This window comes from Streptomyces sp. NPDC050564, assembly GCF_044457265.1.
GTDB lineage: Bacteria > Actinomycetota > Actinomycetes > Streptomycetales > Streptomycetaceae > Streptomyces.
Window position 1 is genome coordinate 42,043 of record NZ_JBITGS010000021.1, and the last position, 57,671, is coordinate 99,713.

Annotated in this window: 45 protein-coding genes, 1 tRNA gene and 1 riboswitch (1 of these 47 running past the window's edge); of the genes, 29 read left to right on the top strand and 17 right to left on the bottom strand. The window is 70.4% G+C overall.

Features of this window, described 5'->3' with window-relative positions; genetic code table 11:
• Positions 1-2,062, top strand: a 2,062-nt coding sequence (locus tag ACIBK0_RS30335; RefSeq protein ID WP_399086939.1) for an SUKH-4 family immunity protein, incomplete at its 5' end; no start/stop codon positions are given.
• A 303-nt stretch (positions 2,063-2,365) separates the two neighbouring features.
• On the top strand, positions 2,366-3,253 hold the full coding sequence (locus ACIBK0_RS30340) for a cellulose-binding protein (RefSeq protein WP_399086941.1): 888 nt from the start codon (positions 2,366-2,368) through the stop codon (positions 3,251-3,253).
• A gap of 177 nt (positions 3,254-3,430) precedes the next feature.
• Here the strand turns inward: ACIBK0_RS30340 and ACIBK0_RS30345 are convergent, their stop codons facing one another.
• From ACIBK0_RS30345 to ACIBK0_RS30355, 3 genes are all read right to left on the bottom strand, one after another.
• Complete coding sequence (locus ACIBK0_RS30345) at positions 3,431-5,083, bottom strand: cation acetate symporter (RefSeq protein ID WP_399086943.1); 1,653 nt, start codon at positions 5,081-5,083, stop codon at positions 3,431-3,433.
• The gene (locus ACIBK0_RS30350; RefSeq protein ID WP_399086945.1) at positions 5,080-5,592 is read right to left on the bottom strand and encodes a DUF485 domain-containing protein; all 513 of its coding nucleotides are present in this window, start codon (positions 5,590-5,592) and stop codon (positions 5,080-5,082) included. The genes ACIBK0_RS30345 and ACIBK0_RS30350 overlap by 4 nt, the downstream gene beginning before the upstream one ends.
• Positions 5,593-5,896: 304 nt before the next feature.
• Positions 5,897-7,393 (bottom strand): MFS transporter, encoded by a 1,497-nt coding sequence (locus tag ACIBK0_RS30355; RefSeq protein WP_399087184.1) that lies wholly within the window; start codon positions 7,391-7,393, stop codon positions 5,897-5,899.
• 429 nt (positions 7,394-7,822) lie between these two features.
• Here ACIBK0_RS30355 and ACIBK0_RS30360 point away from each other — a divergent pair, with 429 nt between their 5' ends.
• Together ACIBK0_RS30360 and ACIBK0_RS30365 are read left to right on the top strand one after the other, a co-directional pair.
• The gene (locus ACIBK0_RS30360; protein WP_399086947.1) at positions 7,823-8,611 is read left to right on the top strand and encodes an ABC transporter ATP-binding protein; all 789 of its coding nucleotides are present in this window, start codon (positions 7,823-7,825) and stop codon (positions 8,609-8,611) included.
• Positions 8,608-11,178 carry an ABC transporter permease gene (locus ACIBK0_RS30365; RefSeq protein ID WP_399086949.1) on the top strand — a complete coding sequence of 857 codons (2,571 nt, stop codon included), beginning with the start codon at positions 8,608-8,610 and terminating at the stop codon, positions 11,176-11,178. The genes ACIBK0_RS30360 and ACIBK0_RS30365 overlap by 4 nt, the downstream gene beginning before the upstream one ends.
• A gap of 102 nt (positions 11,179-11,280) precedes the next feature.
• On the opposite strand, the gene ACIBK0_RS30370 is transcribed toward ACIBK0_RS30365, so the two are convergent.
• A complete protein-coding gene (locus ACIBK0_RS30370) occupies positions 11,281-12,711 on the bottom strand; it encodes a DUF2079 domain-containing protein (RefSeq protein WP_399086951.1) in 1,431 nt (476 codons plus the stop codon).
• Between the two features lie 449 nt (positions 12,712-13,160).
• On the opposite strand from ACIBK0_RS30370, the gene mfd reads away from it, so the two are divergent.
• The gene (gene mfd / locus ACIBK0_RS30375) at positions 13,161-16,691 is read left to right on the top strand and encodes a transcription-repair coupling factor (RefSeq protein WP_399086953.1); all 3,531 of its coding nucleotides are present in this window, start codon (positions 13,161-13,163) and stop codon (positions 16,689-16,691) included.
• 130 nt (positions 16,692-16,821) lie between these two features.
• On the opposite strand, the gene ACIBK0_RS30380 is transcribed toward mfd, so the two are convergent.
• The gene (locus tag ACIBK0_RS30380) at positions 16,822-17,406 is read right to left on the bottom strand and encodes a TetR/AcrR family transcriptional regulator (RefSeq protein ID WP_399086955.1); all 585 of its coding nucleotides are present in this window, start codon (positions 17,404-17,406) and stop codon (positions 16,822-16,824) included.
• Positions 17,407-17,512: 106 nt separating this feature from the next.
• Here ACIBK0_RS30380 and ACIBK0_RS30385 point away from each other — a divergent pair, with 106 nt between their 5' ends.
• Positions 17,513-18,436: a hypothetical protein gene (locus ACIBK0_RS30385; protein WP_399086957.1), complete on the top strand. Its 924-nt coding sequence runs from the start codon at positions 17,513-17,515 to the stop codon at positions 18,434-18,436.
• Between the two features lie 143 nt (positions 18,437-18,579).
• Here the strand turns inward: ACIBK0_RS30385 and ACIBK0_RS30390 are convergent, their stop codons facing one another.
• The gene (locus ACIBK0_RS30390) at positions 18,580-18,759 is read right to left on the bottom strand and encodes an Rv0909 family putative TA system antitoxin (RefSeq protein ID WP_399086959.1); all 180 of its coding nucleotides are present in this window, start codon (positions 18,757-18,759) and stop codon (positions 18,580-18,582) included.
• 161 nt (positions 18,760-18,920) lie between these two features.
• On the opposite strand from ACIBK0_RS30390, the gene ACIBK0_RS30395 reads away from it, so the two are divergent.
• Both ACIBK0_RS30395 and ACIBK0_RS30400 read left to right on the top strand, forming a co-directional pair.
• Positions 18,921-19,646, top strand: a complete 726-nt coding sequence (locus ACIBK0_RS30395) for an HNH endonuclease family protein (RefSeq protein ID WP_399086961.1) — start codon at positions 18,921-18,923, stop codon at positions 19,644-19,646.
• A 146-nt stretch (positions 19,647-19,792) separates the two neighbouring features.
• Entirely contained in the window at positions 19,793-20,536 is a 744-nt protein-coding gene (locus ACIBK0_RS30400; protein WP_399086963.1) for a GNAT family N-acetyltransferase, read from the top strand.
• 80 nt (positions 20,537-20,616) lie between these two features.
• On the opposite strand, the gene ACIBK0_RS30405 is transcribed toward ACIBK0_RS30400, so the two are convergent.
• Positions 20,617-21,366: a hypothetical protein gene (locus ACIBK0_RS30405; protein ID WP_399086965.1), complete on the bottom strand. Its 750-nt coding sequence runs from the start codon at positions 21,364-21,366 to the stop codon at positions 20,617-20,619.
• A 110-nt stretch (positions 21,367-21,476) separates the two neighbouring features.
• Positions 21,477-22,172, bottom strand: a complete 696-nt coding sequence (locus ACIBK0_RS30410; protein WP_399086967.1) for a hypothetical protein — start codon at positions 22,170-22,172, stop codon at positions 21,477-21,479.
• Between the two features lie 244 nt (positions 22,173-22,416).
• On the opposite strand from ACIBK0_RS30410, the gene ACIBK0_RS30415 reads away from it, so the two are divergent.
• The 6 genes from ACIBK0_RS30415 to ACIBK0_RS30440 all read left to right on the top strand — a co-directional run bounded on the left by ACIBK0_RS30415 (position 22,417) and on the right by ACIBK0_RS30440 (position 30,057).
• On the top strand, positions 22,417-24,486 hold the full coding sequence (locus ACIBK0_RS30415) for an N-6 DNA methylase (protein ID WP_399086969.1): 2,070 nt from the start codon (positions 22,417-22,419) through the stop codon (positions 24,484-24,486).
• 163 nt (positions 24,487-24,649) lie between these two features.
• A complete protein-coding gene (locus ACIBK0_RS30420) occupies positions 24,650-25,279 on the top strand; it encodes a hypothetical protein (RefSeq protein WP_399086971.1) in 630 nt (209 codons plus the stop codon).
• Positions 25,280-25,296: 17 nt separating this feature from the next.
• Positions 25,297-26,799, top strand: a complete 1,503-nt coding sequence (locus tag ACIBK0_RS30425) for a protein kinase (RefSeq protein WP_399087186.1) — start codon at positions 25,297-25,299, stop codon at positions 26,797-26,799.
• A 244-nt stretch (positions 26,800-27,043) separates the two neighbouring features.
• Positions 27,044-27,871 (top strand): glycoside hydrolase domain-containing protein, encoded by an 828-nt coding sequence (locus ACIBK0_RS30430; RefSeq protein ID WP_399086973.1) that lies wholly within the window; start codon positions 27,044-27,046, stop codon positions 27,869-27,871.
• A 158-nt stretch (positions 27,872-28,029) separates the two neighbouring features.
• On the top strand, positions 28,030-28,689 hold the full coding sequence (locus ACIBK0_RS30435; RefSeq protein ID WP_399086975.1) for a SurA N-terminal domain-containing protein: 660 nt from the start codon (positions 28,030-28,032) through the stop codon (positions 28,687-28,689).
• 333 nt (positions 28,690-29,022) lie between these two features.
• A complete protein-coding gene (locus tag ACIBK0_RS30440) occupies positions 29,023-30,057 on the top strand; it encodes a nucleoside triphosphate pyrophosphohydrolase (protein WP_399086978.1) in 1,035 nt (344 codons plus the stop codon).
• Positions 30,058-30,146: 89 nt separating this feature from the next.
• Here the strand turns inward: ACIBK0_RS30440 and ACIBK0_RS30445 are convergent, their stop codons facing one another.
• Positions 30,147-31,358, bottom strand: coding sequence for a globin domain-containing protein (locus ACIBK0_RS30445; RefSeq protein ID WP_399086980.1), 1,212 nt, complete (start codon positions 31,356-31,358; stop codon positions 30,147-30,149).
• 484 nt (positions 31,359-31,842) lie between these two features.
• On the opposite strand from ACIBK0_RS30445, the gene ACIBK0_RS30450 reads away from it, so the two are divergent.
• The 9 genes from ACIBK0_RS30450 to ACIBK0_RS30490 all read left to right on the top strand — a co-directional run bounded on the left by ACIBK0_RS30450 (position 31,843) and on the right by ACIBK0_RS30490 (position 43,082).
• The gene (locus ACIBK0_RS30450; protein ID WP_399087188.1) at positions 31,843-33,129 is read left to right on the top strand and encodes a cytochrome P450; all 1,287 of its coding nucleotides are present in this window, start codon (positions 31,843-31,845) and stop codon (positions 33,127-33,129) included.
• A 199-nt stretch (positions 33,130-33,328) separates the two neighbouring features.
• Positions 33,329-34,297, top strand: a complete 969-nt coding sequence (locus ACIBK0_RS30455; RefSeq protein WP_399086982.1) for a transglycosylase family protein — start codon at positions 33,329-33,331, stop codon at positions 34,295-34,297.
• Between the two features lie 137 nt (positions 34,298-34,434).
• A riboswitch (cyclic di-AMP (ydaO/yuaA leader) is annotated at positions 34,435-34,643 on the top strand.
• Between the two features lie 4 nt (positions 34,644-34,647).
• Positions 34,648-35,343, top strand: a complete 696-nt coding sequence (locus ACIBK0_RS30460) for a transglycosylase family protein (RefSeq protein ID WP_399086984.1) — start codon at positions 34,648-34,650, stop codon at positions 35,341-35,343.
• A gap of 396 nt (positions 35,344-35,739) precedes the next feature.
• Positions 35,740-37,026 carry a phosphopyruvate hydratase gene (gene eno / locus ACIBK0_RS30465; protein ID WP_037628200.1) on the top strand — a complete coding sequence of 429 codons (1,287 nt, stop codon included), beginning with the start codon at positions 35,740-35,742 and terminating at the stop codon, positions 37,024-37,026.
• Between the two features lie 158 nt (positions 37,027-37,184).
• Positions 37,185-37,661, top strand: coding sequence for a septum formation initiator family protein (locus ACIBK0_RS30470; RefSeq protein ID WP_399086987.1), 477 nt, complete (start codon positions 37,185-37,187; stop codon positions 37,659-37,661).
• A 29-nt stretch (positions 37,662-37,690) separates the two neighbouring features.
• Positions 37,691-38,215 (top strand): DUF501 domain-containing protein, encoded by a 525-nt coding sequence (locus ACIBK0_RS30475; protein ID WP_399086989.1) that lies wholly within the window; start codon positions 37,691-37,693, stop codon positions 38,213-38,215.
• 187 nt (positions 38,216-38,402) lie between these two features.
• Entirely contained in the window at positions 38,403-39,398 is a 996-nt protein-coding gene (locus ACIBK0_RS30480) for an exopolyphosphatase (protein WP_399086991.1), read from the top strand.
• A gap of 649 nt (positions 39,399-40,047) precedes the next feature.
• On the top strand, positions 40,048-41,442 hold the full coding sequence (locus ACIBK0_RS30485) for an NAD(P)/FAD-dependent oxidoreductase (RefSeq protein WP_399086993.1): 1,395 nt from the start codon (positions 40,048-40,050) through the stop codon (positions 41,440-41,442).
• Between the two features lie 347 nt (positions 41,443-41,789).
• The gene (locus tag ACIBK0_RS30490; protein WP_399086995.1) at positions 41,790-43,082 is read left to right on the top strand and encodes a class I SAM-dependent methyltransferase; all 1,293 of its coding nucleotides are present in this window, start codon (positions 41,790-41,792) and stop codon (positions 43,080-43,082) included.
• Positions 43,083-43,165: 83 nt separating this feature from the next.
• Here the strand turns inward: ACIBK0_RS30490 and ACIBK0_RS30495 are convergent, their stop codons facing one another.
• Positions 43,166-45,697 carry an ABC transporter permease gene (locus ACIBK0_RS30495; protein ID WP_399086997.1) on the bottom strand — a complete coding sequence of 844 codons (2,532 nt, stop codon included), beginning with the start codon at positions 45,695-45,697 and terminating at the stop codon, positions 43,166-43,168.
• 99 nt (positions 45,698-45,796) lie between these two features.
• Positions 45,797-46,567: an ABC transporter ATP-binding protein gene (locus ACIBK0_RS30500; protein ID WP_399086999.1), complete on the bottom strand. Its 771-nt coding sequence runs from the start codon at positions 46,565-46,567 to the stop codon at positions 45,797-45,799.
• 427 nt (positions 46,568-46,994) lie between these two features.
• Here ACIBK0_RS30500 and ACIBK0_RS30505 point away from each other — a divergent pair.
• The 4 genes from ACIBK0_RS30505 (at position 46,995) to ACIBK0_RS30520 (ending at position 50,644) form a co-directional block, all read left to right on the top strand.
• Positions 46,995-47,077 (top strand) — tRNA-Leu (locus tag ACIBK0_RS30505).
• A gap of 416 nt (positions 47,078-47,493) precedes the next feature.
• Positions 47,494-48,192 carry an SDR family oxidoreductase gene (locus ACIBK0_RS30510; RefSeq protein ID WP_399087001.1) on the top strand — a complete coding sequence of 233 codons (699 nt, stop codon included), beginning with the start codon at positions 47,494-47,496 and terminating at the stop codon, positions 48,190-48,192.
• 173 nt (positions 48,193-48,365) lie between these two features.
• A complete protein-coding gene (locus ACIBK0_RS30515; RefSeq protein ID WP_399087003.1) occupies positions 48,366-49,541 on the top strand; it encodes a 4-hydroxybenzoate 3-monooxygenase in 1,176 nt (391 codons plus the stop codon).
• Between the two features lie 200 nt (positions 49,542-49,741).
• A complete protein-coding gene (locus ACIBK0_RS30520) occupies positions 49,742-50,644 on the top strand; it encodes a Bax inhibitor-1/YccA family protein (protein ID WP_399087005.1) in 903 nt (300 codons plus the stop codon).
• 141 nt (positions 50,645-50,785) lie between these two features.
• On the opposite strand, the gene ACIBK0_RS30525 is transcribed toward ACIBK0_RS30520, so the two are convergent.
• Positions 50,786-51,016 (bottom strand): DUF4287 domain-containing protein, encoded by a 231-nt coding sequence (locus ACIBK0_RS30525; RefSeq protein ID WP_033323288.1) that lies wholly within the window; start codon positions 51,014-51,016, stop codon positions 50,786-50,788.
• 104 nt (positions 51,017-51,120) lie between these two features.
• Here ACIBK0_RS30525 and ACIBK0_RS30530 point away from each other — a divergent pair, with 104 nt between their 5' ends.
• On the top strand, positions 51,121-51,432 hold the full coding sequence (locus ACIBK0_RS30530) for a hypothetical protein (RefSeq protein ID WP_399087008.1): 312 nt from the start codon (positions 51,121-51,123) through the stop codon (positions 51,430-51,432).
• Positions 51,433-51,601: 169 nt separating this feature from the next.
• On the opposite strand, the gene ACIBK0_RS30535 is transcribed toward ACIBK0_RS30530, so the two are convergent.
• From ACIBK0_RS30535 to ACIBK0_RS30545, 3 genes are all read right to left on the bottom strand, one after another.
• Positions 51,602-52,384, bottom strand: coding sequence for a hypothetical protein (locus tag ACIBK0_RS30535; RefSeq protein ID WP_399087009.1), 783 nt, complete (start codon positions 52,382-52,384; stop codon positions 51,602-51,604).
• A 285-nt stretch (positions 52,385-52,669) separates the two neighbouring features.
• Positions 52,670-53,890: an acetyl-CoA C-acetyltransferase gene (locus ACIBK0_RS30540; protein WP_399087011.1), complete on the bottom strand. Its 1,221-nt coding sequence runs from the start codon at positions 53,888-53,890 to the stop codon at positions 52,670-52,672.
• A 306-nt stretch (positions 53,891-54,196) separates the two neighbouring features.
• Complete coding sequence (locus ACIBK0_RS30545; protein WP_399087013.1) at positions 54,197-55,216, bottom strand: SGNH/GDSL hydrolase family protein; 1,020 nt, start codon at positions 55,214-55,216, stop codon at positions 54,197-54,199.
• 143 nt (positions 55,217-55,359) lie between these two features.
• Between ACIBK0_RS30545 and ACIBK0_RS30550 the strand changes: the two genes are divergently transcribed.
• Positions 55,360-56,754 carry a cystathionine beta-synthase gene (locus tag ACIBK0_RS30550; RefSeq protein ID WP_399087015.1) on the top strand — a complete coding sequence of 465 codons (1,395 nt, stop codon included), beginning with the start codon at positions 55,360-55,362 and terminating at the stop codon, positions 56,752-56,754.
• Between the two features lie 419 nt (positions 56,755-57,173).
• Here ACIBK0_RS30550 and ACIBK0_RS30555 read toward each other — a convergent pair whose 3' ends face one another.
• Together ACIBK0_RS30555 and ACIBK0_RS30560 are read right to left on the bottom strand one after the other, a co-directional pair.
• Positions 57,174-57,611: a hypothetical protein gene (locus ACIBK0_RS30555; RefSeq protein ID WP_399087017.1), complete on the bottom strand. Its 438-nt coding sequence runs from the start codon at positions 57,609-57,611 to the stop codon at positions 57,174-57,176.
• A gap of 10 nt (positions 57,612-57,621) precedes the next feature.
• Positions 57,622-57,671 carry the end of a SulP family inorganic anion transporter gene (locus tag ACIBK0_RS30560; protein ID WP_399087019.1) on the bottom strand. Its footprint extends 1,564 nt past the window's final position, so 50 of the gene's 1,614 nt are visible here — the last part of the coding sequence; the start codon falls outside the window, past its right edge; it ends in the stop codon at positions 57,622-57,624.

Here is a 57,671-nt window from a genome sequence, read left to right on the forward strand (position 1 = left end):
TCCGGGTGGTCCGCAGGGCACGCCTCCTCCGGGTGCGCCCGCGTACGGGTTCCCGCAGGGTCCGGGTGGGGTTCCGGGTACGCCGCCGCCCGGCGTGCCGCAGGGTTCGGGCGTCCCGGGCACGCCGCCTCCGGGCGCCCCGGTTCCGGGTGGTCCGCAGGGCACGCCTCCTCCGGGTGCGCCCGCGTACGGGTTCCCGCAGGGTCCGGGTGGGGTTCCGGGTACGCCGCCGCCCGGCGCGCCGCACGCTCCGGGTGCCCCCGGCACGCCGCCGTCCGCCGTGCCCTCGCGGCCCCTGCCGCCCAACGCCGGTGACATCGCCGACGCCGCGACCAGCAAGGCGCAGGCGCCGCCGCGGGGTGCGCGCGGTGGTGGAGCGAGCACACCGCATCCGCCGAGCGCCCCGGGTGTGCCGGGTGCGCGGCCGGGGAGTACGCCGCCGCCGTCCGGGCCCGGTGCGCCGGGGACCCCCGCGGGCGGTTACGTGCCGACGCAGCTCGTCTCGCAGCTCGGTCCTGACGGGCCCGAGGGGCTCCCGGTTGCGCCTGCCGCGCCCGCTGCTCCGGGGCAGCCCGGTGCTCCTGGTGCGCCGCAGCCTCCGGGTGGTGTTCACCATGCGGCGACGATGCTGTCCGGTCCGGCGGTCGGTGGTCCCGGTGCGCCGCAGCCTCCGGGCGCTCCTGGTGTTCCCGGTGCGCCTGCCGCGCCCGGTGCTCCGGGTGTGCCGCAGCCCCCGGGCGGTACGCCGCCGGGCGGTGTTCACCATGCCGCGACCATGCTCGCGGGTCCCGCCGTCGGTGGTCCCGGTGCGCCGCAGCCTCCGGGCGCTCCTGGTGTTCCCGGTGCGCCTGCCGCGCCCGGTGCTCCCGGTGCGCCGCAGCCTCCGGGCGGTACGCCGCCGGGTGGGGCTCACCACGCGGCGACCATGCTTGCGGGTCCCGCCGTCGGTGGTCCCGGTGCGCCCCCGCCTCCGCAGGCTCCCGGTATGCCTCCGGGCGCTCCCCAGCCGCTGCCCGGGCAGGCCATGCCGGGGCAGCCGATGGCTCCCGGTCAGCAGCCGCCGGCGTACGGCTATCCGCAGGCGGGGCAGCCGACCGTCGGGCCCGGCTATCAGGCCGTACTGCGCTATCGCGCGCAGGACGGCTCCGAGCAGCAGTTGATCCGGCGCTCCGCGCCCGGTACGCCGCACCCGGAGTGGCAGATCCTGCACGAGCTGCGCGCGATGAACGTGCCACCGCAGCAAGTGCTGGAGCTGCACACGGAGTTGGAGTCGTGTGAGCTGCCGGGCGCGTACTGCGCGCGGATGATCCGGGAGACGTGGCCGCAGGCGCGGATCACGAGCATCGCGCCGTACGGCACGGATCACGCGAGCCGTCAGCAGGGTATGCACCAACTCCTCGCTCATCAGGGAGAGTTGCACCAGGTGGCGGACGGTCCGGCGCGTCCGGCGCCGGTACGGGCCCCGATTCCGCCGGTGCAGCCCGCGCCGCCGATCCCGCCGGAGGCGATCGGGCAGGAGCTGGCGGCGGCGTTCGGGCCGGGGGTGTTCCGGTTCGACCAGGCGGCGGTCTCGCGTCAGGGCGTGCCGAACATCGTGGCGCACACGCTGGTGGTGGCCGGACTTCCGGTCGACATGGGCCCATTCTTCTGGGCCCAGGCCCAGCCGGGCCGCCCGGTGCCGACGCTCGCCGAGCTGGCGCAGGAGCGCGGGGTGCAGCCCGCCGCGGACGCGGGCTCGTACCTCGTCATGGGCAGCGACTTCGGCAGGGCGATCTGTGTCCAGTACGGCACGGCGAACATCGTGGCCGTGCCGGTGGAGGCGGGTCCGGGCGGTGCACCGGTGCCGCCGCAGTTCGTGAACACGGGGCTGCCCGAGTTCGCGCGCTGCCTGGCGCTGCTCGGCCGTATGTGGCGACTGCGCTTCGGCCTCAACCAGGAGCAGGCGGGCCGCTGGACCGTCGACTTCCAGGCCCAGCTCGCCTCCCTCGACCCGGCTGCCCTCGGGTCCCCGGAGAGCTGGTGGTCGGTCCTGCTCGAGCAGATGTGGGACGGGCTGCTGTAGCTCCGCGGGCACATGTACGACCGAGGCGCCCGACCCGTGTGACGGGTCGGGCGCCTCGGTCGTTCGGGCATTCGTGCGCTTCCCTCCCGGGGTCGGTGATGCCGTGGGGTGGGGCCGTGCGCAGGCCCGACAGCCCTTCTCGGCGCTGCGTTGCGGCACCGCGATTCCGGCTTCTGGCCTCAGATGACGCATCTCTGGCCGGATGGCCGGGCGGAGTGTCGCGTTATGAACACTTCTGCCTGATCCATCAAGATATGCGCGAAATCTTCATTTCGTGTAGGTCGGGCGTAGAGGGGTTCGAGGATGAGCAGCGCATCGGTGTCGCCGCACGGCTTCACGGCCGTACGGGGGCGCGGTTACCGTCCCGAGCAGGTCGACGTGTACGCCGCGGCGCTCTCCCGGGACCGGGACGCCGCCTGGGAGCGGGCCGCCCGGCTGACCGTGCTGGCCAAGGAGATGGGCGCGGAGTTGGAGCGGCTGCGGGAGACCGTGGCGCGGCTCGCTCCGCAGACGTACGAGACGCTCGGTGAGCGTGCCCGGCGGATCTTCGAGCTCGGCGAGGAGGAGGCCGCGTCCGTCCGCGACACCGCGCGCAGTGAGGCCCAGCTGGTCGTCGACGAGGCCGAGGCGGCGGGGCGGCAGCTGCGGGAGGCCGCGCAGGCGTACGCCGACGAGGTGCGGGGCGAGGCCGAGGAAAGCGCCCGGCAGCGGCTGCTCGCCGCGCGCGCGGAGGCCGACGAGATGCGGATCTCGGCCCGCCGTGACATCAAGGAGAACCGCGGTGAGGCGCTGGCCGCGCTGCGGGAGACGCGGCAGCGTATGGAGGGGCTGCTCGCCGACCAGGAGAAGGAGCGCGCGGAGCGCTGGGCGGAGGCCGAGCGTTCCGCGGCCGAGCGGGAGGCCGCACTCGACGCGCACCACGTCGAACGCGTCGCGCTCGCCGAGGCCCAGCTCGACGAGGCCGAGCGGGCCTTCGCGGAGGCCGAGGAGTCGGCTCGATGCCGACAGGAGGCCGCGGTGGCCCGTGCCGGCGAACTGCTTGCCGAGGCGCGGGTACGGGAGGATGGGATCGCCCGGGACACCGAGCGGGTGCTGCGCGAGCACGGGGAGCGGTGGGACGACGTACGGGCCCAGATGGACCACGTACGCACGAGCCTCACGACCCTGACGGGGCGGGCGCCGGCGGAGTAGTGCCAACGTCGGGCGCTGCGACGGCGGTCGCGACGCCACCGGGACGGCGCGAGCGGTTGCGGCGGCGCGCGGTAGCCCTACGGCGGCTGTGGCGCTACGGGCGCGGCGCCCATAGCGCCGTGAGGGGTGGTTGGTTCGGTGCCCGGGCCGCGTATTTCGCTGCTACTGGCGCCCGGACTAGCTCCCCCTTCGTACCGCCCCCGCCAGGATCCACCCTTCCACCGCCTCGTACTGCCTCCTCTGCTCCTCCGCCTTCCTTCGGCCGGAGGCCACCGTGCCCAGCCAGCCGTAGGCGAAGCCGAGGGGGATGGAGACGAGGCCCGTGGTCGTGAACGGGAACCAGTTGAAGTCGGCGTCGGGGAAGGCGGAGGTGGGGGAGCCGGAGACGAGGTTGGTGCCGGGCATGAGCAGAAGGACGGTGAGGGTGCCGCCGATGAGGGTGGCGAGGAGGCCGGTGCGGGTGTAGCGGCGCCAGAAGAGGCTGTAGACCAGGGCGGGTGCTATCGCGGAGGCGCCGAGGCAGAAGGAGAGGGTGACCAGGGGCTGCAGGCTGTGGTGTTGGACGAGGGTGGCCAGGAGGATGGCCGGTGCGCCGACCGCGAGGGCGGAGACGCGGGCCAGGATCATCTCGCGGTGCGGTGACAGCTCGTCGTCGCGGCGGCGGCCGCGGAAGAACCGGCCGTGCGCGAACACGTCGTGGGCGAGGGAGTTGGCGCAGGCGAGGATCATCCCGGCGACCGAGGCGAGCAGGGTCAGGAAGATCGCCGACGTCACCGTGGTGAAGAGGAGGGATTCCGCCGTCGAGACGTCCGCGCCGAAGGCCGCCCTGGAGCCCAGGAGGTAGGCGGTGTTGCCCTGTGGGTCGGCGCCCGCGATCACCCCGCGGCCGATCAGCGCCGTGGCGCCGAAGCCGATGACGCTGATGACGAGGACGAACAGGGCCACGCACGGCACCGCCCAGGACATCGAGCGGCGCACCTGGCGGGCGCTGCCCGCCGTGTACATCCGCATGGTGATGTGCGGGAGGCAGGCGCCGCCGAGGACGACGGTCAGCTCCGAAGTGATCATGTCCAGGCGGGGGCTGGGGCCGCCCGCGAACTCCAGGCCCGAGTGGAGGAACGCGGAGCCCACACCGCTGTTGCTGCCGGCCGCATCGAGCAGCGCCCCCGGGCTCCAGTCGAACCGGTGCAGGATGAGTACGGCGACGACGGCCCCGGACCCGAGCAGCATCACGATCTTCAGGATCTGGATGAGGGCGGTGCCCTTCATACCGCCGATCGCCGCGTAGCTGATCATGAGCGCGCCGAGCCCGATGATGCAGCCGGTCTTGAGGGAGTCGCTGGAGAAGCCGAGGATGAACGCCAGCAGGTCGCCGGCTCCCGCGAGTTGGACGAGCATCAGCGGCAGCAGCGCGACCAGCGTCACCGCGCACGCGGTGATGCGAACCGCGCGCCCCGGCATCCGGCGTGCGAGCGCGTCGCCCATGGTGAACCGGCCCGCGTTGCGCAGCGGTTCGGCCAGCAGGAACATGAGCAGCATGAGGGAGAGGGCCGTGCTGAGGGCCAGTACGACGCCGTCGTAGCCGGCCAGCGCGATGACCCCGCCCGTGCCGAGTACGGTCGCCGCGGAGATGTAGTCCCCGGCGATGGCAAGCCCGTTGCGCATCGGCGACAGCGATCCGTACCCCGTATAGAACTCGTCCAGGTCGTCACGGTCGGGGCCGGTCATCACGCACAGCAGCAGCGTGATCGTGGCCACCGTCGTGAACGCCACCAGCGACATGGCCTGCGCGGAACTGCTGAACCCGGTCAACCCGGTCACCCCTGTCATCGTGCCGCCTCCCGCTTCGCGTCCAGCTCCGCCTGCTTGCGGATCCGGTCCGCGATGGGGTCGACGCGCCGGCGTGCCGAGTACTCGTACAGCCCGATCGCCAGACAGGTGACGGGTACTTGGAGCAGTCCGAGCAGCAGCCCGGTCGACAGTCCGCCGGACACCGTGCTCGTCATCAGGTCCGGCGCGAACGCGGAGAGGAGGAGGAAGAGGGTGAAGTATCCGAGCGCGGTGAGCGTCGCCACCCGTCGCTGCCGGCGGTACGCACCGCGTAGGAGTCTGAGGTCGCTGTGGTGTCCCAGCGCCTGGTGCCGCGGCAGACGCCTTCTCTCGGGCTCGGGTGGCGGGGGCTGCCAGGGGTAGGTGGCGTAGGAGGGTGGGGAGCTGTTCGGGAACTGCGGATAGTGGTGGGACGGTTGGTACTGCGGTGGGGACGACGGCTGGTGCGGCGCTTGGTGCCTCGGTAGGCGCGACGGTTGGTACTCGGGGGACGAGAACGCGTCTGGCATCCCGTTTCTCCTTGCGTGGCTCGGGTCCGGTGCGGACCGCAGGGAGCTGGGGGGTGAGCAGCGCACGCTACCCGCAGGTAGTCGCGGCGCGCGAGGGTTTCACCAAACCGAGCGGTCGGTATGCGCTTACTTCGGTGACCTGGGGTGTTACCCGCGTTTACCCCTGTTGTCGTGCGGAACTCATGTGAAGCCTGTACTTCGGGGATGCGACGCGCCGCTCCACGGAACTGCCCACGCAAGCCCGGCCACTACGACCTGATCGCTCCCGACGGCGGGACGCCGGCTGACCGGGCCGGGCGTTGTCTCAGTCCGCGGGGTTCTTCAGCACCGGAAAGCGGCACGGTGCGACGAACAGCAGGATCAGGAAGGAGAGCGCGGCCGCGCAGGCCGCCCCCAGGTACACGGCGTGGACCGCGTCGGCGACCGCGTGGCGCAGGTGCTCGGCAGGGGCGCCCGAGTCCAGCGCGCGGGTCACCGAGTCGAGATCCCCCGCGCCGCCGAGCCGCGCGGCCAGCACCCCGTTGGCGACCGCGCCGAACAGGGCCGCGCCCAGGGTCTGTCCGGTCTGGCGGCAGAAGAGGACGGACGCGGTGGTGGTGCCGCGTTCGGCCCAGCCGACGGTCGACTGGACGCCGATGATCAGGGGGAGTTGGAAGAGGCCCAGCGCGCCGCCCAGCAACAGCATCAGCAGGGCCGGCTGCCACGGCCGGCCCGGGTAGGGGAGGAACGGGAAGGCCAGCAGGAGCAGGGTCGCCGCGCCGATGCCGATCATCGCGGTGTTGCGGAAGCCGATCCGGCGATAGACGTGCTGGCTGAGCGCTGCCGATACCGGCCAGCTCAACGTCCATACGGAGAGAACGAATCCGGCGGCGATGGGGGCCAGGCCCAGCACCGCCTGCGCGTAGGTGGGCAGGAAGACCGTGGGGGCGACCATGAGCAGCCCCAGCGCGCCGAGTGCCAGGTTCACCGCCGCGATGGTGCGCCGCCGCCACACCCAGCCGGGGATGATCGGCTCGGCCGCCCGCCGTTCGACCAGCACGACCACCGCGACCAGGCCGAGTCCGGTGCCGAACAGGGCGAGCGAGGGCGCCGACAGCCAGTCCCAGGCGACGCCGCCCTGCACCAGCGCGGTGAGCAGGACGCCACCGCAGGCGAAGACGGAGAGCGCGCCCGCCCAGTCGATGCGCGGACGCCGGGTCGTCTCCCGTGCCGGCTCGTGCAGGTGACGGGCGATCAGCCACAGGGCGAGCGCGCCGATCGGCAGATTGATGAGGAAGATCCACCGCCAGTCGGCATACGCCGCGAGGACTCCGCCGAGCGCGGGACCCGCGATCGCCGAGGTCGCCCACACGGTGGACAGCTTGGCCTGGATCTTGGGGCGCTCCTTGAGCGGGTACAGGTCGGCGGCGAGCGTCTGCACGGTGCCCTGGAGGGCGCCGCCGCCCAGGCCCTGCACGATACGGAAGGCGATCAGCGCGGCCATGTTCCAGGCCGTGGCGCAGAGCAGGGACCCGAGGAGGAAGAGGACGGCGCCGGCGACCAGCACCGGCTTGCGGCCGAAGGTGTCCGACAGCTTGCCGTACACCGGCAGCGTGACCGTCACCGCCAGCAGATAGCCCGAGAACAGCCAGGAGAAGACGGAGAAGCCGCCGAGGTCGCCGACGATCTGCGGTACGGCCGTGGAGACGATGGTGGAGTCGAGCGCGGCCAGCGCCATCGCGAGCATGAGGGCGGCGACCACGGCGCGGCGTCCGCGGGTGTCCCGAGGCCGGCTCGCCGAGCCCGTCGCCGCGGCTCGTATCTCGGTTTCCCCCTGGTCCACGAGATTCCTTCCCCTTGCACCTATCTGCCGAGGAACACTCTCCCACTTGGCCCTCACGTCGCGGGAGGGTGGACGCTGAGTGGGCTCAAGGGTGGAGGCGACCCCGAGAGGGACTCCACCGAAGGGTGGAGGGCCCCTAGGGGGATCTCCGTACTAGGGGTCGGGGAGGGTTCGTCCCGCTGGAGGACGAGACGGGGCAGGCCCGTCCTTAACCTGGCTTTACGCCGCTGGGGAGCACGTCCGGTCGTACGGACCGCACCTTTGGGGGTGGGGTTTTCCCCAGCAAAAGACTGCGCTGAGCACCAGCGCGCCGGACCACCGCCCGGCACCAGACTTACCGACGTACCGAAGCGCACGTTCAACCGCTGAGCAGCGGAATCATCTGCTGCCCGACATAGGAGACTTACCGTGACATCGGCTGTGACCATTCCCAGGCACGGGGGCACTGGAGGGCGTACGGCCGTTGCCGCGCGGGCGCGGCAGGTCGTGAAGGCGTACGGGTCGGGGGAGACCCGCGTCGTCGCCCTGGACCACATCGACGTGGACATCGCGCGGGGCCAGTTCACCGCGATCATGGGCCCCTCGGGGTCCGGCAAGTCCACGCTGATGCACTGCCTCGCCGGGCTCGACACCGTGACGAGCGGACAGATCTACCTGGACGAGACCGAGATCACCGGGCTCAAGGACAAGAAGCTCACGCAGCTGCGCCGGGACCGGATCGGCTTCATCTTCCAGGCGTTCAACCTGCTGCCGACGCTGAACGCGCTGGAGAACATCACGCTCCCGATGGACATCGCGGGTCGCAAGCCGGACAAGGGCTGGCTGGACCAGGTCGTGGAGACCGTCGGCCTCGCCGACCGCCTCAAGCACCGGCCGAACCAGCTCTCCGGTGGTCAGCAGCAGCGCGTCGCCGTCGCCCGTGCGCTGGCCGCGCGCCCCGAGATCATCTTCGGTGACGAGCCGACCGGAAACCTGGACTCCCGTGCGGGCGCCGAGGTGCTCGGCTTCCTGCGCCGCTCCGTGGACGAGCTCGGCCAGACCATCGTGATGGTCACGCACGATCCGGTGGCGGCCTCGTACGCGGACCGGGTGCTGTATCTCGCGGACGGCAGGATCGTCGACGAGATGTACCAGCCGACGGCCGACCAGGTCCTGGACCGCATGAAGGACTTCGACGCCCGGGGGCGTACGTCATGACCGTCCTGAAGACCTCGATGCGCAACTTCTTCGCGCACAAGGGACGCATGGCCCTGTCCGCCGTCGCGGTCCTGCTGTCGGTGGCCTTCGTCTGCGGCACGCTGGTGTTCACCGACACGATGAACACGACGTTCGACAAGCTGTTCGCGGTCACCTCCTCCGATGTGACGGTGCTGCCCAAGGCGGCCAAGAGCGACGACACCCCGCAGAACGGCAAGCCCGAGTCGGTGTCGGCCTCCGTACTGCAGCGGGCGAAGAAGGCGCAGGGCGTCAAGTCCGCCGAGGGCGCGGTCAGTTCGATGAACGTGACCGTCGTCAACAGCGACAACAAGAACATGGGGTCCAGCAACGGCGCCCCGACCATCGCGGGCAACTGGACCAGGAACGACCTGCGTTCGATGGAGATCACCTCGGGCCGCGCCCCGCGCGGACCGACCGAGGTGATGGTCGACGCCGACACCGCCGACAAGCACCACCTGAAGATGGGCGACGAACTGCGCACCATCGCGGTCACCGGTGACCTCAAGGCGAAGATCGTCGGTATCGCCACCTTCAAGGTGACCAACCCGGGTGCCGCCGTCGTCTACTTCGACACGGCCACCGCGCAGCACGAACTGCTCGGCGCCACCGGCCGGTTCACGCAGATCAACCTCTCCGCCGCTTCCGGTGTCTCCGACGCGCAGCTCAAGCAGAACGTCTCCACGGCGCTGGGGGGGTCGGGTTCCTTCAAGATCCAGACCCAGAAGGAGAACGCCGACGAGAACCGCAAGGGCGTCGGCGAGTTCATGAACGTCATCAAGTACGCCATGCTCGGCTTCGCCGGCATCGCGTTCCTGGTGGGCATCTTCCTGATCATCAACACCTTCTCGATGCTGGTCGCCCAGCGCACCCGAGAGATCGGCCTGATGCGCGCCATCGGCTCCTCCCGCAAGCAGGTCAACCGCTCGGTTCTGGTCGAGGCACTGCTGCTCGGCTTCTTCGGCTCGATCCTCGGTGTCGGCGCGGGCGTAGGCCTCGCGGTCGGCCTGATGAAGATCATGTCGTCGATGGGCATGGACCTGTCGACCCGCGACCTCACGGTGAAGGCGACCACCCCGGTGGTGGGTCTGCTGCTGGGCGTCGTGGTCACCGTCCTCGCCGCCTACCTCCCGGCCCGCCGCGCGGGCAAGGTCTCCCCGATGGCCGCGCTGCGCGACGCCGGCACCCCGGCGGACGGCAAGGCGGGTCTCGTACGCGGTCTGATCGGCCTGGTGCTGACCGGCGCCGGAGCCTTCGCGCTCTACGCGGCGGCCAACGCCGACAAGGCGAGCGACGGTTCGCTGGTGCTGGGCGCGGGTGTCGTCCTCACCCTGATCGGCTTCGTGATCATCGGCCCGCTGCTCGCGGGCGGGGTGGTCCGGGTCATCAGCGCCGTACTGCTGCGGATGTTCGGCCCGGTCGGACGGCTCGCCGAGCGCAACGCGCTGCGCAACCCGCGCCGCACGGGCGCCACCGGTGCGGCCCTGATGATCGGCCTTGCCCTGGTCGCCTGCCTCTCCGTGGTCGGCTCGTCCATGGTGGCCTCGGCGACGGACGAGCTCGACAAGTCGGTCGGCGCTGACTTCATCGTCCAGGGCAACCAGCGGATCGTGCCGCAGGCCGAGAAGGCCATGGAGACGACGCCGGGCCTGGAGCACGTCACCCGCTACAAGGACCTCAGGGCCAAGACGACCTCGCCGGACGGTCAGGTCGACGATTCCGGGATCACCGCGGCCGACCCCTCCTACGCCCAGGACCTGCGCCGCAAGACGACCGCCGGTGAGCTGTCGGCGGCGTACGGCAAGGACGCCATGTCGGTCGGCTCGGACTACGCCAAGAAGCACGGGGTGAAGCTCGGCGACACCCTGACCGTCGCCTTCAAGGACGGCGAGACGGCGAAGCTCAAGGTCGCGGCCATCACGGACGACGACGTGGCCATCGACAAGGGCGCCCGGTACACCAGCCTCGAGACGATGAAGAAGTACCTGCCCGCGAACAAGATCCCGCCGAACGAGATCATGTTCGCCAAGGCCAAGGACGGCCAGGAAAAGCAGGCGTACGCGGCCCTGAAGAAGTCCATGGAGCCGTACCCGCAGTATCAGGTCCGCGACCAGACGGACTACAAGCAGGAGCTCAAGGACCAGATCGGCCAGCTCCTGAACATGGTCTACGGTCTGCTGGCCCTGGCGATCGTCGTGGCGATCCTGGGCGTGGTGAACACCCTGGCCCTGTCGGTCGTCGAGCGCACCCGCGAGATCGGCCTGATGCGCGCCATCGGCCTCTCCCGCCGCCAGCTGCGCCGCATGATCCGCCTGGAGTCGGTCGTCATCGCCCTCTTCGGCGCCCTCCTCGGTCTCGGCCTGGGCATGAGCTGGGGCGCCACCGCCCAGAAGCTTCTCGCCCTGGAAGGGCTGAAGGTCCTGGACATCCCGTGGCCGACGATCACCTATGTGTTCATCGGCTCGGCGTTCGTGGGCCTGTTCGCCGCCCTGGTCCCGGCGTTCCGGGCGGGCCGGATGAATGTGCTGAACGCGATCGCCACCGACTAGCGGCCGAGAGGTCGCCGCACAGCCACCGCGAACGGGGGTTGCGGGGGACGGGCCCGGCCCGAGGAGAGTCGATCTCCTCGGGCCGGGCCCGCGGCGTGTCTCCTACCGCCTCTTGAGAAGTACGTAGCCGTAGGCGGCGCCGATCACCGAGTACTCGGCGTGCGGGTGCAGTTGACGGGCGTACGCCTGGACGTCGTGGTGGGAGTGGTCGGTGTCGTCCAGGGCTATGAAGTCCGGGGTGATCCCGTGGATGGTGCCGACCCAGAAGACCCTGCAGCGCGAGGTGAGACGGCTGCTCGGCCCGGTGTTCGCCTCGACGCTCGCCCCGTCCGGGACGAGCGCCAGCATCCGCTCGACGGCACTCACGCGCGCGGGTTTGCGATACGCCTCGGGCTCGGTCAGCAGGGACAGCGGGAGCGTGGTCATCAGCGCGAGGGAGGCCGCGGCGACGGCGGCCGGGAGGTGCAGCGCGTACGAGCGCAGCCACGGGCGCGGGCTGTAGCGGGCGCGGGAGAGCGCGTCGGCGAGGGCGAGCGAGAGGACCGGCATCAGGACCGCGCTGTAGTGCCAGTCCGTTCCCCAGTAGTGCGCGTCGGAGGAGCCGAAGCGCCAGCCCAGGGTCGGCAGGGCGACCAGGAGGAGCGGGGAGCGCAGGGCGAGCAGTCCGGTGGTGGGGATCAGCAGCCAGGCGAGGGTACGGAGTTTGGTGCCGATGCCGTCCAGGGGGCTGCCCGCGTCGCCGACCTTGTCCCAGTAGGCGTAGGCGGCCCCGGAGTTGAAGGCCGGTATCACCAGGGTGAGGGTGACCACCGTGGCCAGCACGCCCAGGGCGGCCACTCCGAGCGCGTACCGCACCGCGGTGGGGGACGAGTGCCGGGCCCGCACCGCGACGACCAGGGCGATCGCGGCCACCGTGAGCCCCAGGTCCTCCTTCACGAGCACCAGGGGCAGGGCCCACAGGAGGGCCGCGCGCCGGCGGTGGGCGAGCAGCGCTTCGAGGGCGAAGGCGATCAGCGGGACGGCGAAGCAGATCTCGTGGAAGTCGAAGTCGACGGCGCGCTGAATACCCCACGACAGCCCGTACGCGACCCCGAGCCCGAGCCCGCGTTGACGCCCGAGCAGCCCCGCCGCGGCCCGGGTGACCGGCACGGCGGACAGCGCGAGCAGCGCGGCCTGCGCGACGAGGAGGGTGACGGGCGTGGGGAACAGCCGGTAGGCCGGGGCGAGCAGCGCGGTGATCGGGCTGAAGTGGTCGCCGAGGATGTTCGTGCCGGGGCCCTTGAGGTCGGCCACCGGGGCCTGGAGATGGGCGTAGGCGCGGACCGCCTGTTCGAAGATGCCGAGGTCCCAGGACTTGGTGGCGAGGTGCCGGTAGCGGCCGAGGGAGAGCGCTGCGTACGCCACGAAGAGGACGGCGGCGAGCAGGTGGGGGTCGCGGGGGCGCCGGTCACGGGTGGGGGCGGGCGTGACCGGCAGGGGTATGTGGGGGGTCGCCGGGGCGCGGTCCGGTGGGGCGGCCTGGGCTGTGTGCACGGGGTGGTCCTTGGGCGGGGGTCGCGGCTGGGGGGGTGCGGGTTGGCGTCGGTGAGTTTTCGCCCCGGCCGCCCCTGCCCGACCCATCTTCCAGGGGCACTGCCCCTGGACCACGCCCGGGGCTTCCCTCCCCGGCCACCGGGTTGTTTCGGCTGCGGGTGGGTGGGGGCCGTCGCGCAGTTCCTCGCGCTTCTGAGGGGGCGCACCATGCCCTCCTCGGCCCGGGCCGGCAATCTCCAGCCTGTACGGCGATCGAGGACGAGCGCGTCAGCGGGATGCGGGGGCTGGGGCGGAGCCCCGGGGAGGCCCACCCCACGCCGGGGTGCGAGGCGCCGGGCCTGTGGACAAGGCCCGGCGCCGCGCACCCCGGCGTCGTAGGCTTGAGACCCCCGGCCCGTCACACGTGTCGGGCGGTTCGCGTTGCCCACTCCCCGGGATGGAAGCCCTTCATGAGCCTGCACGGTCTGCTCGACGCCGTCGTCAAGGACGCCGCCCTCGCGGAAGCGGTGGGGGCCGCCACCGACGGCACCCGTATGCACGTCGACCTGGTCGGCCCACCCGCGGCCCGCCCCTTCGCGGTGGCGGCCCTGGCCCGCGAGGCCGGCCGCCCCGTGCTTGCGGTGACGGCGACGGGCCGCGAGGCCGAAGACCTGGCCGCGGCGCTGAGGTCCCTCCTTCCGTCGGAGGGCGTCGTCGAGTACCCGTCGTGGGAGACGCTCCCGCACGAGCGGCTCTCCCCGCGCAGCGACACCGTGGGCCGCCGCCTCGCCGTTCTGCGGCGGCTGGCCCACCCGCGCCCCGACGACCCGGAGACCGGCCCGGTCTCGGTCGTCGTCGCCCCGGTCCGCTCCGTGCTGCAGCCGCAGGTCAAGGGCCTGGGCGACCTGGAGCCGGTGGCGTTGCGCACGGGGCAGAGCGCCGACCTGGGCGAGGTGGTCGAGGCGCTCGCGGCAGCCGCGTACTCACGGGTCGAGCTCGTCGAGAAGCGCGGCGAGTTCGCGGTCCGCGGCGGCATCCTGGACGTCTTTCCGCCCACCGAGGAGCACCCGCTGCGGGTGGAGTTCTGGGGTGACGACGTCGAGGAGATCCGTTACTTCAAGGTCGCCGACCAGCGGTCCCTCGAAGTCGCCGAGCACGGCCTGTGGGCGCCGCCCTGCCGCGAGCTGCTGCTCACGGACGACGTACGCAGGCGGGCGGCCCAGCTGGCCGAGGAGCACCCGGAGCTGGGCGAGCTGCTCGGCAAGATCGCCGAGGGCATCGCCGTAGAGGGCATGGAATCCCTGGCACCGGTCCTGGTCGACGACATGGAGCTGCTGCTCGACGTCCTGCCCAAGGGCTCGATGGCCGTCGTGTGCGACCCGGAGCGGGTGCGGACGCGGGCCGCGGACCTGGTGGCGACGTCGCAGGAGTTCCTGCAGGCGTCCTGGGCGGCGACCGCCGGCGGCGGCGAAGCCCCCATCGACGTGGACGCGGCCTCCTTGTGGTCCATCGCGGACGTACGGGACCGGGCGCGCGAGCTGGACATGATGTGGTGGTCGGTGTCGCCGTTCGCGGCCGACGAAGAGCTCGACACGGACACCCTCAAGCTGGGCATGCACGCCCCCGAGACCTACCGCGGTGACACCGCCCGGGCCCTCGCCGACACCAAGGGCTGGCTCGCCGACGGCTGGCGCACGGTGTACGTCACCGAGGCGCATGGCCCCGCCGCCCGTACCGTCGAGGTCCTCGGCGGCGAGGGCATCGCGGCCCGCCTCGACACGGAGCTCGCGGACATCGGCCCTTCCGTCGTCCATGTCTCGTGCGGTTCGATCGACTACGGCTTCGTCGACCCCGCGCTGAAGCTCGCCGTCCTCACCGAGACCGACCTCTCCGGCCAGAAGGCGGCCGGCAAGGACGGCGCCCGCATGCCGGCCCGCCGCCGCAAGACCATCGACCCGCTGACCCTCGAAACGGGCGACTACATCGTGCACGAGCAGCACGGCGTCGGCCGCTACATCGAGATGGTGCAGCGCACGGTCCAGGGCGCGACCCGCGAGTACCTGGTCGTGGAGTACGCCCCCGCCAAGCGCGGCCAGCCCGGCGACCGCCTCTACATCCCCACCGACCAGCTGGAGCAGATCACCAAGTACGTCGGCGGTGAGGCCCCCACGCTGCATCGCCTGGGCGGCGCCGACTGGACGAAGACCAAGGCGCGCGCCAAGAAGGCGGTCAAGGAGATCGCGGCGGATCTGATCAAGCTGTACTCGGCGCGGATGGCGGCCCCGGGGCACGCGTTCGGCTCCGACACCCCGTGGCAGCGCGAGCTGGAGGACGCCTTCCCGTACGCGGAGACCCCCGACCAGCTGACGACGATCGCGGAGGTCAAGGAGGACATGGAGAAGACGGTCCCGATGGACCGTCTGATCTGCGGCGACGTGGGTTACGGCAAGACGGAGATCGCGGTCCGCGCCGCCTTCAAGGCGGTGCAGGACGGCAAGCAGGTGGCCGTCCTCGTCCCCACGACCCTCCTGGTGCAGCAGCACTTCGCCACCTTCTCCGAGCGTTATTCGCAATTCCCGGTGAACGTCAGGGCGTTGAGCCGTTTCCAGACGGACACCGAGGCGAAGGCGGTCCTGGAGGGCCTGCGCGACGGCTCGGTGGACGTCGTCATCGGCACCCACCGGCTGTTTTCGGCGGAGACGAAGTTCAAGGACCTGGGCCTGGTCATCGTCGACGAGGAGCAGCGCTTCGGCGTCGAGCACAAGGAGCAGCTGAAGAAGCTGCGCGCGAACGTCGACGTACTGACGATGTCCGCGACTCCGATCCCGCGCACCCTGGAGATGGCGGTCACCGGCATCCGTGAGATGTCGACGATCACCACGCCCCCGGAGGAGCGCCACCCGGTCCTGACCTTCGTCGGCCCGTACGAGGAGAAGCAGATCGGCGCGGCCCTGCGCCGCGAGCTGCTGCGCGAGGGCCAGGTCTTCTACATCCACAACCGTGTCGAGTCCATCGACCGCGCGGCCGCGCGGCTCAGGGAGATCGTCCCGGAGGCACGCATCGCGACGGCGCACGGCCAGATGGGGGAGCAGGCTCTGGAGCAGGTGGTCGTCGACTTCTGGGAGAAGAGGTTCGACGTGCTCGTGTCCACCACGATCGTCGAATCCGGCATCGACATCTCCAACGCCAACACGCTGATCGTCGAGCGCGGCGACAACTTCGGCCTCAGCCAGCTGCACCAGCTGCGAGGCCGAGTCGGACGCGGCAGGGAACGCGGATACGCGTACTTCCTCTACCCCCCGGAGAAGCCGCTGACGGAGACCGCGCACGAGCGTCTCGCGACCATCGCCCAGCACACCGAGATGGGTGCGGGCATGTACGTCGCGATGAAGGACCTGGAGATTCGCGGCGCGGGCAATCTGCTCGGCGGCGAGCAGTCCGGTCACATCGCGGGCGTCGGTTTCGACCTCTACGTACGCATGGTCGGCGAGGCGGTCGCGGACTACCGCGCCTCGCTGGAAGGCGGCGTCGAGGAGGAGCCGCCCCTGGAGGTCAAGATCGAGCTCCCGGTCGATGCGCATGTCCCGCACGACTACGCGCCCGGCGAGCGGCTCCGTCTGCAGGCCTACCGTTCCATCGCCTCCGCCAACACGGAGCAGGACGTCAAGTCCGTACGCGAGGAACTCGTCGACCGCTACGGCAAGTTGCCCGAGCCGGTGGAGAACCTGCTGCTGGTGGCCGGTCTGCGGATGCTCGCGCGCGCGTGCGGCGTCGGCGAGATCGTCCTCCAGGGCAACAACATCCGCTTCGCCCCGGTGGAGCTGAGGGAGTCCCAGGAACTCCGCCTGAAGCGCCTGTACCCGGGCACCGTCATCAAGCCGGCCGTCCACCAGATCCTGGTGCCCCGCCCGAAGACGGCGAAGGTGGGCGGGAAGCCGTTGGTGGGGCGGGAGTTGCTGGGGTGGACCGGGGAGTTCCTGGCGTCGGTTCTGGGGTCGTAGGTCCCGGCTCCTGCGCTGGGCGCCGCCTGGCCGGCGTACGGGGAAGGGGAAGAGGCGGTGACGGTCGCCCGGCGCGCGAGCTGGTCGGGGGGCTCGACCGAGTGCGGCTCCGGGCAGGAGCCGCGCCCGGTCAGTGGGAGCGGAACAGCATTCCCGTCAGGGCGTGGAAGACCTCCTCGGGGTCCTGGTCGCCCACCGGACCGTCCAGGTTGTGGCTCAGGAGCAGCGTGGCGAAGCCGTGGGCGAGGGACCAGGCGGCGACCCCGGCGAGGCGGGCATCGGGGCCGCGGCCCTCGGCCGGCACGGAGGTGACCGCGGCGCGCAGGCGCTCGCCCGCGAGGGTCCTGGCGGTTGTCAGCTCCAGGTCGTTCTGACGCAGCAGTCCAGGTGTGAACATCACCTGGAAGTGCGCGGGATGCTCACGCGCGAACCGTACGTAGCGCACGCCCGCGTCCCTGAGATCCGCGGCCTCCGCGAGCGCGCCCGCCAGCAGCTCGTACCCCTCGGCGGCGATCGCGGTGAGCAGGCCGGTGCGGTCCTTGAAGTGGTGGGCCGGCGCGGCGTGCGAGACGCCCGCGCGGCGGGCCAGGTCCCGCAGGCTCAGCGCGGACGGGCCGTCGACGGTGATGACGTCCAGCGCGGCGCTGAGGATCGCGCGGCGCAGGTCGCCGTGGTGGTAGGGGCGCGCCGAGTCACCGGTCTTCGCGGAGTTCATGGTCAGCAGCGTACGCCGAATCTAGGCATTGACAAGTTCGATGGGCTCGGGCAATCTAGTCAGTGTCAAGTTGTGGAGCGAGTGAGACGCGACGAGGGGTGGAGTCATGTCGGAGAACGTCCGCGGGGCGAGCGCCACGAGCAAGACGGAAGCCGGAGTGGGGGCAGGTGTCGAGCTCGGCCGGGTGCGTCAACTCTGGCATCTGCTGGAACCTTTGCATGCCGTGCTCTACTACGCGCCGGAGGCCTTCGAGGAAGCGGCCGCGCTCGGTTACGGCACACAGGAGCGCTGGCCGAGCTACTTCCCGTACCGCGCCGCGCCGTTGGGGGCGGTCGGGAGCGAGCGCGTGACCTCCGCCTTCTACAGCTTCAGCCCGCGCATGGTCGCCGAGCACATGAAGTCGGCGTGGCGGACCGCGAGCCCGGAGCAGGTGCTCACGGCGCGGGAGCGCGCTGTCGATCGGGCCTACCGCGCGATATTCGGGGACCGCGTCTCCAGTCCCGAACTCGCCCAGGCCGCCGCCCTGGCCCGCCGTGCCGCAGAAGCCGCGAACACCGCCGGTCGCCCACTCGCCGCCGCCAACGCGGAGTTGGTGTGGCCCGAGGCTCCCCATCTCCAGTTGTGGCACGCGGCGACGATCCTCCGTGAGCATCGGGGTGACGGCCACCTCGCCGCACTGCTCATCGCCGGGCTGGACCCCGTGGAGTCACTCGTCTCCTTCGCGGCGATAGGTGCGGCCTCCGTGGAGCGCTTCGAGAGCCGGGGCTGGAGCCCCGAGGAATGGACCGCCGCCCGCCAACGCCTCATCGCCCGCGGCCTGGTGAGCGACGACGGCATCGCCACCCCCGCCGGCCACGAGCTGCGCCGCCAGGTCGAACAGCACACGGACGAACTGGCCGCCGCCCCGTGGCGCGCCCTCGGCCCGGACGGCGCCGCCCGCCTCGCCGACCTGCTCGGCGAGTTCTGGGTCGCGGTGCTGAGCTCGGGCCTGCTGCCTTCGGAGACGACGCTGGGGATCGGGAAGGTGTGAGAGGCGAGGTGACGACGCGCCCGGCAGGCCGACTCCGGCTCGGGCAACGCAGAACCGCCCGCGGAATCAGGTCTCCGCGGACGGTCTCTGTTGCCTGGGGTTCAGGGTGATTCAGTCGGCGCAAGCCTCCGTATGTCTCCGGGTTATTGCTGTTCGGGCCGGTCGCGGTCCATGCCCGTCGCGCCTTCGACCTTCTGCTGCGCGTCGTCGACCTGGCCCGTGTACTTGTTGCCCGACTTCTCGTTGACTTCTTGCTCTGCGGCGTCGGACATCTGTTTGGCCTTGTCCTGGCCGTGACTCTTGAACCTGTCGAAGATGCCCATCCAGAGCTCCTTCCGGAGGTGACTCACCACCGACGATACGCCCGGCGTGCGTCGATTGCCCGTTGGGTGCGGGTATGGCCGAGGGGTCCCGGCCGCTACCTTGGGACCAGGGGAAACGCGCCCGTACAGGGCGGACCCGGGGAGGCAAGGGGAGGGACGCCGTGCTGCGTCTGAGGGGTGGGGCGGCCGCGGCCGCGCTGGTGGTGTTCGTCGTCGGTGCCGGTGTGAGCGGCTGCAAGAAGGAAACCACGGGTTCCGCGGGCCCGCAGGAGACGGCCGCCGGCGGCGCGGCCCTCGCCGCCGTGGACTCGCTGACCGTCAAGGGGCGCGCCCCCAAGACGGGATACAGCCGGGAGAGGTTCGGCACGGCCTGGGCGGACACGGACTCGAACCGGTGCGACACCCGCGACGACATCCTCAAACGGGACCTGAAGGACGTGAAGTTCAGCGACGGAGAGTGCAAGGTGAGTTCCGGGATCCTTTCCCCGGATCCGTACGGGGGTCAGGACGTGACCTTCGTGCGCGGTCGCAGCCTGGTGGACATAGACCACCTCGTCGCGCTCTCGGACGCCTGGCAGAAGGGCGCCAAGTACTGGGACGCGAGCAAGCGAATAGCCCTGGCCAACGACCCGCTCAACCTCCGTGCCGTCGGCGCCAGCGCCAACCGCAGCAAGGGCGACGGCGACACGGCGACCTGGCTCCCGCCCAACAAGGCGTACCGCTGCACATATGTCGCCGCGCAGGTGGCCGTGAAGAAGAAGTACGGGCTGTGGGTCACCGCCGCCGAGAAGGCGGCCATGAAGAAGGTGCTCTCCGGCTGCCCCGGCCAGAAACTCCCATCGGGCGGCAACGCGACACAGGCGCCGAAGCGGTTCCACGCGAACTAGTGTCGTGTCAGCCACGCCACGTCCGACTGCTCGTCCGCCGATATCGACAGGCCGGCGACTGAGTGCGAACCCATGTGGCTGCCTCGTTGAGGCTGACACGGCAAAACCGTTTCATCGGTACCGAGTTGACGCCTACCGTGTGCGACATGCAGCTGAAGGTGTCAAGTCTCGCGGAACGGCCCGAGATGCTCGGGCACGTGGTCCGAATGGCCAACAGCTGGCCGGAGTTCCTGCTCCACGATCCGGTGGGTGACACACACTACGGCCGGATCGCGACCGAACTTCCGGAGTACGTGCTGTTCGCCGAGGACGAGCACGGCCGCGTGGTCGCCCACGCCTACAGCGTGCCGTTCGCCCTCGCGGACGAGGACCGGGGCGAACTGCCCGCGCGGGGCTGGGACCAGGTGCTGGCCTGGGCGTTCGCCGACCGACGCCGCGGCAGACCGGCCGATACGGTGAGCGCCATCTCGATCGTCGTCGCCCCGCACGCCCAGGGCGGCGGCCTGTCCGCGCGGATGCTCTCCGCGATGCGGGACAACACCCGGGCGCGCGGCTTCACCGAGGTCATCGCCCCCGTCCGCCCCAGCGCCAAGCACCTGGAACCGCGCACCCCGATGGAGGAGTACGCGTTCCGGGAGCGCACCGACGGGCTGCCGCACGACCCGTGGCTGCGCGTCCACGTCCGGGCGGGCGGTGTCATCGAGGCGGTGGCGCCGGCGTCCATGACGGTCGCGGCCTCGCTGGAGGAGTGGCGCGCATGGACGGGGCTGCCCTTCGACACGGAAGGCTTCGTCGAGGTGCCCGGCGCGCTGGTGCCGGTGCACTGTGAAGCGAGGCGCGGATACGCCGTATACGTCGAGCCCAATGTGTGGGTGCGGCACACCCTGTGAGCTCGACGTATGGCGTGTGAGACATATGGCCTCTGAGGCGTGATGGTCCGTGAGACGTATGGCCCGCCGCAGGTGGGACCTCAGGCGCCCAGCTTGTCCAGGTCGAGGATCTTGCCGGAGGGGGTCTTGGCCGGGACCGGCTTGTCGTACTCACTGAAGGTGAGCGTGCCGGGGTCCTTCGCGGAGCTGCTGTCGACCCGCAGCAGATAGGGCTTGCCCTCGGTGGCGACGTAGAGGGTGTAGCGATCCTTGCCGTCCTTCTCGTGAAGGACGATCGCCGGGGTGCCGTCGACGGTGGTGGTCTTGCCGCGGGTGGCATCGGAGTTCACGTCCTCCGCACCGCCGAGCACGGTGTCGAGGTCGCAGAAGCTCGCGATGTCCTTGGCGTCGGAGCCGGTCGCGGACATCTTGGTCCACTTGCCGGCCAGCATGGCCACGGCCGCGTCGGTGTCGGCCTTGGACTCGCCCTTGCTCTGGGCGCGCAGGAACGCCTCGTCGTACTTCATGTAGACGGTGTCGCCGGTCTTGATGAGGTCGGCCTTGCCCTGGCCGGCCATGCTCATCGTGCCGGCGCACTCTGCCTTCTTGTTGAGCGCCATGTCGATCCGGATGGTGCCGCCGTCCTCGTCGTCGGGGACGTCGCCCTTCATGCGGAGCGAGGTGGCGCCCGTGGTGGCCTTCACGGCGCGGTCGGCGATTTCACCTCCGGTCAGCCCGGCGAACGGGCCCTTCGGCTTGCTGTCCGCCTTGTTCTCGCCGGGCAGACAGCCGGTGAGGCCCACGGTGGCCGCGGCGGCGAGGCAGATTGCGACAAGTGCGGTGCGACGCATGAGAGTTCCTTGAAGTGATGTGAGGTGGTGAAGACGCGTGAGGGGAGTGGAGGGAGAGGTGTGGGGGAGGGGGTGGCTGGTGAAGACGACGGGGTGGGGCGGCGCCGGCCTCAGCCGGTCTTCTTCCAGTCGCCGCAGCCCGTGGTCTTGAAGTAGCCGTCGCCGGCGCTGATGGTGACGACGGCCGTGCCGGTCACGTTGTTGTTGGCCACGATCGAGTTCATGGAGTGCGTGGCGTCCTTGGACCGCTCCCAGTAGCAGGAGTCGTCGGTGTTACCGGTGGACTTGTAGGTGCCGGGAGCGATGTCCGCGCCGACTCTGTACATACCGCCGTCGCCCTTCATCTGCGAGGCCGGTGAACCGGACGCCTTCGTGTCGACGGCCTCCCAGTCCTCGCAGCCGCTGGACTTGAAGAGCTTGTCGCCGGCCTTGATGGTCACGTAACTGGTGCCGCTGACATTGTCGTTGGCGATGAGGGAGTCGAGCTCGCCCGAGGCGTCCTTGGCGCGCTCCCAGTAGCACATGTCGTCGGCGTTGCCCGTGGTCCGGTAGGTGCCGGGCTTGATGTCCGTGCCGATCTGGAAGTCGCCGTCCCCCTTGAAGGCGACCTTCTTCTCGGCCTTGTCCGCCTTGTCGCCCGTCTTGGCGTCGACCTTCTTGCCGGACTCGCGATCGGCGGAGGCGGAGGTGCCCTTGTCCTTGTCGCCGGAACCGCTGTCGCCGTTGTTGCCGGCGTTCGCCGACACGACACCGATGACGACGATGCCGACCACGGCCCCCAGCCCCACCTTGACCTTGATGCCCATGTCTGTGCCCTCCCCTGGCTGTGTACAGATTCCGCGAACGCGCTCGGCGGCCGGGTCGTTCCGGCGACTTGCCCGTTCGATGGGTCAATAACAGCAGAGCTTGTGAACCGAGTCAACACGATTCACGAGGAAGGTTGTGTACACGTCTGTGAAGCGATAGATCTTGCGTACGCCGGTATGCTCGACGTCACAGACCAGGACGGCGCCACCGGGCGTCACAGGCCAGGACGAGGGGAGCCGGGCGGTGCAGGACAACGCGACAGAGGTGACCGCTGCCGGGATCGCGCGGCTCGCCGGCGTCGGCCGCGCCGCCGTCAGCAATTGGCGTCGCCGCCACGCCGACTTCCCCAAGCCGGTCGGTGGCACCGAGACCAGCCCCTCCTTCGCGCTCGCCGAAGTCGAGGCCTGGCTGCGCGACCAGGGCAAACTCGCCGAGGTCCCGCTGCGCGAACGCGTCTGGCAGCAGCTCGCCGGACACCCCGAGGGCCCCGTCACCGCCCTCGTGCACGCCGGCTGCGCGCTCCTGCTCATCCATGACCGCCCCACCGACTGGCTGGAGCTGAGCGCGGGTTCCGACGAGCGCCTGGCCGCCTTGCTGCCCGCCGCGCTCGACCAGGTGATCACGCCCCGCTTCGGCGCGCCCCGCGAGCGCGCTGTGAACACCCCGACCGGCTCCGAGCTCCTGACCTCCGCCCCGCTCCTGCGCGGCGCCGCCGAGCTCGCCGCCGAACTGGGCGCGCGGCAGACGTACGAGTTCCTGCTGGGGCGGCATCTCGACAACAACCCGCGGCAGTACACGCTCACACCGGGCGACCTCGCCGCGTTGATGGCCGAGCTCGCGGGGCCGGCGCGCACGGCGCTCGATCCGGCGTGCGGCACCGGTGCGCTTCTGCGGGCCGTGGCGCCCAGGCCGGACCAGGAGCTGTACGGCCAGGACAGCGCCCCCGAGCTGGCGGCCCTCTCCGCGCTGCGGCTCGCTCTCCAGGGGAAGGCCGCCGTCCGCACCGCCGCCGGGGACACTCTGCGCGCCGACGCGCATCCCGCGCTCCAGGCCGACGTCGTCCTGTGCCACCCGCCGTTCAACGAGCGCAACTGGGGCCACGACGAACTCGCCTACGACGCCCGCTGGGAATACGGTTTCCCGGCCCGCACGGAATCCGAACTGGCGTGGGTGCAGCATGCGTTGGCTCATCTCAAGGACGGCGGCAGCGCGGTCGTGCTGATGCCTCCGGCCGCCGCCTCCCGCCGCTCGGGCCGTCGTATCCGCGCCGACCTGCTGCGCCGCGGCGCACTGCGCGCCGTGATCGCCCTGCCGATCGGCGCGGCACCCCCGTACAACATTCCACTGCACATCTGGGTGCTGCGCCGCCCCGAAAAGGCGCCCGCGCAGCCCGAGTTGCTGCTCGTCGACACTGGTGCGCCGGCCGCTGGGGGTACCTCCCTGCTCGAGCGCAGCCGAGAGCTTGGGGGAGGCCGTGGCGGCCTGGACTGGCAGGCCGTGCGCGCCGCGGTTCTCGACGCCTGGCGGCCCTTCGAGCGCACCGGCAGCGCACGGGAGGAGCCGGGGTTCAGCCGCGCGGTGCCCGTCATCGAACTCCTCGACGACGACGTCGACCTGGCGCCCGCCCGTCATCTGCCGCCGGCCGCCGCGGGGGGCGGCAGCGAGCAGCTCGCGGACGTACGCGAGCGGCTCGGCGAGACCCTGCGCCTGACCGCCGACCTCACGCCTCCCGAGACGCAGCCCGCGCAGCCCGCGCGCTGGCCGCTCATCACCGTCGGTGAACTCGCGCGCGGGGGCGCGCTCCTGCTGCGTACGGGCGGAAACGGGGCCCCCGCGCGCGTGCCCGTACTCACCGACCACGATGTGCTCGCCGGAGCCGCGCCGTCCGGGACTCTTCCCGAAGCGGAGGACGAAGCCGTGCTGGTCGAGACGGGCGATGTCGTGGTGCCCGTGCTCGGTGGCGGCTCCATCGCGCGCGTGGTCAGCGAGGACACGGCGGGCGCCGCGCTGGGGCGCAATCTCACGCTGCTGCGCCCCGACCCGACCGCCCTCGACCCGTGGTTCCTGGCCGGCTTCCTGCGCGGCACCGCCAACAACCGCCAGGCCAGCAGCTATGCGTCCACCGCCACTCGGCTCGACGTGCGCCGCCTCCAGCTGCCCCGGCTGCCGCTGGACGAGCAACGCCGGTACGGCGAGCGTTTCCGCGCGCTGGCCGAGTTCGAGGACGCGCTCCGGCGCGCGGGCCGGCTCGGCGAGCAGTTGGTGCGGGGCATGTACGACGGTCTGACGGACGGGACGGTCGCGCCGGGCTGACGGAACGGAAGCTTCCAGGGAAGCCCTCGAAAACCCGCCGGGGCGCGCGAAGTGATCAGCACGACAACGGTTCGGTACAACCCGGGACCGGTTGTCCTTGTCGGCCTATACGCTCGGACTCCGAACTCGTACGTCCGTCCTCATCAGGCCTCCAGGAGCAGCCATGCACGGCCACGGCTACGCGCCGCCTCCGCCGAAGCGACCCTCGACCGGGGTGTTGGTCGTGCTGCGCGTGATCTTCGTGGCAGTGCCGATCCTCAGCATCGGATTCCTGGCGTGGGTGGCGCCGCTCAGGGCGGCGATCGTGACCCATCGGCGTGCGGACTGGTGGATCTTCGGGGGGTCGCTCGTGGTCCTCGGCATCAGCTTCGCGTTCCTCAGTACCGACCACACCGACGACTTCAGCAGCCCGAACGGCAACGTGGGCATGATCATCCTGCTGCTGAACGCCGCGGCCTGCGTCGGCTACTTCCTGTACGCGGACATACGCCACTACCACCGGCTGTCCCCCACCGGCTATCTGCCGCCCCAGGCCCAGGCCGTGAACTACGGCTACCCGCAGCCCCCGTCGCCGTACGCGGCCACGCACCCGCAGACGCCCGTGACACCCCCGCCCGCTCCCGCACCGCACACTCCTGCGCCGCACACGCCCGTTCCGCACACGCCCGTTCCGCCGCCCCCGCAGCGGCCCGCACCCGCGCGGATCGACCAGGTGCGCGCCGAGCTCGACGAGCTCAGTGACTACCTCCGCAAGCACGACGGCCATCACGACGGCGGCAGGGACGGCAGGTGAGCGTGGCGACGGGACGCATGGTCGCGAACCGCTACGAACTGTCCACGCTGATCGGACAGGGCGGCATGGGCCAGGTCTGGACGGCGTACGACCAGCGCCTCGACCGGCGGGTCGCCGTCAAGCTGCTGCGCCCCGACAAGGTCGCGGGCCAGGAGGCCGACGAGCTGCGCCGCCGCTTCGTGCGCGAGTGCCGGGTCACCGCGCAGGTCGACCACCCCGGCCTGGTCACGGTTCACGACGCGGGCAGCGAGGGCGAGGAGCTGTTCCTCGTCATGCAGTACGTCGACGGGGCCGACCTCTCCGACCACCTCGCCGAACACGACCCGTACCCCTGGCAGTGGGCGGTCGCGGTCGCCGCGCAACTGTGCGCCGTGCTCAGCGCCGTGCACGCCGTGCCGATCGTGCACCGCGATCTGAAACCGCGGAACGTGATGGTCAAGCAGGACGGCACGGTCACCGTCCTCGACCTCGGCGTCGCCTCCGTCATGGATACCGACACGACCCGGCTCACCCACACCGGTTCGCCCATCGGGTCGCCCGCCTACATGGCCCCCGAGCAGGCGATGGGCGGTGCGGTCGGCCCGTACACCGACCTGTACGCACTCGGCGTCCTGCTGCATGAGCTCCTCAGCGGAGACGTGCCGTTCTCCGGCTCGACCGCGCTCGGTGTGCTGCACCGCCATCTCTACGAGCCGCCGCTCCCGGTGCGCCGACTGCGCCCCGAGGTGCCGCCCGCGCTGGAGGGTCTCGTACTGCGCCTGCTCTCCAAGGACCCGCAGCACCGGCCGGGCTCCGCGCAGGAGACGTACGAGCAACTGCTTCCGCTGCTGCCCGCGCGCGGCATGCCCACCGGTGCCCCGCTCGACCCGACGCGCCCCTTCCTGCGCCCGCACGCCCCGTGGCCGGACCGGGCGCGTACCCCCGCGCCCCAGCCGCAGGCCGCGCCCGCCGTGGAGAAGGTCGATGTCGCGGGCGCCGTCGACGAGGTCAAGCGGCTGCTCGGCGAGGGGCGCATCACACAGGCCGTCGACATCCTGGGTTCGATCCTTCCGGCGGCCGCCGCCGAACACGGCGAGCACTCGCCCGTCGTGCGCACGCTGCGCAAGCAGTACGCGGCCACGCTGATGGACGACGGCCAGTACCGGCGCGCGCTGCCCGAACTGCGCCGTCTCGCCGACGAACGGGCTGCCGAGGCCGGCCAGGCCGACCCGCAGTCCCTGCGCTTCCGCTACGAGGCCGCCCAGTGCCTGGAGCAGCTCGGTGAGCCCGCCGCGGCGCTCGCGGAGTACCGCGCGCTGCTGCCGTACTACGAGAACCAGTACGTCGCCGGGGATCCCGAGCTCTCCCTCGAAGTCCGCCGCCGCATAGGCCACTTGCTGCTCGCCCTCGGCGACCGTGGCGCCGCCCATGACACGCTGGCCAGGCTGCTGCACGACGTGGAGCGGCTGCGCGGTCCCGGACACCCGATGGCCGCGGAGATCCGGCGGACGTTGCAGTGGCTGGGACAGGTCCGGGGCTGATCGCGACGCCGGACCACAGGTTTTGCGCCACTTTGGCCGAAGCTTGTGGTGATCAAGGTGCGGAGTTTCCCGAACGGTGGGGGCGCGCCCGGTACGTTGCGATCCGTTTTCGTGCGCCACGCGCACGCGTGCACAACGTCCCTGTCCATCGAGGGCCATCGAAGGCCGTAGAAGGCCATCCACCTCGTGCCGCACGCGCGCGTGCCCCGCGCACCCGTCACTTGAACCATGGGGTGGGGATTTCATGTCCAGCCATCGGCATTCCAAGAAGCGCAGATACGTGGCATGGGCCGCGGCCGGTGCCGCAGTGGTCGCCGGAGCCGGGATCGCCGCGCAGACCTCGATGGCCGCCACCACGTGGCCCGCGCAGCGGACCTTCACCGGGCGCGCCTTCGACACCTGCGCCGCGCCCTCGCTGTCCGCGATGAAGGCGTGGAACACCGGCTTCTACGGTGCCGCGGCCGTCTACGTCGGCGGCAAGAACCGCGGCTGCAGCCAGCCCAACCTGACCGCGTCCTGGGTGAAGTCGGTCAGCACGGCCGGCTGGAAGCTCATCCCCCTGTACGTCGGCGCCCAGCCGTCCTGCCAGACCGGGTCCAGCCCCGAGAAGCTCACCGCCTCCACCGCCGCCTCGCTCGGTGCCACCGACGGCGCGGACGCGGTCGCCAAGGCCGCCGCCCTCGGCATGAAGGCCGGCAGCCCGATCTACCTGGACATGGAGGCGTACGACACGACGAACACGGCCTGCAACAACGCCGTGCTGACGTATGTCCGCGCCTTCGACAAGGCGCTGCACGCAAAGACGTACCGCACCGGCTACTACGGCTTCACCAGCTCCAGCGCCAAGGCCATCGCGAACGCGACCGACAAGACCGACCTGCCGGGCAACCTCTGGTACGCGCTGTGGGACAAGCAGAACACCACGACCGCGGACTGGCCGTTCGGCGCCACCCAGTTCACGAACCACAGCCGCGCCCACCAGTACCTGGTGAACAGCAAGGAGTCGCGCGGCGGTTACACGATCACCGTGGACCGGGACGCGTGGGACGCACCGGTGGCGATCACCGGCTGATGCCCGCGCGACGCGGATGACGCCGATGTGATGGTGCGACGGTGCCCGAAGGCTGGGCGAATCGTTGGTCGAAAGGGTGGCCGAGAGCTGGGCCACTGCCTACCATCGATCACCGCAAGACTTTGTGCACCGTCGCACAATCTCCTCGGGAGGCTTCCTTGCACCGCCGCCGTCGCACCGCGCTCGTTCTCTCCGCCGCGCTCGTCGCAGCGGCCCCTGTCCTGACCGCGTGCGGCAGCGACGCGCATCCAGGCGCCGCGGCCGTCGTCGGCGGTCAGCGGATCACGGTCGCGCAGCTGGAGAGCCGGGTGAACGAGGTGCGCGCGGCGCAGAAGGCCGCCACCAAGGACGAGGCCCAGTACGAGCAGACCATCGCCAGGACCGGCACGCTCGCCCGCGACACCCTGCACGGCATGGTCCTCGACCGGGTCCTGGACCGGGCCGCGAAGAACGCGGGCGTCAGCGTGACCCGCAAGGACACCCAGCAGCTGCGGGCCTCCCTCGAACAGCAGGCGGGCGGCGCGCCGGCGCTGGAGGCGGCCTGGCTGCAGAACTACGGAGTGGCGCCGACGCACCTCGACGAGAGCCTGCGCACCGAGATCGAGGCGCAGAAGCTGGCCGCCACGCTCGGCGTCGACATGAACACCACCGAGGGCAAGACCACCTTCTGGAAGGCGATGTCCGTCGCCTCCAAGGAGCTCCGCGTCGACCTGAACCCGCGCTACGGCGCCTGGGACGTCCAGAAGAGCAGCCGCGTCGACGCGAAGACGCCGTGGCTGCGGGAGGTCACCGCGGCGGGGACCCAGCAGACGACGTAAGGCCCTGCGGGGCGTAGGGGCTGTGGACAAGGGTTCGGCCGGGCGGCTCGCGGAGAGAGCCGCCCGGCGGTCCCCGTCCAGGCAGTGGCACCTCCGCCCCCGTCCGGCAGCCGCACGGTGGTTCACGCCCGGCTGTTGTACGGCGGTCCGCGTCCGGCGCCCGCACGGCGGTTCACCTCCGGCAGCCGCGCGGCGGTCCGCGTCCGGCAGTCGTACCGTGGTCCGCGTCCGGCTGTCGTACGGCGGTCCTCGTCCGTCCGGCGCGTGGACGGTCGGCCGCCCGGCCTGTGGATAACTGCTGGGGCTGTCGGCGGTGTGGGTTACGTTCGAGGGGTGAACGCAACCAGCTTCGACGGCGCCCCGGACGCGACCGGCCCCGACGCCCCCGCCACCTCCACCGACCCCGGCCGTATCGTGCTGCTCACCACCAGCCACCGGGTGGCGCCCGGGCTGCTGTCCTGGCCCGCCTGGCAGGCGCTCCGCGGTGCCGACCAGGTCCTGTGCGCGGACGGCGCTCACCCGCAGCTGCCTTATCTGCGCGAAGCGGGCATCGCCGTCGACGAGGCGTCCCCGACCGCCCAGGAGCTGGTCGACGCGTGCGCGGGCGGCCGCACCCTGGTCGTCGTCGCCACCGGCGAGGGTGAGCCGCGGCTCACCGACGGCCTGGCCCGCCTGGCCGGCTCCGGCCGCATACAGATGCCGGACCTGGAGCTGCTCCCCGCCTCGTACGACCTGCCGGGCGCCCGCCTCCTCGACCTCGTCCAGGTCATGGACCGCATCCGCGCGGAGTGCCCCTGGTCGTCCCAGCAGACCCACAAGGGCCTGGCGAAGTACGGCATCGAGGAGGCGTACGAACTGGTCGAGGCGATCGAGGAGGGCGACCGGGACGAGCTGCGCGAGGAGCTCGGCGACGTCCTGCTCCAGGTCGTCTTCCACGCCCGAATCGCCGAGGAGGACGAGGACGCGCCCTTCTCCATCGACGACGTCGCAGGCGGCATCGTGGCCAAGCTCATCCACCGCCACCCGCATGTCTTCGGGGACGAGACGGCCACCACCCCCGAGGAGGTCAAGGAGCACTGGCTGCGCACGAAGGCGGTGGAGAAGCAGCGCACGTCCGTGACGGAGGGCGTCCCGCTGGGCCAGCCGGGCCTGGCGCTGGCGGCGAAGCTGGCATCGAGGGTGCGCACGGCGGGACTTGACGTCGAGCCGCCACGGGGTGAGGGCGTCGGGTACGAGCTGCTGCGGACAGCCGCGCGCGCCGAGGCCGAGGGCGTGGACCCGGAGGCGGCGCTGCGGGCGGCGGCACGGGCGTACCGGGACGCGATCCGCGCGGCGGAGGGGTCTTCGGGGGAGGGCGCGGAGGGCTGAGGGCCGGGCGCCCGAGTGGCTGGATGAAAGGGGCGGGGCCGAGGGCCGCAGGCCTGACGATCGAGCGAGCCGGGGCGGCCGGGCCGGAGTTACGCCTGCGGGGCGCGGCTCGACGGGTTGTGCCAGCTCGGCCGTGGGCGGCCGAGGAGCCACTCCGCCGCGCCCACCGGCCGAGGTTGTCCCTGGCCGGTCGGCGCCAGGACGTCGTGGAAGATCCGCTCCGCCGGCGTGCCGAAAGAGGGCAGGGTCTCGCCGATCTCTTCGACGAGCATGGGCGGACCGGCGAGATAGACGTCGTGCCGGGTCCAGCCGGCGCGGTTGCCCAGCGCGGTCAGCAGCCGTTCGGTCGCCTGGGCCTTGGGCCGGCCGGGGGCGGGGGTGATGAAGGTGACGGCGAGCCGGGGAAGCCGGGCCCGCAGACGCTCGAGGGCGCCCCGGTCGTAGAGGTACGAGGTGTCGCGGGCGACAAGGAACAGCCGGGCCTCGTGTGTGTCGTCGAGCTGTTCCAGCAGCGCCTTCACGGGTGCCCACCCGGTGCCCGCCGCGATGAGGGTGAGGGGCCGATCCACGGGCGTGCGCAGGGTCAGGCCGCCGCCGGGCGCGCCCAGCCGCAGGACGTCGCCCTCCCGGGTCTGCCGGACGAGGGCGGTGGAGAGGAGGCCGTCCTCGACCCGGCTGATGTGCAGGTCGACGGTGCGGTCGGCGCGGGGTGCGTTGGCCAGCGAGTACGGCCGCCAGATGCCGGGCAGATGGGGGACGTTGACGCTGACGTACTGGCCGGGGGAGTAGCGCAGCCGGCGGTGCGGTCGCAGGGTCAGGACGACGAGGTCGTCGCCGTGCCGTGTCCGGGCGGTCACCTCGGCGTCCCACCAACGCGGTTCGCCGCGCTGCTGTGCCTCCCACGCGCCCTGCAGCATCACATTCGTGATCGCCCCGTACGCCTCGCCCCAGGCCTTCTCGACCTCCGCGTTCCACGCCGACCCCGCGACGACGGCGAACGCGGCGATCAGACTCGCCCCCACGGCGCCGTAGTGCTCCGGCTCCGCCAGATACTTCCGGTGGTCCCTCCCGAGCTCCCGTAAGTACCTCGGCAGCCCCGGATCCTCCAGCCGCTCCATCACATGGGTGAGTGCCGCGAAGAGTCTGTCCCGCTGCCGCTCCATGTCCTCCGGGAAGCCCAGCGGAAACAGCCCGCGGATCTCCGGGTGGTGCCGGAACAGGTGCGAGTAGAAGTACTTGACCGCGAACTCGGCCCGTCTCTCGACGACCGCGAAGCTGGATCTGAGTATTTCGGGGTCCACGGCGCGAATGTAGGGAGTTGTCGAGCCGCGGAGTCAAGCAGCAGGTGATTTACGGACAGTCCGGGGTGAAGTATGCGGGGCCGAGGAGGGTGTCCCCTGGCGGCACGATCGAACGCGAATGGACCGAACGGCTGGCGGGTGTGCTCCGGCGGAAGCCGGATGCCGTTCCTAAATCCGGGCGATCGTGGCAGATTTCCGCCCCTCCACGGCTTTGAAGGCCGCCTCCGCCAGCACCTCCGGAACGGAGGGCCAAGAGGGCGCGGCCGGGTCCCTCGCCGTGCAGGCCCCACCCTCCGTCGACGCGCCCCGCGCCCTCGACCACCTCGACTTCCGCGAGAGCACCTTCCACGGTCAGGTCGTCGGCGCGCAGTACAACCACTACATGCCGACAGGCGGCGGCGGGCGCTCTCGCCGATCTCCTCCTCTACTGGGCCCACCACTGGTCGAACAAGGCATCCGAGCCCCCTCCGGATACCGTCATGGAGTGACCGACCAGCCCCAGCTCCCCAGCACCGCCCCCGAACTCTTCACCTGGGAGTTCGCCACCAACCCCTACCCGGCGTACGCGTGGCTCAGGGAGCATGCCCCCGTGCACAGGACCCGGCTGCCCAGTGGGGTGGAGGCCTGGCTGGTCACCCGGTACATGGATGCCAAGCAGGCGCTCGCGGACGGGCGGCTGTCCAAGAACCCCGCCCATCACGACGAGCCCGCGCATGCGAAGGGGAAGACCGGTATCCCCGGTGAGCGCAAGGCCGAGTTGATGACGCATCTGCTGAACATCGACCCGCCGGACCACACCCGGCTGCGGCGGCTGGTCAGCAAGGCGTTCACACCCCGGCGCGTGGCCGAGTTCGCGCCGCGCGTGCAGGAGCTCACGGACCATCTGATCGACCAGTTCGCCGAAAAGGGTTCCGCCGACCTCATCCACGAGTTCGCCTTCCCGCTCCCCATCTACGCCATCTGCGACCTGCTCGGCGTCCCCCGTGAGGACCAGGACGACTTCCGGGACTGGGCGGGGATGATGATCCGGCACGGCGGAGGGCCGAGGGGCGGTGTGGCACGGTCCGTCAAGAAGATGCGGGGGTATCTCGCCGAGCTGATCCACCGCAAGCGCCAACTCCTGCCCGACCGGCCCGCCCCCGGCGAGGACCTCATCTCCGGGCTCATCCGCGCCTCCGACCACGGCGAGCACCTCACCGAGAACGAGGCCGCCGCCATGGCCTTCATTTTGCTGTTCGCCGGCTTCGAGACCACCGTCAATCTCATCGGGAACGGCACCTACGCCCTCCTCACCCACCCCGAGCAACGCCGACGACTGCAGGCCTCCCTCGCCGCCGAGGAGACCGGACTTCTCGAGACCGGCGTCGAGGAGCTCCTGCGCTACGACGGTCCCGTCGAACTGGCCACGTGGCGGTTCGCGACCGAGGCGGTCCGGATCGGGGGGCAGGACATCGCGCCCGGCGACCCCGTCCTCGTCGTACTGGCGGCAGCGGACCGTGACCCCGAACGGTTCCAGCATCCGGACACCCTCGACCTCTCGCGGCGTGACAACCAACACCTCGGGTACGGCCACGGCATCCACTATTGCCTCGGCGCGCCGCTCGCTCGCCTGGAGGGCCAGACCGCGCTCGCCACCCTGCTCACCCGTCTGCCCGATCTCCAACTCACGGGAGATTCGGCCGATTTGCGCTGGCGTGGTGGACTCATTATGCGTGGATTGCGCACACTTCCCGTGGAGTTCACGCCTCCGCTTGACTCGCCCCGCCCCTAAGGGGTGGGCGTGCAGGGAACGGCCGCTCAGCAGGGAAAAGGTGACGTTCCGTCAGCTCTGTGATCTTCACGTGATCTGCGCTGCATCGACTTGTGACAAGCGTTCGAGTGCGGATACGTTCACCCATCAACGCGGCCCATCCGTCGCTGCAGTCGCAGTAGCGGCTGTCGTCACCTGCTGTCACGCGAAAGGCTTCCGCATGCTCTCCGGGAACGGCCGTCATCGTCGCCCCCGTCAGGCCCCGGCCCTCATCGTCGCCGCAGGAGTGACCGGATCGGCCATCGCCATCCCGTTGCTCGGCGCCACCAGTGCGAGCGCGGCCGACGGCACAACCTGGGACCGGGTCGCGGAGTGCGAGAGCGGCGGCGCCTGGAGCGCGAACGACGGCAACGGGTACTACGGCGGGCTGCAGTTGACCCAGGACAACTGGGAGTCGTACGGCGGCCTCGAGTACGCCCCGAGCGCCGACCAGGCCAGCCGCTCGCAGCAGATAGCCATCGCCGAGAAGGTCCTCGACGGTCAGGGACTCACCGCCTGGCCCACCTGTGGACCGCTCTCCGGGCTCAGCAAGAACTCCGGCTCGATCGAGGTCGACACGGGTGTGGCGGACGACTCATCGAGTTCGTCGAGTTCTTCTGATTCGTCCGACTCGTCCAATTCATCTGCTGAGTCCGATTCATCCAACTCATCCGACTCGGGCTCCGATTCCTCGTCCGACGCCTCCTCGGGTGCGGACGGGGACTCCACGAAGTCCGACACCTCACAGGGTTCCGACAGCTCGGATACAGAAGCGACCAAGAGTGACGAGTCGGACAAGTCCGGCCAGAACGACAACTCTTCGGCCTCGTCCGACAGCGCGACGTCCGGCGCCGGGCGCCACCGTGGCGACACCGCCGACGAGGGTGCGACCGAGGGTGCGACCGACGGCCGTAAGGACGGCTCTTCCGGACGGCACGCCTCGCGCGGCTCCGACGCCTCCCGTGACGCCGCCGACGGCTCCTACGTCGTGCGCGCCGGAGACAGTCTCTGGACCATCGCCGACTCCCTTGACCTCAAGGGTGGATGGGCCGAGCTGTACGCCGGGAACAAGGAGGCGGTCGGCTCCGATCCCGACCTCATCCTTCCCGGTCAGAGGCTTGCAGTTGGTGCTGAATCGGGCGAAAAGTAGCGGGAGTTCACGTCATGGTTCGCCGCGGAATGTCCGGTTTGGCGCGAGTGAGACATGAGTCTCAGAAGCCCTGATCGTCTTTGAAATTCCGGCGATCGCATGTCTACGGTCATGACCGCTCGCCACTGCGGGCCCCGACGGTCGCAACGCCGAATCCTGCCAACGGCCGTACGGGAACAGTCGACGCGTCAGCGCCGTAGGCAGGAGCGGGGGACCCAAGGTAGGCGCCGCGCCCGGTAGTTGACCGGGAGCGGCTTGGGGTGAAGCCGTGCGCCAGTGGCGTACGACCGGGCACTCACCCGCCCGAACCCGACAGCTCACCTCGCAGGCGTCGGTGAGGGGATCTCTCCATGCTGTTTTCCAGCAAGGGCAAGCACCGCCGCCCGGCCGTCCTCAATCGGACTACCCGTCTCGCAACGCTCGCCGGTGTCACCGGTGTCGCCATCGCCGCCCCGCTGATGGCGGCCGGCAGTGCTTCCGCCGCCACCGCCTCCGAGTGGGACGCCGTGGCCCAGTGCGAGTCAGGCGGCAACTGGTCCATCAACACCGGCAACGGCTACTACGGCGGCCTGCAGTTCTCCGCCCCCACCTGGGCCGCGTACGGCGGTACCGCCTACGCCGCGAGCGCCAACCAGGCCACCAAGTCGGAGCAGATCACCATCGGTGAGAAGGTCCTCGCCGCGCAGGGCAAGGGTGCCTGGCCGACCTGCGGCACGGGCCTGTCGAGCGCCGCGTACGCCGGCGGGACCTCCAGCTCCTCGTCCAACAGCTCACAGAGCACGACCCCGAGCACCACCACCCGGACGACCGAGCAGCCCGCCTCGCGTTCGGCCGAGCGCCCCGCCGCCAAGACCGTCACCACGCCGACCGGCAAGAAGGTCAAGAAGGGTGACGGCGAGTACAAGGTCGTCAAGGGTGACACCCTCAGCTCGATCGCCGAGAAGAAGCACGTCAAGGGTGGCTGGCAGCAGCTGTTCAAGCTGAACAAGGACATCATCGACGACGCGGACTTCATCTACCCGGGTCAGCAGCTCCACCTCGGCTGAGTGCGCGGCTGATCGCTCAGCCGGGCATTCGGCGGATTGTCCGGCGGAGTGACAGCTCCCTCATGGAGGAGGCCTCCATACTGGAGACCTCGTGAGGGTCCCCCCGTCCCCACGGGCTCCCCGCTCCGGTGCGTGTTCCCCCGTACGCGCCGGAGCGGGGCTTTTTTGTGCCTGGCTCTCGTGCGCTTTCATGCCTGGCTCTCGTGCGCGAGGTTTCGTGTACGGGGCAGGTTTTTGTTCCGTTCGGAAACAATTTACTCTCGGTTCTGCCCAAGGGGTGGTCGACCGGCTGGCCGATCCCCCCGAGGCGGTTAGGCTCATGTCGCGGAGCCGACCGCGGCTCCGTGCACTACGGGCCCCGCGGCCCCGCATACCCGCGTCACATCCCAGAAGGAGATGCTCGTGCCGTCCATCGACGTCGTCGTAGCCCGGGAAATCCTGGACTCCCGAGGCAACCCCACGGTCGAGGTCGAGGTAGGCCTCGACGACGGCAGCACGGGTCGTGCCGCCGTCCCGTCCGGCGCCTCCACCGGCGCCTTCGAGGCCATCGAGCTCCGCGACGGTGACCCCAACCGCTACCAGGGCAAGGGTGTCGAGAAGGCCGTCCTCGCCGTCATCGAGCAGATCGGCCCGGAGCTCGTCGGTTACGACGCCACCGAGCAGCGCCTGATCGACCAGGCGATGTTCGACCTGGACGCCACCGACAACAAGGGCTCGCTCGGCGCCAACGCCATCCTCGGCGTCTCGCTCGCCGTCGCGCACGCCGCCTCCGAGGCCAGCGACCTCCCCCTCTTCCGCTACCTGGGCGGCCCGAACGCGCACCTGCTGCCCGTGCCGATGATGAACATCCTGAACGGCGGCTCGCACGCCGACTCCAATGTGGACATCCAGGAGTTCATGATCGCCCCGATCGGCGCGGAGTCCTTCTCCGAGGCCCTGCGCTGGGGCGCCGAGGTCTACCACACCCTCAAGAAGGTGCTGAAGACCAAGGGCCTGTCCACCGGCCTCGGCGACGAGGGCGGCTTCGCCCCGAACCTGGAGTCCAACCGCGCCGCGCTCGACCTCATCGTCGAGGCCATCAAGCAGGCCGGTTACGTCCCCGGTGAGCAGATCGCGCTCGCGCTCGACGTCGCCGCGTCCGAGTTCTACAAGGACGGCAAGTACGAGTTCGAGGGCAAGTCCCGCTCGGCCGCCGAGATGACCGAGTACTACGAGGAGCTCGTCTCCGCGTACCCGCTGGTCTCCATCGAGGACCCGCTGTACGAGGACGACTGGGCCGGCTGGAAGGTCATCACCGACAAGCTGGGCGACAAGGTCCAGATCGTCGGCGACGACCTCTTCGTCACCAACCCGGAGCGCCTGGCCCGCGGCATCGAGGAGGGCTCCGCCAACGCCCTGCTCGTCAAGGTCAACCAGATCGGCTCGCTGACCGAGACCCTGGACGCCGTCGAGCTGGCCCAGCGCAACGGCTTCAAGTGCATGATGTCGCACCGCTCCGGCGAGACCGAGGACGTCACCATCGCCGACCTCGCCGTCGCGGTGAACTGCGGTCAGATCAAGACCGGTGCCCCGGCCCGCTCGGACCGCGTCGCCAAGTACAACCAGCTGCTGCGCATCGAGGAGATCCTCGACGACGCCGCGGTGTACGCCGGCCGCTCGGCCTTCCCGCGCTTCAAGGGCTGAGTGTTGCCGCACGTCCGCTCCGCGGACCGTCGGCACAGCAAGGGCTGACCCGTACCGGGCCAGGCCTTAGCCAGTCGTACGTACGTCCCCGTACTCGGTCCCGTACCGTGTGCGGGGACGTACGCACGTGACGGGCTTGCACCGGGGAGGCGGGACTCATGGTTGTGAAGGACCGGGACCGGTTCTCCACCGCGACCAGACTGCGGCTGCTCGGCGAGCAGACCGCGGCCCGTGTCTACCGTTCCCAGACCAAGCGGCAGGCCCGCCGCTCGCGGCTGACGGGCCGGGCCGCGCTCCTGGCTCTCGTCCTGTGCTCCCTGATCGTGGCCCTCGCGTACCCGATAAGGCAGTACGTGTCTCAGCGGGCCGAGATCGCCGATGTGGAGCGGCAGCGGGAGCAGGCCCGCGAACGGGTCGAGCAGCTGCGCGACCTCAAGGCGCGGTGGCGGGACGACGCGTACGCCGAGCAGCAGATCCGGCAGCGGCTGCACTATGTGATGCCGGGCGAGACCGGCTATGTCGTGATCGACCCGGACACGTCGAAGCAGGCCCACGCCGACAAGGGGGCGGCCGCCCGTCCCTGGTACGCCAATGTCTGGGACGGCGTGGACAAGTCCGACGCCGCCGACCAGTGAACTGACCAGAAAGACATGTGACTCACGGCATGGAAACGCCACCGCCGCCCACCCCGCGCACCGAGCCGACCGACGCGGACGTCGAGGCCTTCAAGCAGCAGCTGGGCCGGCCGCCCCGCGGGTTGCGCGCGATCGCGCACCGGTGCCCATGCGGGCAGCCGGACGTCGTCGAGACGGCGCCGCGTCTTCCCGACGGGACGCCGTTCCCGACGACGTACTACCTGACGTGTCCGCGGGCCGCGTCCGCGATCGGCACGCTCGAGGCCAACGGTGTCATGAAGGAGATGACGGACCGGCTGGCGACCGACCCCGAGCTGGCCGCCGCGTACCGCGCCGCCCACGAGGACTACATCGCGCGCCGCGACTCCATCGAGGTCCTGGAGGGCTTCCCGAGCGCGGGCGGCATGCCGGACCGGGTGAAGTGCCTCCATGTGTTGGTCGCCCACTCCCTGGCCGCGGGGCCCGGCGTGAACCCCCTCGGGGACGAGGCCATCGCGATGCTGCCGGAGTGGTGGCGCAAGGGCGCATGCGTGGTTCCCACGGACGGGACCTGACCCTCCGCCTCACTCAAAAAGATCGCGCAGTTTCCCGCGCCCTGAAGGGGCGCGGGAAACTGCGCGACAAGCCCCCACCGTCCCGCACAAAAAGAACAACGCAAGGGGGCCCGGGGGCGCAGCCCCCAGGTACGGGAATGGGTAGGGGCGGAGGGGCGAGAACCATCACGACAGGAGACCGGACACCATGACCAGGGTCGCTGCCATCGATTGCGGCACCAACTCCATCAGGCTGCTCGTCGCAGACGCGGACCCGCGGACGGGTGAACTCGTCGAGCTGGACCGCAGGATGACGATCGTGCGGCTCGGCCAGGGCGTCGACCGGACCGGACGGCTCGCGCCGGAGGCACTGGAGCGGACGTTCGCCGCGTGCCGGGAGTACGCGGCGATCATCAAGGAACACGGCGCGGAGCGGCTGCGCTTCGTGGCGACCTCGGCCTCCCGGGACGCCGAAAACCGGGACGAGTTCGTCCGTGGGGTGCTGGACATCCTCGGGGTCGAGCCGGAGGTCATCACCGGGGACCAGGAGGCGGAGTTCTCCTTCACCGGCGCGACCAAGGAGCTGACCGGCCAAAACCAGGGGGGCGCAGAGCGCCCTTCGAATGAGTGTGGTGGCGGGCGACGGGCGGGCGACCTGGCCAAGCCCTTCCTCGTCGTGGACATCGGCGGCGGGTCGACCGAGTTCGTCGTCGGCGACGACCATGTGCGCGCGGCGCGCTCCGTCGACGTCGGCTGCGTACGGATGACCGAGCGGCACCTCGTACGGGACGGGGTCGTCACCGATCCGCCCACCGAGGAGCAGATCGCGGCGATGCGCGCCGACATCGAGGCCGCGCTCGACCTCGCCGAGGAGACGGTCCCGCTGCGTGAGGCACACACGCTGGTGGGCCTCGCCGGCTCCGTCACCACGGTCGCGGCGATCGCGCTGGGGCTCGACGCATACGACTCCACGAAGATCCACCATTCCCGGATCGCGTACGAGCGGGTCAAGGGCATCACCGACGCCCTTCTGAAGGCCACTCATGAACAGCGCGCCGCGCATCCGGTGATGCATCCGGGGCGCGTCGATGTGATCGGCGCGGGCGCCCTCGTCCTCCTCGCGATCATGGAGCGGATCGACGCCCAGGAGGTCGTCGTCAGCGAGCACGACATCCTCGACGGGATCGCCTGGTCCATCGCCTAGTGCCCCGGCAGGCAACGTTTGCCCGTCAAGGAGCGGCGTCCGGTGCGTGCTCTCGGCGTGCCGGCCGGAAGTCCTCGTACTGGATGTACTTGGGCTTTCGGCCGGTGCGGCGAGAGGGCGTGTCGGGCGTCGCGACGGGGCGAACGTTGCCTGCTGGGGCACTAGGACCTGGGGCTCCTGGGCCGTGACCCGAGCCACTGCTCGGCCGTGGCCCGGGTCTCCTTCGGCTACCTGTCGGTAGCCTCGGCTGAGCGGGTCGGATAGCGTATGAGCGCGCCCGAGGGGCACCGAAATGCCCCTCGGCGACGAGCCGTCCGGAAACTTCGTGAAGTTCTTCACAAGGAAAAAGGCCCTGCTCGGCGAGGATTGGGCCTCTGGGGTCACCGTGGGGGGCTCAAGCGGCCTGGGAACGTGCTCACAGGAGCGTTGCGAGGGCGTGGCCGACAGGTGAAACAGGGGCCTGGTCCGGTCGGTTCGAAAGGCCGGAGCGGCAGCTCACGCGGTGTTGACAACGGTCCGCACTGCACAGTGGTTCCTCGTTGTCACCATGACCTGGGTCACGTGGGTCGCGCAGTGTAGCAGAGGGCCTGCCCAAGCTTGTGAAGGGGCGCACGAGCGACCCCCCATGACCGGGTGGATACTCGATGGCATGAGCACCACGGAGCGTCCCAGGATCCTCGTAGTAGGCGGTGGGTACGTAGGCCTGTACGCAGCTCGGCGCATTCTCAAGAAGATGCGCTACGGAGAGGCGACCGTCACGGTCGTCGACCCCCGGTCGTACATGACCTACCAGCCCTTCCTCCCCGAAGCCGCCGCCGGCAGCATCTCCCCGCGGCATGTCGTCGTCCCGCTGCGACGCGTGCTCCCCAAGGCGGAGGTCCTCACCGGCCGGGTCACCACCATCGACCAGGACCGCAAGGTCGCCACGATCGCCCCCCTCGTGGGTGAGGCGTACGAGCTGCCTTTCGACTACCTCGTCATCGCGATGGGCGCGGTCTCCCGCACCTTCCCGATCCCCGGCCTCGCCGAGCAGGGCATCGGTATGAAGGGCATCGAGGAGTCCATCGGCCTGCGCAACCACGTACTTGAGCAGCTCGACAAGGCCGACTCCACGACCGACGAGGACGTCCGCCGCAAGGCGCTCACCTTCGTCTTCGTCGGTGGTGGCTTCGCCGGTGCCGAGACCATCGGCGAGGTCGAGGACATGGCCCGCGACGCGTCGAAGTACTACACCAACGTGTCCCGCGAGGACATGCGCTTCATCCTCGTCGACGCCGCGGACAAGATCCTTCCCGAGGTCGGCCCGAAGCTCGGCCAGTACGGCAAGGATCACCTGGAGAGCCGCGGGGTCGAGATCTACCTCTCGACGTCCATGGACTCCTGCGTCGACGGCCACGTGGTCCTCAAGAACGGCCTCGAGGTCGACTCCAACACCATCGTGTGGACGGCCGGCGTCAAGCCGAACCCCGTTCTCGCCCGCTTCGGTCTGCCGCTCGGCCCGCGCGGTCACGTGGACACCCAGACCACCCTCCAGGTGCAGGGCACGGACTACATCTGGGCCGCCGGCGACAACGCCCAGGTGCCGGACGTCGCTGCCCGCAAGGCCGGTGTCGAGAACGCCTGGTGCCCGCCGAACGCGCAGCACGCGCTGCGGCAGGCGAAGGTCCTCGGCGACAACGTGGTCTCCGGCATGCGGGGCTTCCCGCAGAAGGAGTACTCGCACTCCAACAAGGGTGCGGTGGCCGGTCTCGGCCTCCACAAGGGCGTCGCGATGATCGTCATGGGCAAGATGAAGATCAAGCTCAAGGGCCGCCTGGCGTGGTACATGCACCGCGGCTACCACGGGATGGCCATGCCGACCTGGAACCGGAAGATCCGCGTCTTCGCGGACTGGACGCTCGCGATGTTCCTCAAGCGTGAGGTCGTCTCGCTCGGTGCCATGGAGTCTCCTCGCGAGGAGTTCTACGAGGCCGCCAAGCCGGCGCCGACGGCCGCCGCGGCTGCGCCCGCCGTCAAGACCGAGGAGAAGGCCAAGGCCTCCTGACCTCCGGTCACTGAACGCCCCGAAGGGGCCGTCCGCCATCCGTGGTGCGGGCGGCCCCTTCGGCGTCCCCCCGGAGGAGTGGTTCCTTTGTCGCGGCCCGGCGGGGGCTGATCGCACAGTTCCCCGCGCTCCTGTGAGGGGCGCGGGGAACTGCCCAGTCTTTCAGGGGGGTCTGGAGGGCGGAGCCCCCCGGATATGGGAATGGGCAGGGGTGGCGGGGGCGAAAAACGCGTGGCGGCTACAACTATTTTGCTCAGCTGTAACGCGGAAGGGGGACTGCGCAGCAGGCCGGTTGGTGTTTACGTGGTGTTGGAGCGTTCGGGAGTGTTGTCTCGGAGGTGTACGCCATGCAGGACGCCGCGCTGCGGCTGAAGAGCCTTGTCGAACAGTTGCTGGGGGTCCCGCTCCCGTTGCGCATCCGCGCCTGGGACGGCTCGGAAGCAGGCCCCCCCAGCGCCCCCGCCCTCGTGGTGCGCAACCGAAGGGCCCTGCGCCGTCTGCTGTGGAAGCCCGGCGAGTTGGGGCTCGCCCGGGCCTGGGTCGCCGGAGACCTCGGGGTGGAGGGCGACCTGTACACCGCCCTGGACCTGATGTCCGGGCTGGTGTGGGATCGGGGCGAGGACGCCAGGGGAGTCGGGGAGGCGCTGCGCGACCCCGAGGTGCGCGCCGCCGTACGGGGGCTGGTGAAGATGGCCGGGCCTCCGCTGCCGCCCGCCCCGCCCCGCGAGGAGGTCCGCAGACGCAGCCACCTGCACACCAAGCGCAGCGACAAGCGAGCCATCAGCCACCACTACGACGTGGGGAACGACTTCTACGAGATCGTCCTCGGGTCCTCCATGGTCTACTCGTGCGCCTACTGGGAGAACGGCGGCACGCTTGAGGAGGCCCAGCACGACAAGCTCGAACTCATCGCGCGCAAGCTCGATCTGAAGCCCGGACAGCGGCTGCTCGACGTCGGCTGCGGCTGGGGTTCGATGGCCATCCACGCCGCCCGCGAGCACGGCGTGAGTGTCGTCGGGGTGACCCTGTCGCAGGAACAGGCCGCGTACGCCCGCAAGCGGGTCGCCGACGAGGGGCTGACCGACAAGGTCGAGATCCGCGTCCAGGACTACCGGGACGTCGCCGACGGACCCTACGACGCCATCTCCTCCATCGGGATGGCCGAACACGTCGGCGCCGAGCGCTACTTGGAGTACGCCGAGGTGTTGTACCAACTCCTCAAGCCCGGCGGGCGGTTGCTCAACCATCAGATCGCGCGGCCGCCGCGGCGCGACGAATCGGCATACTCCGTGGACGAGTTCATCGACGCGTACGTCTTCCCGGACGGCGAGCTCGCGCCCATCGGGACGACCGTGACACAGCTGGAGCGTGCCGGGTTCGAGGTGCGCGACGTCGAGTCCATCCGCGAGCACTATGCGCTCACCCTGCGCCGCTGGGTCGCCAACCTGGAGGCTCAGTGGGCGCGGGCCGTCAAGCTCACCAGCCCCCCGCGGGCCCGCGTGTGGCGGCTGTACATGGCGGCCAGCGCGGTCGCCTTCGAGCGCAACCGCATCGGCGTCAACCAGGTACTGGCGGTCAGGACACCGGAGGCCTCCGGTGCCTCCGGGATGCCGCTGCGCGCGCGTACCTGGGGGGCGTGACCGTACGCGGGAGAGTCCTCCCTACGAGAAAGGGGCCCCGTTCCGTCCGGAAAGGGGCCCCTTTCTCGTACCGCCCGGACGGGCTACTCCGACTTGATCGCCGTCAGCATGTTCAGACGAGCCGCCCGCCGGGCCGGCCACAGCGCCGCCAGGACGCCGACCGTCGCCGCCAGGAGGAGGAAGATCCCCATCCGGGCCCAGGGCAGGACCAGTTCGTACGTCGCCATCTTGCTGCCCAGCAGCTCACCGGCCGCCCAGCCGAAGAAGACGCCCAGGCCGATGCCGAGGACACCGCCGAAGAGCGAGATGACCAGGGACTCCAGGCGGACCATGCGCTTGATGCCCTTGCGGTCGAGGCCGACCGCGCGCAGCATCCCGATCTCCTGCGAGCGCTCGAAGACCGACATGGCGAGGGTGTTGATGACGCCGAGGACGGCGACGATGACCGCCATGGCGAGCAGGCCGTAGAGCATGTTCAGCATCAGCGTGAACATCTGCGCGATGCCGTCGGAGATGTCCTGCTTGTCCTGGACCTTGATGGCCGGGTTGTCGCCGAGGGCCTTCTCCAGCTTGTTCTTGGCCGCGTCCGACGTGCCGTTCGACGTCTTCAGCATGACCTGCATGTCGGAGGCGGTGTCGGTCCGGTGTGGCGACAGCGTCGCGTTGTCCACGATGATGCCGTGGATCATCTCGTTGCCCTCGTAGACACCGGCGACCGACAGCTTCCCCTTCTTCCCGTCCTCGTACGAGACCGTGAAGTCCGAACCGGCCTTCCAGCCGTGCGACTTGGCGGTGTCCTGGTCGACGACGATCCGCTCACCGCCGACCTCGAAGGAGCCGTCGCTGATCGTCAGGTCGGTGAGCTTGGTGATGGCCGCACCGTTGACGCCGGTCAGGAACTCGGTCTGCCGGTCGATGCGTGAGGGCGCGTCGCGCAGGGAGCTGATGTCCGTGACCCCGTCGACCCCGGCGAGCTTCTTCTCGACGTCCGGCGAGAGGGAGTTGCCGTTCGCCATGGAGACGACGTAGTCCGCCTTGAGCGCGGAGCTGGCCATCTTGTCGATCGACTTCTGCAGGCTGCCCGCCATCACCGTCATGCCGGTGATCAGGGTGAGGCCGATCATCAGGGCGGAGGCGGTGGCGGCCGTACGGCGCGGGTTGCGGACCGAGTTCTGGCGGGCCAGCTTGCCGGAGACCCCGAAGACGCGGAGCACCGGGGCCGCCGCAGCGATCAGCGGGCGGGACAGCAGCGGGGTGAGGACGAAGACGCCGATGATCAGCAGGACCGCGCCGAAGCCCATCGGGGCCTGGCCGTCCGAGCCGTCCATGGTCGTCGCGTAGAGGACCACGGCGACGCCGGCGGCGGCGAACAGGGCCCCGATCGTGTTCCGCAGGACCAGGGACTTCGTCGTCGCCTTCGCGTGCACGCTGCTCATCGCGGCGACCGGCGGGATCTTCGCGGCGCGGCGGCCCGGCAGCCACGCGGCCAGCATCGTGATGAGGATGCCGACGAGCAGGGCCGTCGCGACCGTACCCGGCGAGATGACCAGCGGTCCGTCCGGCACGGTGGCGCCGAGCGTGCCCATCAGGGAGCGCATCCCGGCCCCGATGCCGATGCCCGCGGCCAGACCCGCGACCGCCGCGACCGCGCCGACCACGAACGCCTCGACGAGGACGGACCGGGTGACCTGCTTGCGGGAGGCGCCTACGGCGCGCAGCAGGGCCAGTTCCTTGGTGCGCTGAGCGACCAGCATGGTGAAGGTGTTGGCGATGATGAACGTGCCGACGAAGAGCGCGATGCCGGCGAAGACCAGCAGGCCCGTCTTCATGCCGCTCATCGCGGAGGAGATCTGCTCGGCCTGGTCGTCGGCGAGCCGCTGCCCGGTGGTGGTGGAGGCGACGTCCTTCGGTACGACGTCGTCGAGGGCGTTGCGCAGCGCGGTCTGGCTCGTGCCGGGCGCCGCCTTCACGTCGATCTCGTCGTACGAGCCGACCGAGTGGAAGAGCTTCTGCGCGGTCGCCGTGTCGAACAGGGCGAGGCTGCCGCCCGCGGCCACGTTTCCGTCGTCGGTGGTGAAGATGCCGGTGACAGTGGGCGTGAGGACGGGCCCGTCGACGGACAGCCGTACGGTGTCGCCGACCTTGTAGCCCGCGCGCTTCGCGGTCTCCGAGTCGATCGCCACCTCGCCCGTCCCCTTGGGCGCGTGACCGCTCGTCAGCGGATACCGGGGGTCCTTGGCCCCCCAGTAGTTCCCGCCCTGCGACTGGAAGCCGCCGCCGATCAGCTTGCCGTCCTTGTCGGCGATGGCGGTGAAGCCGTTCACGACGCCGATGGCGGAGGCGGCGCCCGGGACCTCGGCGGCCTTGTCGAGCAGCGGCTGCGTGAGCTTCGCCGTCCTGCCGACGGTGTCGCCCTCGTCTGCCCGGCTCTCCGGCTGGATGGCGACGTCGACCTGGTCGAAGCCCTTGGCGGAGCTCTTCTGGTAGGCGTCCGAGATGGTGTTGGTGAAGACCAGGGTCCCCGACACGAACGCCACGCCGAGCATCACGGCGAGCACGGTCATCAGGAGCCTGGCCTTGTGCGCGAATACATTGCGCAAGGCGGTACGGAACATGGGTTTCTCAGTCCAGGAGGGTTGCGTCGACGGGTGGGCGCGGGCGATCGGGCCCCGGTCGGCCGTTGCGGGACGGGGGCTGGGACCGGGACCGGTGGGTCAGCTCGTGCGGCCCTTGCCGTCGAACTGCTTCATGCGGTCCAGGACGGAGTCCGCGGTCGGCTCGTACACCTCGTCGACGATCCGCCCGTCCGCGAGGAAGACGACACGGTCCGCGTAGGCCGCCGCCACCGGGTCGTGGGTCACCATCACCACGGTCTGCCCCAACTCCCGTACGGAGTTGCGCAGGAAGCCCAGCACCTCCGCGCCGGAGCGGGAGTCGAGGTTTCCGGTCGGCTCGTCGCCGAAGATGATGTCCGGGCGGGAGGCGAGGGCGCGGGCCACGGCGACGCGCTGCTGCTGGCCGCCGGAGAGCTGGGAGGGGCGGTGGCCGAGACGGTCGGCGAGACCGATCATCTTGATGACCGTGTCCAGCCACGCCTTGTCCGCCTTGCGGCCCGCGATGTCCATGGGAAGCGTGATGTTCTCCAGGGCCGTCAGGGTCGGCAGCAGGTTGAACGCCTGGAAGATGAAGCCGATCTTGTCCCGGCGGAGCTTGGTGAGCTGCTTGTCCTTGAGGGAGCCCAGCTCGGTCTCCCCGATGCGTACGGAGCCGCTGCTGAAGGTGTCCAGGCCCGCCACGCAGTGCATCAGCGTGGACTTGCCCGACCCGGAAGGGCCCATGATCGCGGTGAACTCGGCCTGACGGAAGTCGACGGTGACCCGGTCGAGGGCGACCACCTGGGTCTCGCCCTGTCCGTAGACCTTCGACAGTTCCGTGGCACGGGCTGCCACAGCGGTGGTTCGGCCGGCGAGGGGAGTGGTGGTCACGGGAGGGTGCTCCTGTCGGGACGACGACGTTTCTGGGGGACGTGTCCCATCGTCGGTTGCGATCCGCGACATGTAGTCAGCCGCTGTTCCGGTTCCGGGGGCAGCCTGCGGTCGGACCGGGAGCGGTCGTGTCATACCTGGGGATGACAGGACTCCCCTGAGCGGTCTCCGGGTAGGGCCACGGCACCCGCGGGGGCGACCTCGTGGAGGTCGCACCTTCCAACGGTGCGTTCGGAGGGTGAAATTCCGTCATTCCGCAGACGCCGCCCCGGAGCGTCCGAAAGGCTGTTGGCAAGTGCGGATGGCCCGTACCGAGGGCTGATGCACCCTCAGGCGTCAATAAAATAAGACAACATCGGGCCGCCCGTCCGCTGTTCGAGGGATGCGCCCCGATAGGCTCGGAACCTCGATGCGGAGCCCATGGCCTGCCCGGATGGTGGAATGCAGACACGGCGAGCTTAAACCTCGCTGCCCCTCGCGGGCGTACCGGTTCAAGTCCGGTTCCGGGCACTTCCCGCACCTGCAACGCAGGCACGGGCCACAGTCGGAGTACTCCGAACGTGGCCCGCTGGTTGCATTTCTGGTTGCTGTCGCCCTCCCCGGAGGGCGTCCCCTCGCGTCCCCTCCCCTGGTTCGCGGCGTCCCTCGTCGACTTGCGCGGCATGCGCGCACGGCTTGGTGACGGACAGCCCTGCCACGTTCTCACCGGACGGCCACGGGCACGTCCGGCACGTGCGGCTCGGCCATCGAGCGCGCGAAGAGGTATCGACGGCAGGTGCCGTCAGGTGCCGTCAGGTGCCGTCAGGTGCCGTCAGGTGCCGTCAGGCGTCCTCAGGCGTCCTCAGGCGTCGGGTGGAGCAGTCGCTGTCCGGGGCCTAGCGTCGGAAGGAAGGAGTCCTCCACATCCACTCGCAGGGAGGATGATCATGGACATCAAGGGTTCGGTAGCCCTGGTCACGGGAGCCAACCGCGGCATCGGGCTGGCCTTCGCCCAGGCACTGCTCGCTCACGGCGCCGCCAAGGTCTACGCCGGCGCCCGGGAGCCGGAGACCGTCCGGGGCCCCGGACTTGTTCCGCTGCGACTGGATGTCACCGACGAGGAGCAGGTCGCCGCAGCCGCACAGGCCGCCGACGATGTCGGCATCGTCGTCAACAACGCCGGGGTCGCCGGTGGCCCGTCCCTCCTCGAGGGGTCATTCGACGGTGCCCGGCGCGAGATGGAGGTCAACTACTTCGGCACCTGGGCCGTCTCGCGTGCGTTCGCGCCCGTGTTGGCGGCCAATGGCGGCGGAGCGCTGGTCAACATGCTGTCCGTGGCGTCGTGGGTGGCCAACAGGCGGCTTCCGAGCTACGCGGCCTCCAAGTCCGCCCAGTGGTCGCTGACGAACGCCTTCCGACTGGCGCTGCGGGAGCAGGGCACGCTGGTGGTCGGCGTGCATGCCGGCTACGTCGACACCGACTTGGCGGCGGAGATCGACTCTCCGAAGATCCTCGCGTCCGACGTGGCCGAGAAGACGATGGCGGCGCTGCTCGATGACGAACCCGAAGTGCTGGTCGACGAGACCACCCGCCAGGTACGCGCGGCGCTCTCGGGGGAACTGGAGGCGCTGTACGCCGACCGGTGACCGCCCCGACCCGCCGCCGTCCTGACCTCCGAGCGGGCCGGTGACACAGATCCCGGTGACAGAGGACTTCGCCGTCGACCGTTGACAGCACGCGCATGCGGTCGGACACTCCCTTAAGAAAATGGTGAAAAAAATTTCACTGGACGAACAGAGGAACGCGAAGGGGCGTGCCGATGCGTACCACCGTCGGGATCATCGGGGCCGGGCCGGCCGGGTTGCTGCTGGCGCGGTTGCTGCACAACGCGGGGATCGAGTCCGTGGTGCTGGAGAGCCGGGACCGGGCGTATGTGGAGCAGCGGCAGCGGGCCGGGATCCTGGAGCAGGGGACCGTGGATGTGCTGCGGGCCGCCGGGGCCGCGGAGCGGATGGACCGGGAAGGGTTGCGGCACGACGGGATCGAGCTGCGGTTCGCGGGCAAGCGGCACCGCGTCGACTTTCCCGCGCTCACCGGCGGGCGTTCCGTGATGGTGTACGCGCAGACCGAGGTGTGCAAGGACCTGATAGCCCTGCAGCTCAAGGAGGGCGGCCCGCTGCTCTTCGGGGCCGAGGCGCTCGCCGTGGAGGACGCCGAGAGCGCGCGTCCGCGGGTCCGGTTCTCGTACGAGGGGCGCGAGGACGTACTCGAGTGCGACTACGTCGTCGGGTGCGACGGATTCTGGGGCGTCGCCCGGAAGGCCGTGCCGGCCGAGCTCTCTCGTGTCTTCGAACGGACGTACCCCTTCGGCTGGCTCGGCATCCTCGCCGATGTCCCGCCCTCGCACGACGAGCTGGTCTACGCCCGCCACGACCGCGGCTTCGCCCTGCTCAGCATGCGCTCGCCCGCCGTCTCCCGGCTCTACCTCCAGGTACCGCAGGGCACGGACGCCCAGGCGTGGAGCGACGAGGAGATCTGGGACGAACTGGAGCGGCGCTTCGCGACGGACGACGACTGGCGGCTCGAGCGTGGGCCCATCACCTCCAAGTCCGTCACCCCGATGCGCAGTTACGTCCACGAGCCCATGCGGCACGGGCGGGTCTTCCTCGCCGGGGACGCGGCGCACATCGTGCCGCCGACCGGCGCGAAGGGGCTCAACCTCGCCGTCGGCGACGTAGTCACCTTCGCGCGGGCACTGGCGTACGAGAAGGAGACCGGTTCGAGCGAGCTGCTCGACCTCTACTCCGAGACCTGTCTGCGCCGTGTCTGGCAGGCCGAGCGGTTCTCGTACGACATGACGACCCTGCTGCACAGCGACCCTGAGGCGACTCCCTTCGAGGACCGCATCCAGCTGGCCCGCCTGGAGCGGGTCGCGAACACACGGGCGGCCGAGACCGACCTCGCGGAGGGCTACACGGGCTTTCCCCTGGAGTAACCGGAATAAGAGGGGGTCGGGGTGGATTGAGAGGGCACACGTGGTGGTGTCACGGCTTCGTACCAGTGCGGGCAGGGCGTGGGACACACGCGTACCGTGGCACCACAAGGGAAAGATCCTCCCCAAGCAGTAGGGTCAATCCTTTGCTTACCCATTACTCTTGAGCCCAAGGCCACGCAGGGTGGCCATGGAGGAGTGAAATGAGGAGCAGTAACCCGGTCTTCTCGCGACGGGGGTTCAGCCGCGACAGCGGCTACGCGGGCTTCAACGCGGCGCCGCAGGCCGGGGGACCCGCTGTCGGCACCCAGGGCAATCCGTACGCCCAGGGCAACCCGTACGCCCAGCAGGGCGGCAACCCCTACGCGCAGAACCCGTACGCCCAGCAGGACCTGCAGCACGGCGCTCCGCCGCAGGCCCCGGTCACCACCACCGGCCGTATGACGATGGACGACGTCGTCATGCGCTCGGCCATGACGCTCGGCACCGTCACCGTCGGCGCCATCCTGGCCTGGGCGCTGCTGCCGGTGTCGTCCACCAGCTACGGCCTGGCCATCGGCTCCGCCCTGGTCGCCTTCGTGCTGGCCATGGTGCAGTCCTTCAAGCGCACGGCCTCGCCCGCGCTGATCCTCGGTTACGCCGCCTTCGAGGGCGTCTTCCTCGGGGTCATCAGCGAGATGTACAACAGCCGGTGGTCGGGCGCGCCCTTCCAGGCTGTCCTGGGCACCATGGCGGTCGCCGGCGCCACCCTCCTCGTCTACAAGGCGGGCTGGATCCGGGTGACCGCGCGGTACGCGCGCATCGGCATGGCCATCGCCATCGCCTTCATCGTTGTCATGGCGGTGAACCTGCTGCTGGTCGCCTTCGGTGTCGCCGGGGACGGCGGACTGCGCAGCATGGGCCCGCTCGGCGCGATCGTCGGCATCCTGGCGATCCTGATCGGCGCGTTCTTCCTGACCCTCGACTTCAAGCAGATCGAGGACGGCATCGCCTACGGCGCGCCGAAGGAGGAGGCCTGGCTGGCCGCGTTCGGCCTGACCCTGACCCTCGTGTGGATCTACGTCGAGATGCTGCGCCTGGTCGCCATCTTCAGCGGCGACGACTAGAACGACGGAACAGGCCGGTCATGACCGGTAGTGCGTACCTGGTACGTGCCGTCAGCAGGTGACCGAAGGGCCCGTGAACCAGTGGTTCGCGGGCCCTTCGCTGTTCTGTCGTCGGATGCCTGTCGTCTCGGTGGTGCGCGCTCAGAGCAGTTTGCGCGCGGCCCTCCTCAGGTCGTACTCGTGAATGATCGCCTTGGCGTGGCCGTACGCGAGATTGTGTTCGGCGCGGAGCCAGCTGACCTTCTCCTCGAAGCGGAAGAGAGCGGGGCCTTCGTCGACGGTGCGAAGCCAGTCGGAGACTTCACGACCGGTGCAGTGGGGGATGCGGGCGAGCATATTGCGATGGGTCTCCTCGGAGAAGACTTGGGACATCGGCGCCTCCGGACGCAAAGGGGATGTAAGCCGGTCCTTCACGCCACCGTGCCTGAGGGTTGGGTTGTTGGCAACAGTCCTGCTGCGACGCGTACGCTCGCCGCGTGCTTGATACGACGCCTTTGACCCGTGCCGTGGATCACTTCGCCGACCGGTTGAGGGCCGCGCCACAGAGCAGGCTGCAGCGGGGGGCCGCCGCCGAGGCACTGGGGCTGGCCAGGGAGTTGGCGCGCCGCGCCCAGCGTCTGGAGGATCCTTCGGGCGAGCCCCGCGAGATGCCCGACGCGGGGATGTTCGCGGCGGCGGATCAGATCACTGTCGCCGCGCACGACTTGGCGGTCGCACTGAAAGATGAGGGGGAGTTGGCGCAGGCGGTGACCCTCGTGGCGGAGGCACAGAAACGCGCCGGAGTCTGAATCGACTCCGACGCGGGCGCTCCGCTGGGTGGTGCGGAAAACTGCGGGCGGTTCTTTCGGCTGCGGGCCTGTTGTGGCTGGTTCGGCTGCGGATCCGTTGTGGCTGGTCGCGCCCACGCGGCGGAGCCGCACAGTGTCACGGCCCCGCGCCCCGGACGGGGCGCTCCTCCTACAGCGACGCTATGACGCGGTCCGCCAGGATGTACACGTTCTCCTCGCCGCACGCGAAGGTCAGGGCGTAGGCGCCCGAGACGCCGGAGCCGCCGAGCAGGACCGGGGTCTCGCCGGCGCGCAGGGCCGCGGCCAGCTGCTCCGCGGTCTCGCGGTGGCCCGGCGTCATGCACAGGGTCGTACCGTCCGCGAAGACGTAGACGTCGAGGGTGCCGAGGGGGCCGGGTCGGACGTCCGCCAGCTCCGTGCCGGACTCGGCGAGTTCCTCCAGGCAGGCCACCGTGCGCTCATGGTCGTTCACGACGGGCGACTGGACCGGGACGAAGTCGGGGTGCGAGGGGTGGCGGCGGCGGGCCGCGGCGAGTTCGGGGGAGTCCCCGGCGAACTCCTCGGCGTCCAGGCCGGCCTCCGTCACCGGCTCCAGGGGCTCCAGGCCCACGAAGTCCGACGGGCGCGACAGGAACAGGTCGCTGTCGGGCAGCCCGAGCAGCGAGGGCATGTCCGTGGCGTCGCGCGCCTCCTGGGCGGCCCAGAACGCCCGGGCCTCGGCGAGCTCCCGCTCCCGCTCCTCGGCGAGTGCCTCGGCGACGGCAGCGCGTATCTCGTCCGTGTCCGCGGCCGTGCGGGCCGCGGGCACGAGGCCGCGCGCGGCGCCGACGCGGCTCTCGGCGAGTTCGGTGTGCAGGGCCGCGACCTGCCGGCGCAGCCCCTGCAAGGTGCGCAGAACGGCGACGCCCACGGCCGCGGTGGCGGCGGTGGTGAGCAGCAAAGCAATTGGCATGGCGCTCACTGACGTACTCCCGGTTCCAAAGTCGACCCCCCGACTTCCTACATCAGCTTGAAGGGCGGACTACCGAGCTGTCAGTGCGTAACGTCACGAAAGGGACAGGACTTTGGCCCTGATGTTTAGTCGCGCAGTGCCTCTGAGCTGCGTAAACACCCCTCCCGAGGGACATAGGTCACATCTTGGGGGGGATTGGATCACGAATCGGCCCAGAGTCCCGGTGTTACGGGGCTCTGAGCCGATTCGGTGACGCTGGGTTCAACTGCGGTTACCCGTCCGGGACTAGCTGAGGCGCTCGATGACCATCGCCATGCCCTGGCCGCCGCCGACGCACATCGTCTCCAGGCCGAACTGCTTGTCGTGGAACTGGAGGCTGTTGATGAGCGTGCCGGTGATGCGGGCGCCGGTCATGCCGAAGGGGTGGCCGACGGCGATGGCGCCGCCGTTCACGTTCAGCTTGTCCAGCGGGATGTTCAGGTCGCGGTAGCTCGGGATCACCTGGGCGGCGAACGCCTCGTTGATCTCGAACAGGTCGATGTCGTCGACGGTCAGGCCGGCGCGCTGGAGGGCCTGCTTGCTGGCCTCCACCGGGCCGAGGCCCATGATCTCGGGGGAGAGGCCGGTGACGCCGGTCGAGACGATGCGGGCGAGCGGGGTGAGGCCCAGCTCGCGGGCCTTGGTGTCGCTCATGATGACGAGCGCGGCGGCGCCGTCGTTGAGCGGGCAGCAGTTGGCGGCCGTGACCAGGCCGTCAGGGCGGAAGACGGGCTTGAGGCCCTGCACGCCCTCCAGGGTGACGCCGGCGCGCGGGCCGTCGTCCTTGCTGACGACCGTGCCGTCGGGGGTGGTGATCGGGGTGATCTCGCGCTCCCAGAAGCCGTTCTTGATGGCTTCCTCGGCGAGGTTCTGCGAGCGGACGCCGAACTCGTCCATGTCCTGGCGGGTGACGCCCTTCAGACGGGCCAGGTTCTCGGCGGTCTGGCCCATCGCGATGTACGCGTCCGGGATCAGGCCGTCCTCGCGAGGGTCGTGCCAGGTCGAGCCCTCGGTCTGCGCGACGGCTTCGGTGCGGGCCTCGGCCTCGGCGAAGAGGGGGTTGTGGGTGTCCGGAAGCCCGTCGGAGGTGCCCTTGACGGACCGCGACACCATCTCCACACCCGCCGAGATGAAGACGTCGCCCTCGCCCGCCTTGATGGCGTGCAAGGCCATGCGGGAGGTCTGGAGGGAGGAGGAACAGTAACGGGTGATGGTGCACCCCGGGAGGTGGTCCATGCCCATCTGTACGGCCACGATGCGGCCGAGGTTGTGGCCCTGCTCGCCACCGGGGAGGCCGCAGCCGAGCATCAGGTCGCCGATGTCCTTCGGGTCCAGCTCAGGGACCTTGGCGAGGGCGGCCTGGATGATCGTGGCGGTCAGGTCGTCGGGGCGTACGTCCTTCAGAGAGCCCTTGAAGGCGCGGCCGATCGGGGAGCGGGCGGCTGAGACGATCACGGCTTCGGGCATCACGGCTCCATTGGCGTACGGGGGGAATCGCTGGGCTGAGTGGGAAGTTACCCGTACGTACCCGCGAGGTCACCGCTATCGGTGTGTGACTCCGGCCGCACTTTTCTAAGCGCTTGCTTTTCTCTGGCGGGGGCGCCATTGAGGGGTGGGGGTGGCGGGGGTGTGGTTTTCGCCCCCTCTGCCCCTACCCGTCCCGTTCCTTGAGGGCTCCGCCCCCAAACCCCCTGGGTTGTTTCTTCGGCCGCGGGTGGGTGGGGGCTTGTCGCGCAGTTCCCCGCGCCCCTGAAAGGCGCGGGGAACCCCGCGTCACGGGGAAGGAGCCGGAGCCGGGTCGGTGGCCGGGAGGCGGCGCCGCCGACGGCGCTTGAGGAGGGCCCAGGGGCCGCGCGGGCCCGTGGGCATGGCGGCGGTGACCTCGGTGCCGGGCTCCGACGCGGCCTCGGCGGCCGCCCGGGCGACCGGCAGGAAGCCCTCGTGACGCGAGACGTCCGGGCGCTCCTCCTCCGCCGGCCAGAGGCCCAGCGCCGCGCAGACCGTCGGGAGCACCGCCATCGCCGCCGTGGCATACCCCTCCGCCGAGGGGTGGTAGTTGTCGGGCCCGAAGAGTTCGCGAGGGTTCGCCTCGAACTCGGGGCCCAGCAGGTCGCCCAGCGACACCGTGCGGCCCCCCTGCTCGACCGTCCCGATCGTCTGCGCGGCGGCCAGCTGGCGGGACGCCCGCCGCGCCAGCCACCGCAACGGCTGCTGGACCTGCTCGACCGTGCCCAGGTCGGGGCAGGTGCCGACCACCACCTCCGCACCGGCGGTGCGCAACCGCCGTACCGCCGAGGACAGATGACGCACCGAGCGCGTCGGCGGCATCCGGTGCGTCACATCGTTCGCGCCGACCATGATCACGCAGATGTCGGGTACCCGCGAGGTGTCCGCGAGGGCGAGTGCCACCTGGCGGTCCAGGTCGTCCGACTGGGCCCCGGGCAGTGCCACGTTGCACAGCTCCACCGGCCGTTCGGCCACCGCGGCGAGTCCGGAAGCCAGCAGTGCACCCGGCGTCTGGCGGGCCCGGTGCACACCCTGGCCCGCGGCCGTGGAGTCGCCGAGCATGGTCAGGCGGAGCGGTGGCGCGTCAGGACCCGTGTACGCGTAGCCGTACAGGCCGTCCGCGCGGGGCGCGTGACTGTGTCCGTTGCCCACATGGCGTTTCGCCAGCTGCACCTCCGCCAGCACCAGACCGACGGCGGCCGCCCCGACCAGGCCGATACCGCCGCCGCCGTACGCCGCGCCCGCCGCGATGCGCCGGGCCACCCTCGCTCTCGACAAGCTCGACATCCGTCGCCGCCACCTCCTCGTAGCCGTACAACCACTGCTTGCCCCGTCGACCAGGTCGGCCAATCTCAACGGCGCGTGAACGGTCCTTCAGGGCCTTAGGCTGACGGAACCATTCCTTTTGAAACGCAGCTCCGGAGACAACGGTGCAATTCCACGACTCGATGATCAGTCTCGTCGGCAACACCCCGCTGGTGAGGCTCAACAACGTGACCGCGGGCATCCAGGCGACCGTCCTGGCGAAGGTTGAGTACTTCAACCCCGGCGGCTCCGTGAAGGACCGCATCGCCCTGCGCATGATCGAGGCCGCGGAGGAGAGCGGCGCCCTCAAGCCGGGGGGCACGATCGTCGAGCCGACCAGCGGAAACACCGGCGTCGGGCTGGCCATCGTGGCGCAGCAGAAGGGGTACAAGTGCATCTTCGTGTGCCCCGACAAGGTGAGCACCGACAAGATCAATGTGCTGCGCGCGTACGGCGCCGAGGTCGTCGTCTGCCCGACCGCCGTCGACCCCGAGCACCCGGACTCGTACTACAACGTCTCCGACCGGCTGGTCCGCGAGACGCCCGGCGCCTGGAAGCCCGACCAGTACTCCAACCCCAACAACCCCCTTTCGCACTATCACTCCACCGGCCCCGAGCTGTGGGAGCAGACGGAGGGGAAGATCACCCACTTCGTGGCAGGTGTGGGGACCGGCGGGACCATCTCCGGCACCGGGCGATACCTGAAGGACGCCAGTGACGGCAAGGTCCAGGTCATCGGCGCCGACCCCGAGGGGTCGGTGTACTCCGGCGGCTCCGGGCGGCCGTATCTCGTCGAGGGCGTCGGCGAGGACTTCTGGCCGACCGCGTACGACCGGACCGTCGCCGACGAGATCGTCGCCGTGTCCGACAAGGACTCCTTCCAGATGACGCGGCGGCTCGCGAAGGAAGAGGGGCTGCTGGTCGGCGGCTCCTGCGGCATGGCCGTCGTCGCGGCGCTGCGGGTCGCGGAGCGGCTGGGCCCGGACGACGTCGTGGTCGTCCTGCTCCCCGACAGCGGGCGCGGCTACCTGAGCAAGATCTTCAACGACGAGTGGATGGCCGACTACGGGTTCCTGGAGGACTCCGGCCCGAGCGCGCGCGTCGCCGACGTACTCAACGACAAGGCGCCCGGCGTCATCCCCTCCCTTGTCCACATGCACCCGGACGAGACCGTCGGCCAGGCCATCGAGGTGCTGCGCGAGTACGGCGTCTCGCAGATGCCGATCGTCAAGCCGGGCGCCGGGCACCCGGACGTGATGGCCGCCGAGGTCGTCGGGTCCGTCGTCGAGCGCGAGCTGCTCGACGCGCTGTTCACCAAGAGGGCCTCCCTGGAGGACCCGCTGGAGAAGCACATGTCGGCGCCGCTGCCGCAGGTCGGCTCCGGCGAGCCGGTCGGCGACCTGATGTCCGTGCTCGGCAGCGCCGACGCCGCGATCGTCCTCGTCGAGGGCAAGCCCACCGGCGTCGTCAGCCGCCAGGACCTGCTGTCCTTCCTCGCCAAGGGTGGCGCCAAGCAGTAGGGATACGCCGGGAGACAGGAAGAAATCTCCTGAACTACTGCCATGGACAGGGATCTTCCGGCCGTTTCGGCGGGGAACTTCGCGGAAGTGGTACGAGCGCGTCACGTCCGCGCAGCACACGCTTAACACGGGTCCGGCACATTAGTGGGTGTCGGCAGGGCGGTGGGGGTACCTCCCAGGCGTCAAGCACTGGGGGAGGCTCCCTGCCCCGGCCGACACCGAAAACGGCGCCAAGGACCTCCGGAGCGGCTCCCGGACCTCCATGACGCCAAGGACGCGCAAGCCCGGCCCTGACCCGGCCCGCGTCCCTCGCGGGGACCGCCGTCGTCCCGCCCCCCGGTAACGGGGGTGCGGCGGTCCCCGCGCACCACGTGGAAAGGGCCCGGCACCTGTGAAGGTGCCGGGCCCTTTCGCGTGTCCTACTCTTCCCAGTCCGAGCCGGGCGACCGGTCCTTGCGGCGGCCGAAGAAGTTCGGGGACTGCCGCGCGGCCTGCACCACGTTGACCCCGACGATGCCGCCCCAGGCGACCAGCAGGCCGGGCAGGTGCGCGACACCGCCGCCGATCGCGGACAGCGGGATCGCGAGGACGAGCGAGACGATCCCGAAGCCGAAACGCTCGCCGAAGGAGTCGGACGACTGGGGTGACCGCGAACCCCGGGCCACCACCATCTGCTGCTCGGCGAGATGGCGCCGTACCCGGCGGTCGACCGCGCCGTCGAGGCGCTGCTCTACCTTCTCCAGGAACGAGTCGACCAGCGCGGACTCGTACTCGTCGCCCAGCTCCTTGCGCGCGTGCAGGGTGGCGTCGAGTTCCTTCTTCAGTTCGGCGTCGCCGCGGGCTTCCATACCGGTCATGGTGCTTACGTTAGGGAACCGAGGCCCCCGAGGCACTGGGGATAGCCCCCCTGTTGGAAC

Coding starts and splice junctions, on each gene's coding strand:
- ACIBK0_RS30475 (WP_399086989.1), top strand. CDS start 37,691: ATGGAAACGCCACCGCCGCCCACCCCGCGCACCGAGCCGACCGACGCG.
- ACIBK0_RS30555 (WP_399087017.1), bottom strand. CDS start 57,611: ATGACCGGTATGGAAGCCCGCGGCGACGCCGAACTGAAGAAGGAACTC.
- ACIBK0_RS30455 (WP_399086982.1), top strand. CDS start 33,329: ATGCTCTCCGGGAACGGCCGTCATCGTCGCCCCCGTCAGGCCCCGGCC.
- ACIBK0_RS30340 (WP_399086941.1), top strand. CDS start 2,366: ATGAGCAGCGCATCGGTGTCGCCGCACGGCTTCACGGCCGTACGGGGG.
- ACIBK0_RS30400 (WP_399086963.1), top strand. CDS start 19,793: ATGCAGCTGAAGGTGTCAAGTCTCGCGGAACGGCCCGAGATGCTCGGG.
- ACIBK0_RS30515 (WP_399087003.1), top strand. CDS start 48,366: ATGCGTACCACCGTCGGGATCATCGGGGCCGGGCCGGCCGGGTTGCTG.
- ACIBK0_RS30350 (WP_399086945.1), bottom strand. CDS start 5,592: ATGCCAGACGCGTTCTCGTCCCCCGAGTACCAACCGTCGCGCCTACCG.
- ACIBK0_RS30520 (WP_399087005.1), top strand. CDS start 49,742: ATGAGGAGCAGTAACCCGGTCTTCTCGCGACGGGGGTTCAGCCGCGAC.
- ACIBK0_RS30385 (WP_399086957.1), top strand. CDS start 17,513: ATGTCGGAGAACGTCCGCGGGGCGAGCGCCACGAGCAAGACGGAAGCC.
- ACIBK0_RS30425 (WP_399087186.1), top strand. CDS start 25,297: ATGGTCGCGAACCGCTACGAACTGTCCACGCTGATCGGACAGGGCGGC.
- ACIBK0_RS30510 (WP_399087001.1), top strand. CDS start 47,494: ATGGACATCAAGGGTTCGGTAGCCCTGGTCACGGGAGCCAACCGCGGC.
- ACIBK0_RS30545 (WP_399087013.1), bottom strand. CDS start 55,216: ATGTCGAGCTTGTCGAGAGCGAGGGTGGCCCGGCGCATCGCGGCGGGC.
- ACIBK0_RS30460 (WP_399086984.1), top strand. CDS start 34,648: ATGCTGTTTTCCAGCAAGGGCAAGCACCGCCGCCCGGCCGTCCTCAAT.
- ACIBK0_RS30380 (WP_399086955.1), bottom strand. CDS start 17,406: ATGAACTCCGCGAAGACCGGTGACTCGGCGCGCCCCTACCACCACGGC.
- ACIBK0_RS30410 (WP_399086967.1), bottom strand. CDS start 22,172: ATGGGCATCAAGGTCAAGGTGGGGCTGGGGGCCGTGGTCGGCATCGTC.
- ACIBK0_RS30345 (WP_399086943.1), bottom strand. CDS start 5,083: ATGACAGGGGTGACCGGGTTGACCGGGTTCAGCAGTTCCGCGCAGGCC.
- ACIBK0_RS30365 (WP_399086949.1), top strand. CDS start 8,608: ATGACCGTCCTGAAGACCTCGATGCGCAACTTCTTCGCGCACAAGGGA.
- eno (WP_037628200.1), top strand. CDS start 35,740: ATGCTCGTGCCGTCCATCGACGTCGTCGTAGCCCGGGAAATCCTGGAC.
- ACIBK0_RS30405 (WP_399086965.1), bottom strand. CDS start 21,366: ATGCGTCGCACCGCACTTGTCGCAATCTGCCTCGCCGCCGCGGCCACC.
- ACIBK0_RS30540 (WP_399087011.1), bottom strand. CDS start 53,890: ATGCCCGAAGCCGTGATCGTCTCAGCCGCCCGCTCCCCGATCGGCCGC.
- ACIBK0_RS30390 (WP_399086959.1), bottom strand. CDS start 18,759: ATGGGCATCTTCGACAGGTTCAAGAGTCACGGCCAGGACAAGGCCAAA.
- ACIBK0_RS30525 (WP_033323288.1), bottom strand. CDS start 51,016: ATGTCCCAAGTCTTCTCCGAGGAGACCCATCGCAATATGCTCGCCCGC.
- mfd (WP_399086953.1), top strand. CDS start 13,161: ATGAGCCTGCACGGTCTGCTCGACGCCGTCGTCAAGGACGCCGCCCTC.
- ACIBK0_RS30495 (WP_399086997.1), bottom strand. CDS start 45,697: ATGTTCCGTACCGCCTTGCGCAATGTATTCGCGCACAAGGCCAGGCTC.
- ACIBK0_RS30480 (WP_399086991.1), top strand. CDS start 38,403: ATGACCAGGGTCGCTGCCATCGATTGCGGCACCAACTCCATCAGGCTG.
- ACIBK0_RS30485 (WP_399086993.1), top strand. CDS start 40,048: ATGAGCACCACGGAGCGTCCCAGGATCCTCGTAGTAGGCGGTGGGTAC.
- ACIBK0_RS30420 (WP_399086971.1), top strand. CDS start 24,650: ATGCACGGCCACGGCTACGCGCCGCCTCCGCCGAAGCGACCCTCGACC.
- ACIBK0_RS30430 (WP_399086973.1), top strand. CDS start 27,044: ATGTCCAGCCATCGGCATTCCAAGAAGCGCAGATACGTGGCATGGGCC.
- ACIBK0_RS30535 (WP_399087009.1), bottom strand. CDS start 52,384: ATGCCAATTGCTTTGCTGCTCACCACCGCCGCCACCGCGGCCGTGGGC.
- ACIBK0_RS30470 (WP_399086987.1), top strand. CDS start 37,185: ATGGTTGTGAAGGACCGGGACCGGTTCTCCACCGCGACCAGACTGCGG.
- ACIBK0_RS30490 (WP_399086995.1), top strand. CDS start 41,790: ATGCAGGACGCCGCGCTGCGGCTGAAGAGCCTTGTCGAACAGTTGCTG.